Source organism: Actinomadura sp. CNU-125, assembly GCF_001942465.1.
Lineage (GTDB): Bacteria > Actinomycetota > Actinomycetes > Streptosporangiales > Streptosporangiaceae > Spirillospora.
In genome coordinates, this window is the sequence record NZ_MKJY01000355.1 from 1 (window position 1) to 52455 (window position 52455).

Genomic DNA, 52455 nt, shown 5'->3' on the forward strand with positions numbered 1-52455 from the left:
CGACGGCTTCCGCCTCTGGTCGGAGGCCACCCGGGCGCCCGTCCACCGGGCGCTCGCGCACCGCTGCCGCGCGCTGCTCACCGACGCCTCCGGCGACGCCGCCGACCACTTCACCGAGGCCCTGCGCCTGCACGAGTCCGCCGACGCGGTGTTCGAGCAGGGCCGCACCGAACTCCTCTACGGGCACCGGCTGCGCCGCGCCCGCCGCCCCCGCGCCGCCCGCGAGCACCTGCACACCGCGCTGCGGATCTTCGAACGCTACGACGCCCGCCCCTGGACCGACCAGGCCCGCGCCGAACTCCGCGCCGCCGGGGAGACCGTCGTACCGCTCCCGGTGCCCGCACCCGCCGAACCCGTGCACGTCGCCGGGACGCCCGCCCGTCCGCCCCGTCCCGTCCCGGTCCAGGCGAACGCCTTCGGCGACCTCACCCCGCAGCAGGCGCACATCGCCCGGCTCGTCGCCGAAGGCGCCACCAACCGCGAGATCGCCGCCCGGCTCCTCCTCAGCCCCCGCACCATCGACCACCACCTGCGCAACGTCTTCACCCGCCTCGGCATCCGCTCCCGAGTGGAACTGGCCCGGATGATCCGCTGACCCGAAACGCCGGGTCAGTCGGACCGGTCGGCGGGCGGGTCGGCGTAGACGCCGTGGAGCATGCCGGTGGCTTGGCCGACCTCGATGAGGCGGTCGTCCGGGTCGAGCATGTAGCAGCGGATCTCGGCCTTGCGGTCGATGGGGTCGGTGAGGAAGCGGACGCCGCGGGACTTCGCGTGCGTGTGGAAGGCGGCGATGTCGGCGACGCGGACGTTCATGAACGCCGTCACCGGGTCCCCCGGCTCGGGCGCCCGCAGCGTGACGTCCGGTTTGTCGGGGGTCGGGCCGCCGCCGGGGTTCATGATGATCCACGTGCCGGCGACCTTCACGATCGCCGGGTTCTCCGCCAGGACGACCTCGCCGCCGAGCACGTCCGCGTAGAACTCGCGCGAGCGGGCGACGTCCCGGACCACCAGGAAGTGCGTGAGCACCAGTCCCTCGACGGGCGCGGGCAGTTGTTCACGGGTCACCATGCCGTTCACCTCGAAGACGCCGGGGTCTTGTGCGACCAGCGGGCAGGATCGTCCTCCAGGGTGGGCCGGTCCCAGTCTGCGAGGTCGGCGGCGGCCTCGTAGGTGTCCTGGAGGAAGGCCAGCAGCGCACCGTCGGGGTCGGGGTCGTCGGCGACCGCCTCGTACGGCAGCAGGAACTGGCCGTTCTCGACGCTGTAGAAGGCACCGGACGGGCGGACGGGACGGTCCGCGAAGCCGGGCGGCTCCGGGTAGGCGTACGCGTAGAACGCGCCTTCCGCGCCGCCGCCCGGCCAGAACCCGCAGCTGCTCAGCTCCCGCGAGTAGCCCTCGACCATCACCCAGTCGCCGCAGTTCGGCGCGCCGCCGGGGTGCTCGGGCGCGGGACGTCCGGAGAAGCGGGTGCACGCGAGGTCCATCGCGCCCCAGAAGAAGTGGACCGGGCTGACCTTGCCGATGAAGCGCGACCGGAAATGCCCCATCACCCGGGACGCCTGCAATAGCTGCCGCCAGAACAGGTGGGCCGCGTCGGCGTCGTAGGACGCGTGCCGGTCGTCCTCCGCGAACGGGATCGCCGGATCGACCTCGTTCGGGCGCCCCTGGATCTTCGCCTCGACGCCGATCCGGTCGAGGGCGCGCATCGTCCGGTCGTGGAACTCGGCGACGGACATCGGTTCGAGCGCGAACCCCGCGTCCGTCCCGTCGTCTGCGCGCAGCCGCAGCCGGTGCTCGACGAAGTCGAACTCGACGTCGAACGCGCCCGTCCCGTACGGGATCGCGGACGTCGTCAGCCCGCGCGGGCTCACGTACAGCGTCACGTTCCACCAGTGGTTGACCAGCGGCGCGTGCACCAGCCGGACCTTCCCGACGATCTGCGCCCACATGTGCAGCGTGTCGCGCGTCTCGTGCCAGTCGGCCACGCGCAGCCGCGGCCAGTCCTGCCGTCCCATCGCGTCCCCCTCTCGACCGGACCGGTCCGGGGGTCATGCCCGTCTGTGCGGCGGCCCACACCGATCGGGCGGCCCGTTCATCGCGAAATTTCAGGCTAAATCGGTAGGGAAAGTTGACTGGACGGTCGTGGTTCAGCAGGATCGGGGGCATGCCACTCGGTTACGGGCACGACGACGACCTGACCGACGAAACGACCTACGAGCGCGTCCGGGGGATGTCGCGGCGGAACCTGCTGCGGATCGCCGCCGGTGCCGGGCTCGGCTCCGGCCTGGGCGCCGTGCTCGGCGGTCCGGCCCGCGCCGCGGAACCCACCACCGGGATCGTCAAGCCGACCCCGCCCGAGCTGTTCGTCCCGCACGGCACGAACGCCGAAACGCGCTGGGAGGCCATGCGGGGGCAGGGGTACCTCACGCCCGCCGACCGCTTCTTCGTCCGCAACCACACCTCCACGCCCCGGATCGACGCGCGGACGTGGCGGCTCAAACTGTGGGGCACCGGCCTGCACGGCTCCCCCGCCGGCTGCGGAGACCCGTCGAGTTCACCTACGAGGACCTTCTCGGGCTGCCCGCCGAAACGCTCGTCTCGCGCATCGAATGCGCGGGCAACGCCCGCGGCTTCTTCGCGTCGCAGCAGGGGCAGGAGGTCTCCGGAACGCCGTGGAAACTGGGCGCGGTGGGCCTCGCGCGCTGGCGCGGGGTCCGCCTGTCGACCGTCCTGGAGCGCGCGGGCCTCACGCACCGGGCGGTGGACGTCCTCCCGCGGGGGCTCGACGCCGACTACGTGACCGGCGGCGAGAACCTCGGCCGGGTGCGGCGCCCGCTCCCGATCGCCAAGGCGCTCAAGGACGTCCTGCTCGCGTACGAGATGAACGGCGCGCCGGTGCCGCCCGACCACGGCCACCCCGTCCGGCTGGTCGTCCCGTCCTGGGTGGGGATCGCGTCGATCAAGTGGCTGGGCGACATCCAGGTCGCCGACGAACCCCTCTTCTCCCCGTGGAACACGCACTACTACCGGTTCTTCGGGCCGGACTACCCGCCCGGGGGCAGCGCGCCGCTGACCGAGCAGAACGTGAAGTCGGCGTTCGAGCTGCCGTGGGACGCGACGCTGCCCGCCGGACGGCGCGTCCTGCACGGCCGCTCCTGGTCGGGCACCGGGCGGATCCGGCGGACGGAGGTCAGCGCGGACGGCGGCGCCACCTGGCGGCCCGTCCGCCTGCGGGACCCGCGGCACGACCGGCACGCCTGGACCCGCTGGGAACTCCCCTGGCACGCCCGCCCGGGACGGTACGAACTGCTGTCGCGTGCCGTGGACGAGACGGGCGCGTCCCAGCCCGCGACCACGACCTACAACGAGAGCGGTTACCTTTTCGGCGCCGTCGTCCGGCACCCGGTCACCGTCACCGGTCAGAACACGTCGTAGGCGACCTCGCGGAAGTCGTCGTACAGCCGGGCGAAGACCGGCCCGGTGACCATGACCTGCGTGAACAGCACGGCGACCAGGTCGGCGGACGGGTCGGCGAACGCGATCGTCCCGAGGCCGCCCACCCAGCCGAACCGTCCGCCCTCCTCGACCGCGATGCCGAGACCCCAGCCGCCCGTTCCGAGGAACGGCCCGGCCGCGGCCTTCTGCTCCGGGGTCAGCCGGTCGGTCGTCATCGACTCGACCGACTCCCGCGACAGGACCGGTCCGCCCCCGTCGAGCAGCATCCGGAAGAAGGCCGCGAAGTCGTCGGCCGTGCACACCAGCCCCGCGCTGCCGGACTCGAACGCGGGCGGACGGTCGCGCGGGTCGTCCCGTACGGCGAGGGCGCCGGACGCGTCGGGCGCGTAGGACACCGGCAGCCGGTGCGCGTCGCCGGGCGCGACGTGGAAGCCGGTGTCGCGCATCCCGAGCGGCTCGAAGATCCGCTCGCGGCAGAACCCGCCCAGCGGACGGCCAGCGGCGCGGGCGATCAGCACGCCCAGCACGTTCGTCCCGGTGTCGTACAGCCAGCGCTCGCCCGGCGGGTACGCGAGCGGCAGCGCGCCGATCCGCTTCAGGTACTCGTCCGGCGGCATCGGCGGCGCGTCCGGGCCCACCTGGACGCCCGCCGCCGCCATCGCGTCGCCGAGCGGGCACGGTTCCATCGGCTGGCCGATGCCGAGCCGGAACGTCAGCAGGTCGCCGACGGTGATCGCGCGCCCGGCGGGCACGGTGTCGTCGAGCGGTCCGTCCGGACGGCGCAGCACGCGGGGCGCGGCGAGTTCGGGGAGCAGGTCGTCCACCGGGTCGTCGAGGCGCAGCCGCCCGTCCTCGACGAGCAGCAGCGCGGCGGCGGCCGTCACCGGCTTGGTGAGCGACGCGATCCGGAACAGCGCGTCGCGGCGCATCGGGGCGCCGCCGCCCGCCGACATCGAACCGAGCACGGTCGCGTGCGTCTCGCCGCCCCGCCGGACGAGCGCGACGAGGCCGGGCACGTCCCCCTCCTCGACGGGCCCGGCCAGGACCCGCCGCAGCCGATCGGGGCCGCGTTCGTCCGGCATGTCCGGCTCCTTCTGTCGTCTACCCAGATACCGACCGGGCGGCGGCGCGGAACTCATCGCCGCGCCGCCGCCCGGGCCCCGCCCGGTCAGGAGACGGCCTCCAGGGACGGGGAGGCCGCGTCGTCGCTGAACTGGGTGCGGTACAGGTCGGCGTAGCGGCCGTCGGCGGCGAGCAGCTCGTCGTGGGTGCCGCGTTCGACGATCGTGCCGTCCTCGACCACGAGGATCAGGTCGGCGGCGCGGACGGTCGACAGCCGGTGCGCGATGACCACGGCGGTGCGCCCGTCGAGGGCCTCGGCGAGGGCTTCCTGCACGGCGGCCTCGGACGTCGAGTCGAGGTGGGCGGTCGCCTCGTCGAGGATCACGACGCGCTGCCGGGCGAGCAGCAGCCGGGCGATGGTGAGCCGCTGCCGCTCACCGCCCGACAGCCGGTAGCCGCGCTCGCCGACGATCGTGTCCAGGCCGTCCGGCAGGCTCTCGATCAGCGCGTCGAGGCGGGCGCGGCGCAGGACGCCCCACAGGTCGTCCTCGGTGGCCTCGGGCCGGGCGAGCAGGAGGTTCTCCCGGATCGACTCGTGGAACAGGTGCCCGTCCTGGGTGACCATGCCGAGCGTCGCGCGGATGGCGGCGAACGACAGGTCGCGGACGTCGGCGCCGCCGAGCCGGACGGCGCCCGAATCGACGTCGTACAGGCGCGGCAGGAGCTGCGCGATCGTGGACTTCCCGGCGCCGGACGAGCCGACGAGCGCGACCATCTGCCCCGGTTCGGCCTTGAACGAGATGCCGTGCAGGACCTCCTGCCCGCCCCGGGTGTCGAGGGTCGCGACCTCCTCCAGCGAGGCGAGGGACACCTTGTCGGGCGACGGGTAGGAGAACCGGACGTCGTCGAACTCGATCGACGCGGGCCCCTCGGGGACGTCGCGCGCGTCCGGCTTCTCGGCGACCAGCGGCTTCAGGTCGAGGACCTCGAAGACCCGCTCGAAGCTGACCAGCGCGCTCATCACCTCGACGCGGGCGCTGGCGAGGGCGGTCAGCGGCGCGTACAGGCGGGTGAGCAGCAGCGCGAGGGCGACGACGGCGCCGGCGTCCAGGGAGCCGCGCAGCGACAGGTAGCCGCCGAGACCGTAGACGAGCGCGAGGGCGAGCGCCGACACCATCGTCAGCGCGGTGATGAACACGTGCTGCACCATCGCGGTGCGGACGCCGATGTCGCGGACGCGGCGGGCGCGTGCGGCGAACTCGGCGGACTCGCGCGCGGGCCGTCCGAACAGCTTGATCAGGGTGGCGCCGGGGGCGGAGAACCGCTCGGTCATCTGCGTGCTCATCGCGGCGTCGTGCGCGACGGCCTCGCGTTCGAGCCGGGCGAGGCGGGCGCCCATCCGGCGGGCGGGCAGCAGGAACAGCGGCAGCAGCACCAGCGCGAGCAGGGTGATCTGCCACGAGATGCCCACCATCACCCCGAACGTCAGCGCGACCATCACCAGGTTGCTGACGACGCCGGAGAGGGTGTCGCTGAACGCGCGCTGCGCGCCGATCACGTCGTTGTTGAGGCGGCTGACGAGCGCGCCGGTGCGGGTGCGGGTGAAGAACGCGACCGGCATCCGCTGCACGTGGTCGAACACCGAGGTGCGCAGGTCGAGGATGAGGCCCTCGCCGATGCGGGCCGACAGCCACCGGTTGGCGAGCCCGAGCGCGCCCTCGGCGAGCGCCAGCACGGCGATCAGCACCGCGAGCCACACCACGGTGGACGGGCCGGAGCGGTCGACGATCGCGTCGACGACCCGTCCGGCCAGCACGGGCGTCGCGACCGCCAGCACCGCGAGGACCACGCTGAACAGCAGGAACACGGTGAGGGTGCGGCGATGGGGGCGGGCGAAGGCGCCGATCCGGCGCAGCGTCGCCTTGGAGAAAGGTCTGCTGTCCTGCGCGGTGGCCGCATGGTGCAGCGACATCCACGCGGTGACTTCCATGTCCATGCGATATCCCCGTTTTCTGAGATGCTCCGTCGTGGACCATCATCAGACCTCAAGAAAGATTGAGGTCAAGTTCCGCCGCCCGCGCCCAGTCTCGCGCGCGGGTCCGACATTTCCGGGAGGGGCGCATGGACGTCGGGAAGCTGCGGGCCGACACACCGGGATGCGCGCGCGTGGCGCACCTCAACAACGCGGGCGCCGCACTGCCGCCGCGTTCGGTGCTCGACGCGGTGACCGGCCATCTCGCACTGGAGGCGACGATCGGCGGCTACGAGGCCGCCGAACGCGAGGCGGCCGCGATCGAGCACTTCTACGACGCGATCGCGGGCCTCATCGGCGCGCGCGCGGACGAGATCGCCTACGTGGAGAACGCCACCCGCGCCTGGGACATGGCGTTCTACTCGATCCCGTTCGCCGAAGGCGACCGCATCCTCACCACGTCCGGCGAGTACTCCAGCAACGCGATCGCCTACCGGCAGGTCGCGTCCGCGACGGGCGCCCGCGTCGAGGTCGTCCCGGACGGCCCGGACGGCGCGATCTCCCTGCCCGCGCTCGACGCCGAACTCGCGAAGGGCGGCGTCCGGCTGGTGTCGCTCAACCACGTCCCCACCCACAACGGGCTGGTCAACCCGGCCGCCGAAGTCGGCCGGCTGTGCGCCCGCCACGGCGTCCTCTACCTGCTGGACGCCTGCCAGTCGGTCGGGCAGCTCGCCGTGGACGTCCGCGAGATCGGCTGCGACATGCTGTCGGCGACCGGACGCAAGTTCCTGCGCGGCCCGCGCGGCACCGGGTTCCTGTACGTCCGGCGCGAGATCGTCCCGACGCTGGAACCCCCGTTCCTCGACCTGCACGCCGCCGAGTGGCGCGCCCCCGACTACGAGCCGCGACCGGACGCCCGCCGCTTCGAGACGTGGGAACGGTTCGTCGCCGGGCAGCTCGGCCTCGCGGCCGCCGCCGACTACGCGTCCGCGCTCGGCATGGACGAGATCGAGAAGCGGGTCGTTTCGCTCGCGGCGACGCTCCGCACGGAACTCGCCGCCCGCCCCGGCACGTCCGTCCTGGACCGCGGCACGCGCAAGTCGGGAATCGTGACCTTCACCGTGGACGGGCACGAACCGCGCGCGATCCAGCAGGCCGTCCGGGAACAGGGCATCAACGTGAACGTCTCCAGCCCGGCCGCCCACGGATACGACCCGGACGCCGTCGCCGCGGCCGTCCGGGCCTCCGTGCACTACTACAACACCGAAGAGGAAATCGGCCGCCTTCTCACGGCCCTGCCGTGACGCGCCCGGCGGGGGCCTCCCCGCCTCCCGCCGGGCGCGCGCCTCGCGGCGTCAGGTGTTCGGCCGCGCCGCGCTGATGTCGGCGAGGGCCGACTCGGAGTCCTTCTCCACGGCCAGGTCGCCGATGGAGACGATCCCGACCGGCCGGCCGTCCTCGACGACCGGAAGCCGCCGCACCGACCGTTCCCGCATGAGCTGCGCGGCCTTGTCCGTCGTGTCGTCCGGGCCGATCGTCGCGGTGGCCCTGCTCGCCAGCCCGCCGATCTTCACCTGCCGCGGATCGTCGCCCGCGGCGAGCCCCCGGACCACGAGGTCACGGTCGGTCACCAGCCCCTGCATCTCGTCGCCCTCCGCGACGAGCACGGCGCCGATGTCCTCGTCGCGCATCGCCCGTGCCACGGTGACGATGTCGAGCTCCGGCGACACCGACGTCGGCGAACCGGTCATGATGTCGCGAATCTTCCTGGCCATCCCTGTACTCCTCGAACTCGCGGTGATCTGCCGAACCCCGGGACGATTCGCCCCCTACCCGCAAGAACCGGACTCACTCACCCCGCTCTGAGCTGGGCGAACAGCCGCTCCGCACGCTCCCCGTCCAGGACCACCCGGTTCCGGTCGCCCGGCGCCGGCACCACCGGCACGGTGCCGAACCCGACGTCGTCCGCCCCGACCTTCGGCATGCTCTCCGCGAGCTCCAGCAGGCCCCGCGCGTCCAGTGCCGGTTCCGTCTCGACCGCCCCCGCGACCGCCTTCACGAACTTCGCGAACCCCACCGGATCGTTCCGCAGCTCCGCGACCTGCCGGGCCATCGCCGCCAGGAACTTCTGCTGCCACTCGATCCGCGACAGGTCCGAACCGTCCCCGCGCCCGTAGCGGAGGCGCACGAACGCGAGCGCGTCCCCGCCGTCCAGCCGCTGCTTTCCCGCGGGCAGCGACAGCCCCGCCTTCCGATCCTCGATCGGCCGCGGCACCGTCACCTCGACGCCGCCGAGCGCGTCCACGATCGTCCGGAACCCCGCGAACCCGACCGTCACCGTCCGATCGATCCGGACGTCCGTCAGCGCCTCGACCGTCTGCCGCGCGCAGGCCGCGCCCCCGGCGGTGAACGCGGAGTTGATCATGCCCTGGTTGCTCCCCGCGCACCGGGGAACGTCCACCAGCATGTCGCGGGGGAAACTCACCACCCGGGCGCTGCCGCGCCCGTTCGGGACGTGCAGCAGCATCAGCGTGTCCGACCTCGCCGAGTCGCCGCCCCGCCCGTCCGACCCGATCAGCAGCACGTTGAACGCGCCCGTCTCGATCGCCCGCTCCTCCGCCACCGGACCCGCCGACCGGCCGTCCCGCAGGAACAGCACCGGCACCAGGACGGCCGCCGCCGTCACCACCGCCACCAGCCCGAGCAGCGCCCACCGCCCCGGCCGCCTCCGGCGGGGCCCCGCCCGCAGCAGCCGCTCCCGCTGCCGCACCAGCGACGCGGGCGGCTCGTGCTCCAGATCCCGGCCGAGGCCGCGGATCAGCTCCAGATCGTCCACGGTCATTCCTCCTCGTGCATCGGGTTGGTGTCGCCGAGCGCCGCACGCACCTTGCGCCGCGCCCGATGGAGCCGGGACCGCACCGTCCCGACCGGCACGCCCAGCGCGTCCGCGACCTGCTCGTACGCGAGGTCGCCCCACGCCACCAGCAGCAGGACGTCGCGGTCCCGCGGCAGCGCCGCCAGCGCCGCGGCCAGCGCCGGACGCACCGCCGACGCCGTCACGCCCGCCGCGACCCGCTCCGCGGGCCCCTCCGCGGGCCCGTCCACCGGACTGCGCAGCAGCGCCCGGTACCGCGCCGCCTCCGTCCGGTGATGCCGCGCGATCAGCTTCGTCGCGATCCCGAACAGCCAGGGCCGCGCGTCCGGCCGGGACAGGTCGTAACGGTGCCGGCCGCCGAACGCGGCCAGGAACGTCTCCCCCACCACGTCCTCGGCCGTCTCCGGCCCGAGCCGACGGGACACGTACCGGTAGAGCATCGCGGAATAACGGTCGAACAGCGCTGCGAACGATTCCGGGTCGGTGAGCGAAGACTCTATGAGTTCGGCGTCGAGCATCGGAACCGCTGGAGGTGCGGTCATCGCGGCAACCATGGCATGTATGCCGGCCTTCCCGTGCGGGGGCTCTGTCCCCGACATCTCTCCGCATCCCCGCGAAAGAGTTCACGGTTCTCCGGCGCGGCGCGCGGACTCTCCCGTCCGGAAGGAAAGGAAGTCAATAATCCGCAACTCGTCCGAACCATTCGCCCCGCCGGTGCATCCTCATCAGTACACGGGGGCCTCGACGATCGACCGCTCCGCCTGCATGCCGTCGCACAACTCAAGGAGGAGCGGCTCGTGACCGACATTCCGGACGCCCCGGAAGCCCCGGACGCCTCGGAGAGCACCGAACCGGCCGACCGCGCCCCCGCCCGGACGCCCACGGCCGAGTTCCGCGTCCCGGACATCACGAAGACCCGCGAGGACATCGCCGTCCGGCGCCCCGGGACCGCCGTCACGCGAGCCGAGCCCCTCCCCGTCCCGTCCGAGGACGAGGACGAGGACGACGAGCCGGCCGAGGCGTCCGCCCCGGACACGGACGAACGCGACACCACCGAGGAGACGCCCGACCCCGCGGACGCCCCGGACGACGAGCCGCCCGCGGACACCGACCGTCCCGAAGAGCCGACCGGCGAAGCGTCCCCGGACGAGGACCAACCCGACAACGCGGACGAGCCGGACGCCGACCGTCCGGGCGAACGCCCGACACGCACGTCCGGCCCCCACGCCACCGCGCCACAGCCCGCACCCAGCACAACGGAAGCGGCAGAAACGGGACCGGACACCGACCAACCCGAACCACACGACATCGCGCCGCAGACACCGCCCCGCACAACCGAAGCGGCGCAGACGGCTCCGAGCACAGACCAGCCCGACAACACCGACGAGACGCCAACCCCGACCACCGGGCCACGCGCTTCCGCGCCGCACCCCCCGCCCCCCACGGCGGAAGTGACGCAGACGGAGCCGAACACCGACCAACCCGAACCACAACCAGCCGAACGCCCGACGCGCGCATCCGGACCACACGCCTCCGCGCCGCAGACACCTCCCGCGACGACCGAGGTGGCGCGGACGGGGCCGCCAGGCGGGCAGGCGTTCGGGGTTCGGGAGGTCACGGCGCCGTCGGCGCTGCCGGCGCTGCCTTCGGCGGACGCGTCCGACGGTGCGGGGCTCGTCCGGTTCGTCGGGTACGCGCCGCCGGTCGGGGATGTCACGCGGCAGGACGTGCCGCAGGTCGCGGGGGTGCCCGAGGACGAGCCGCGGCGGCGGCGCGGGTGGCCATGGCTGCTGGTCGCGGCGCTCGTCCTGGTGATGGCGGTCGTGACGGCGCAGTTGCTGCGGCCGGTGCCGGATCCGGAGTTGCGGTTGACGATCGCGGCGGAGCACACCGCCCGGGGGCGGCGCCGCAGTTGCCGTGGCCGGGGTCGGGGCAGTCGGCGGTGTTCGTCGAGGGGCTCGGGATGATGGGGACGTCGGGGGGTGCGCAGCCGGCGCCGACGGCGAGCGTCGCGAAGGTGATGACGGCGTACGTGTACCTGCGGGAGCATCCGCTGCGGCCGGGCGAGCCGGGGCCGACGCTGGCGGTGTCGGCGGAGGGCGTCGCGCAGATGCCGATGCGGCGGCAGCGGGGCGAGTCGCTGCTGGGGATCACGCAGGGGCAGCGGTTGACGCAGCGCAAGGCGCTGGAGGCGTTGCTGATCATCTCCGCGAACGACGTGGCGCACGAGCTGGCGAAGTGGGACGCGGGCAACGTGCAGGCGTTCGTGGCCAAGATGAACGCGGCGGCTCGTGAGCTGGGCATGACGAACACGACGTACACCGATCCGGCCGGGTACGACTCGGGGACGGTGAGCACGGCGGCCGATCAGGTGAAGCTGCTGCGGGCCGCGATGGGCGTTCCGGCGTTCGCGGAGATCGTGAACCAGCGGACGTACGAGCCCGCGAACGGCGGGCCGGTGCGGCAGGGCGGCAACTTCCTGCTGGGGCGGTTCGGGGTCGTCGGGGGCAAGACGGGGTTCACGGACGCGGCGGGCGGCAACTTCGTGTTCGCGGCGCGCAAGGAGGTCGCGGGGGTCGCGACGCTGATCGTCGGCGCGGTGATGGGGCAGCGGACGCCGAGCGCGGCGGGTGCGGTGTCGGCGGCGGGCGAGCTGGTGCGGGCCGCGGAGGACGCGCTCATGTCGGCGACGCTCGCGGAAGCGGGCACGTCGGTGGCGGTGGTGGACGACGGGCTGGGCGGGACGTGGTCGCCGGTGCGGGCGGCGTCGGCGGTGACGGTGGTCGGCTGGCCCGGCCTGACCGTGGACGTCGCGGCCGAGGGCGAGCCGCCCGCGGAGGCGGCGGCGGGCACGGAGACGGGGACGCTGACGGCGGGCGCGCGCGGGTGCCGCTGGAGTTCGCGGGCGCGTACGGCGGCCCGTCCGTCGTCGACCGGCTGACCCGGCTGGGTTAGGCGTAGAGGGCGGACAGGAACCGGATCAGCAGGCCCTCGCGGGTGGCGGGGGGCAGGGCGTCGAGGACGGCGTTGACGACGGCCATGCCCCCGCCGCCGGACGGGTCGGCGCCGACGGACGCGAGCAGTTCGGCGAATCCGGCGTCGTCGATCGTGTCGAGGTCGAGGGCGGCGATCGCGTCCGCGAGTCCGTCGGGGACGGCCGGCGGTCCGGCGGCGCGGGCGGCCTTCGCGGCGTCGGCGAGGGCCTCCAGGAGCGCGCCGGTGTCGGACACGCCGGTGATCGTGAAGTGCAGGTTGGCGGGGATGCCCCGGTAGGAGAGCTGCGGCTGGAAGAACCAGCCGCGGGCGCGGGCCTCGTCGGCGAGGGTGAACACGTCGAGTGCGGGGTCGTCGGACGCGACGGCGACGAGCGGGACGGCCGGGGCGCCGAGCGCGCGCAGGCCGTCGGGGAGTCCGGCGATGAGGCGCTCCGCGGAGTCCATGGCGCGGACGGCGAGGTCGCGGTATCCGGCGGCGCCGACGGCGTTGAGGGTGGCCCACGCGGCGCCGAGCGGGCCCGCGCTCTTGCTCGACTGCACGCCGGAGTTGATGACGGTGTAGCCGGGCCATTCGGCGGACGCGAAGTAGGCGCGGCGGCGCAGGGCCGGGTCGGCGAACAGCACGACGGACGCGCCCTTGGGCGCGTACCCGTACTTGTGCAGGTCGCACGACAGCGAGGTGACGCCCGGCACCGAGAGGTCGAACGGCGGGACGGGCCGTCCGGCGTCGCGCAGCCACGGCAGGACCCAGCCGCCGACGCAGGCGTCCACGTGGCACAGGACGCCCGCGGCGGCGGCGGCCGCTGCGATCTCGGGGATCGGGTCCATCGCGCCTTGCGGGTAGGAGGGCGCGGACGCGACGACGAGGACGGTCCGCGGGGTGATCGCCTCCGCGATCGTCGCGGGGACCGCGCGGAACGCGGCGTCGACGTCGACCGGCACGGCCTCCATCCCCAGGTAGTGCGCGGCCTTGTGGAAGGCGGGGTGCGCGGTGGTCGGCAGGACGATCTGCGGCACGCCCTCGACCGGACGCGCGTCGCGCGCGGCCTTCACCGCGAGCATGATCGACTCCGTGCCGCCGCTGGTGAACACGCCCGTCCCGCCGCCGAGCTTGGCGGCGACGGCGCCGACGACCTCGCGTTCGAGGGCGACGATGCTGGGGAACGCGGTGGGGTCGAGGCAGTTGACCTCCAGCATCTCCCCGAAGGCGGTGGCGGCGAGGTCGTGCACGGCGTCGCGTCCGGTGTCGTAGACGTACGCGGTGACCTTGCCGCCGCGGACGGCAGGTCGGCGGCGCGGAGGGCGGCGAGCCGGTCGAGCAGTTCGGCGGCGGGGCGGCCGTCCTCGGGGAGCGTCATGCGGGTTCCTTGCGGTCGTGGGCGGCGGCGAGCCGCCGGTAGGCGAGCAGCAGCGGCACGCCGGCCAGGAGCAGGACGGCCGGGACGAGCGTGAACCCGGCGGCGACGCCGGTGAGCGCGGAGTCCGGCTGGACGGCGGGGGTGTCGAAGTCCGACGAGCGGAACGCGCACGCGGCGAGGATCAGCGCGAACACGCCGGGTCCGAGGGCGAGGGCGCCGGTCTCGGCGGCCGTCCACAGGCCGGTGAACGCGCCGGACTGGGCGTGCCCGGTGCGTCCGGTGTCGGCGTGGACGGTCTCGGGCAGCAGGGCGAGCGGGAGGAACTGCGTGGCCGCGTAGCAGACGCCGACGGCGGCGCTGAGCGCGAGGACGGCGGCCGTCGAGGCGATCAGCGGGAACAGGGCGGTGACGATGACGGCGAACGCGACGAGTGCGGCGACGTAGCAGGGCACCGGCCCGTAGCGGCGCGCGAGGCGGTTCCACATCGGGACGGCGAACGCGCTCGGCGCGACCATGCACACGAACATCGCGGAGGTGAGGGCGTAGTCGTCCAGCCGGTAGGTCGCGATGTAGGGGGCGCCCGCGAGCATGATCGCGACGGCGAGGGTGTGCAGGACGTACGTGCCGAGCAGGGCGAAGAACGGGCGGTTGCCGCGGGCGGTGCGCAGCGCGGCGCGCAGGCCGAGCGCGTGCGGGCCGGGGCTGGAGGGGATCCAGCGGGTGGCGAGGGTGCCGGCGAGCATGGCGGCGGCCATGACGGCCCCGACGGCGACGCCCATCACCGCGTGCCCGCCGCGGCCGCCCCCGGCGCGTCGGTGATCGCGGGGGCGACGCCGCCCGCGACGAGGATGCCGACGGTGAGGCAGACCACCCGCCAGGCCATCGCGCGGCCGCGTTCGGCGGGTTCGGCGGAGATCTCGGCGGGCAGCGCGACGTAGGGCACCTGGAAGCAGGCGAAGGCGCTCGCGGCGAGGAGGAACGCCAGGCCCGTCCAGACGGCGGCGAATCCGGGCGAGTCGACCGGGACGGCGAACATCGCGGCGAACAGGACGGGCAGCGTGCACGCGCCGATGAGGAGGAGCCGGGTGCGGCGTCCCGTCCGGACGGCTTCGCGGTCGCTGGCGGCGCCGACGATGGGGTTCAGCAGGACGTCCCACGCCTTCGGCAGCACGAGGACGGCTCCGGCGACGGCCGCGCCCACGCCGAGCACGTCCGTCAGGTAGTAGAGGAGGAGCAGCCCGGGGACGGCGGAGAACACGCCTGTGCCGACCGAGCCGACGCCGTAGCCGAACAGGCGCGCGCGTGTCAGCGGCGCTTGGGTCGTTGTCGTGGTGGGGGCGGTCATCGGAGCCCCAGGGCGGCGGTGACGAGCCGGTGCAGGTGGGCGCGGAACCGGGCGAGTTCGGCGGGGTCGTCCATGCCGCGCCGCCGCCCGTCCGCGTCGAGGACGCCGCCGCGCGCGAACCCGTGCGTGGCCCAGATGACCGTCCAGACGGCGTACTCGACGTCCACGTCGTCGCCGACGACCTTGCGGACGGCGCCGACGATCATGTCCGTGAGCGGCCGCACGTAGAGGCTCTCCAGGTGGGCGACGTCGGCGGCGTCCGACAGCCAGCGGTGCATCCACAGCGCGGGGACCGCCGGGTTCGCCGCGCAGAAGTCGACGTACCGGTCGACGAGCGCGAGCAGCGCGGCGCCGTCGGCGCCGTCCGCGCCGTCCGCGCCGGCGGCGGGCAGGTCGCGCAGGGCCTCTTCGAGCGCGGCGCGTTCGGCCTGGTGGGCGCGTTCCATGACGGCCAGGTACAGGTCGCGCTTGCCGCCGACGTGGTAGGCGACCGTGGCGATGTTGAGCCCGGCCGCCTCGGCGATGAGCCGGGTGGAGGTGCCGTCGTAGCCGAGGGCGGCGAACAGCCGGGTGGCGACGTCGATGATGCGCTCCCGGCCGGAGTCGCTGGTCATGCGGCGACGGTAGCCGCCCCCGATGATTTGGTCAATCGCTTGATGGAGAGGGTGCGGTGAGCCAGACCGTCAGCGCCATCTCCAGCTCCAGCCGCGCCTCCGGCTCGTACAGGCGCTCGCCGAACAGCTCCTCCAGCTGGTGCAGCCGGTACCGGACGGTCTGCGGGTGCACGTGCAGCCGGGTCGCGACCTCGGTCGCGTTGAACCCGTTCTGCAGGCACGCCAGCAGCGTGCGCATCAGCCGCTCGCGGTGCCGCGGCCGGACGGACCGCAGCGGCGCGAGCCGCAGGTCGGCGACCGCCCGCACCAGCTCCTCGTCCTTGAACACCACCAGCGTCGGCATGTGGTCGGCGCACCGGATCAGCCGGTCGGACGGCAGGACGCCGCGGCGCGCGAGCGGCAGCGCCTCGCGCGCCCACCGCAGCGACTTCGCGGCGTCCTCGGTACGGACCGTCGGGCCCATCGCCGCCACCCAGTCGCGCAGCGCCGACTCCAGCATCCGGCCCCGCCCCGGCCTTTCGGGTCGGGCACCAGCAGGCACGGTTCGCGGCGGTTCACGTCGGACAGGACGTCCGGCGGCAGCGACGGGTGCGAGAACGGCTGCCGGCCCCGCTCGTACAGCACGACCGCCGCGACCGTCCGCGGCACCCGCCACTGCGCCAGCCGCGCCAGGTCGGCGACCGCCTGGGACGACGCGGGCGGTTCGGCCAGCAGCATGTCGAGGAGCCGTCTGCGGCGGTGCTCCAACTCGCCCGCCTCCTGCTCGCGGGCCTTGGTGTACCCCTCGGTGGCCGCGCGGGCGATCTCGTCCAGGAAAGCGAAGATCGCCTCGGCGAGGCTCGCGAGGGTGTGCCGCGACATGTTGTACTGCTCGGACTCCGCCGCCAGCCGCCGCCACGCGACGCGCGCGCCGAGCCGCATCGACGTCTGCAGGATGTCCAGGCTGCGGCCCTCCCGGGCCTCCGCCCAGCCGATCTCCCGGTAGACGGCCGCGACCTGCTCCCACGAGCTGTCCGGGTCCATGATCAGGTCGACGAACTGGCGCAGCGCGCCCTCCACCGCGAGCCGGACGAGCCGCGCGTACTCCTCGTCCTGCGGGCGGGAGTACTCGGGGATCCCGGCGAGGATCTCCTCGATCATCTCCTCGGCGAGGCCGTCCAGATGCGGCCGGAAAATCTCCGACAGTTCGCTCGGCACGCCCACCCAGGGTTTGAGCGGTGAACGGTCCTGCAAGGTCGTGGTCACCGGTTCCACCTCCCGCCCCTGTGGGTCCAGGGGTCGTTCTGGGAAGCTACCGACCGCGCGGCGAACCGGCTTTACCATCGGTGACGCAAAGTCCGGTGGCGGTTGTCACCCGAATGACAAACGCCCCGGCCGCGGGGCCCGATCCGGCCGCGTCTTACTCGCCTCCGGCGAGCGCGCCCGCGAGGACGAGCCGTCCCGACGTCCGGACGATCGCCGCGACCTCGTCCGCCGGACGGTGCAGCGACGCGACGCTGACCAGCGCGGCGAGCAGCACGTGCCCGAGCACGACCTCGACGTCCTCGCGCTGCGGCACCGGATCGCCGATCGCCGCCGACAGCCGGTCCCGCAGGTACAGGAACACCACGTTGCGGGAGTCGTCGACGCTGGAGTCGTCCGCCGTCACCGCCTGGATGATCGCCGAGGTGAGCGTGACGTTGGCGGCGGCGACGTGGACGATCCGCTCCAGCAGGGCCGTCAGCCGCTCGACCGGCGTGTCCCCTTCGGCGAGCGCGTCGATGTCGTCGGTGACCCGGTGCGCCCAGGTCGCGGCGACCTCGGTGAGCAGGTGGTCCTTGGTGGCGAAGTAACGGTAGACGGTCGCGCGCGCGACGCCCGCGCGGTCCGCGACATCGTGCATGGTGACGGCCGCGTAGCCGCCCTCCACCGCCAGGTTCCACGCCGCGTCGATCAGCCGCTCCCGCCGCGCCTGCTGATCCTTCGTCAGCGTCCGCGTGACGGTGAACCGCACATCCGCGTTCAAAACGCCTCCTCGCCGAGATCACCCCCATTGTTCCGTAGATCACTCTCGTCCGCGATCGCCGCCCTCCCCGCTGGGACGCGGTCGGCCTTCACGAACCGGCCAACCTCGTTCCCTACCAGCGGATACGCGATTCGTCGCCGATCTCTGACGGGCCGTGAAACGCCGCGGCCGGACGGTGCGCCTCCGCACCGTCCGGCCGTCCCGTGGTCAGGATCCGGGCGTCAGTTCTTGCAGCGGAAGATCCCCCACTTCAGGCGGCCGTTCGCGCCGCCGTCGACCCAGTTCCGCAGGCCGGTCTTCATGTGCTCGAGATAGTCGGCGCTGATCTTGCCCGCCATCTCGGCCTCGTGCGCCTCGGTCTCCCGCAGCACCCGCCCGTAGTGCGTGGTGAGGTGCCGCGTGAGGTCGTCGAACTCGACCGACAGGCCCAGCCGCGCCAGTTCCCGGCGGTAGAAACCGGGCGCGCCCATCGTGTCGAGGTGGAGCCGTCGAGATGGGCGCAGGCGCGTCGCGCGAGCGCAGTCGTCGGCCGCCATCGGGTCGGTGAAGACGAACTCGCCGCCCGGCTTGAGGACCCGGACGATCTCCTCCAGCGCCCGGATGCGGTCGCCGCCGTGCAGCAGCGCGTCCTGCGACCACACGACGTGGAACGAGTTGTCGTTGAACGGCAGTTCCTCGAAGGAGCCGTCGACCACGTCGATCAGCTCGTCGAGGCCCTGCTCCTTGTTCGCCGCGCGGTTGCGCGCGTTCTCGACCTCGCTGAGGTTGAGGCACGTGACCTTGCAGCCGTAGGTGCGGGCGAGGTACCGGGCGGAGCCGCCGAACCCGGCGCCGACGTCGAGGACGTGCACGTCCGGCGTCAGGTTCAGACCGGACGCCATCCGCTCGACGGTCCGGCCGCTCGCCGCGTCGATCGTGTCGCCGTCCTCGTAGACGCCGACGTGGATGTGCTGGCCGCCCCACACCGAGTGGTAGAACGCGTCGGCGTCGTCGGAGTTGTAGTAGTCGCGGGCGGTGCTGACCGCGGTGGAGTAGGAGAGGCTCGTGTCGTCTTCCCGGTACATTTTCTCCGCCACGTGAATGAAGAAGTCGGGGTCGGCCTCGTGGTAGGTCTTCTGGAAGTCCCCGAACGTGTCGACCCGCTGGAAGCCGACTTCCCGCATGAGCCGCCGCATGTAGTTCTTGCGCAGCGGGAACATGTTGAGGGCGTACTCGCTGCCGTCCGGGAACCGGTACCGGAACCGCGCTAGCCCCTCGTCGACGTACTCCGGCTCGGCCGTGACCTCTTCGCCGCAGTAGTAGTACGAGTGCGTGCTGCTGAACCCGTCGTCGAGGATCGAGTCGTAGTTGCGCTGGTCGATGATGAGCACGCCGTCGTGCTTCAGCAGGGCGTAGAACTCCGCGAGGGCCTTGCGCCTGTCACGTTCCGAGAACAGGTGGGTGAACGAGTTGCCCAGGCAGATGATGGCGTCGAACTCGCCGTGGACGTCGCGGTTGAGGTAGCGCCAGTCGGCCTGCACCACCTTGAGGACGTACTGGCCGTAGGTGAAGCCGTTCTCGAACGCCTTCCGCAGCATCTCGTGGCTGCCGTCGGCACTGACCGTGTCGAAGCCCTCTTGGACGAGGCGTACCGAGTGGAACCCGGTTCCCGTGGCGACGTCGAGCACCCGCTTGACGCCCCGCGCCTTCAGCTGGTCGATGAAGAAGGAGCCTTCGCTCTCGTAGCGCCTCCTCCAGTCGATGAGTTCGTCCCACTTCTCGACGAAGCCGGTGACGTACTCCTTCTCGTAGTGGTTGGTGTCGCGGACCTCAGTCGGATTGTCGCCGAAATCTTGCCGCTGAATCGGTCTGCCTCCCTGTGCGCACGACCCCCGATATGACGTGGAGCAACTAGTCGGACACGTACCGTCTCACGTTCGGCATGCTTATCAGCACATTCCGTGACAACAAGCCACGAACGTGACATACACGGCGAACGTTAGCCCTGCGCACAGCTTTCTATAAGGGGTTCCCGGGGTACTTTTCGCTAACACGGTGTGTGATCAGGACAACATTGACCGATCTCCGTCCGTGCTGAGGCGGACCACGGGATACTCCCGGCCGGACTTGCTCTGATACTTCGCGATACGCGGCTGAGCTGCGGCGATGACCGCCCAGGCCCGCTCGCGGTCGGCGCCCTCCAGCCGCCGCGGCGTCACCGGGACGGCCGCGCGGCCGAGCATCTCGATCGACGCGCGCTCCGGGCGCGCCATCAGGTTGACGAACCAGTCCGGATGCCGGTCGCCGCCACCGGACGCGACGATCAGCCGGTCCTCGCCGTCCGCGAACCACGCCACCGGCGTCTCCCGCGGCTCGCCGCTCCGGCTGCCCACGGTGTTGAGGATCAGGACGTCCATGCCCATCGCCTTGCCGCGGCCCTGCCGGATCTTGCGGTTCACGCGGGCGTTCGCCTTGTGCTGCATCCACCGCGACACCGCCCCGGGCCCCGCCTTCTCCTGCTTCGCCATCGCCGCCCTCCGCTCGTTCGATCTGATGTTCGAATCGACCACGCTAGGCGCGTCCCGGCCGGGCGCGCTTCTCGATTCCTGACCGATCCGGTCCCTTCCGGTCCCTTCCGGTCCCTTCCGGTGTCTTCCCCCGGAACGCGGCCGCATGACGGCCGGGATGGCGGGCAGAAATCGGAGCTATGGGCGAGGACGATGCCGTGGGGGCGGCACGGTCGCTACCGGCGCGGCCGGAAAGCTCCGCGCTGGCCCGGAGGTTCGTCCGGGGCCGGCTGGAAGGGGCCGTCGCCCCGGACGTGGCGGACACGGCCGTCCTCCTGGTCAGCGAACTGGTGACCAACGCGGTCCTGCACGCCCGCACCCAGGTCGAGGTGTCGGTCCGGGTCGCGGGCGGCGGCGTCCGCGCGCGGGTCGCCGACCGCGCGCCCCGCCTCGACCTGGTGCCGCAGCGCCGCCACCCCTACGCCGACACGGGACGCGGCCTGTACCTGGTCGAGCAGCTCGCGTCCCGGCACGGCGTCGACATGGGCGAACACGGCAAAACGGTGTGGTTCGAACTCGGGCGCCCCGCCGCCCCTTCCGGGTGGGAACGCGCCCCCCACGACACCGCGCACCGGGCCGTGACGCTCGTCGACGTCCCCTGGGCGCTGTGCATGGCCGCCCAGCAGCACCGGTACGCGGTCCTGCGCGAATTCCTGCTCGCCTCCGCCGGCGGACGACCGCTCGGGATACGCCCGGACGATCTCCGCACCGCGCACGACGTCAACAACATGATCGGCGCCCGGCTGCTGGCCGCGGCCGCGGAACACCCGTCCGACGCCGACATCCGCACCCTGCCGCTGTCGGTCCCCGCGGACGCCGCGCCGGGCATCGTCACCCTGCGGCGCGTCCTCGACCTGGCCGAGGAAGCCGCCCGCGGCGAGCACATCCTGAGCCGTCCGTCCCTCCCCCAGACCACCGCCATGCAGGACTGGATGCTCGACGAGATCATCGGCCAGCTCGGCGGCGGGCAGCCCATCGCCTGGACGGTCGTCCCCCGCGACCCCACCGCGAGCCCCCTCGACCTGATGCCCTGGGACTCCGACCAGGTGCAGGGCAGCAGGCTCCCGACGATCGCCGTCGACGACGCGAACCGCATCATCGCGGTCAACGAGTCGGTGACCGACCTCCTCGGCTGGAGCGCCGACGAGCTCGTCGGCGAGCGGCTCACCATGCTCGTCCCCGAGCACCTGCGCGAACGGCACGTCGCCGCGTTCACGTCCCTCCTGCTCACCGGCCGCCCGCGCATCCTCGGCCGGGCCGTGCCGCTCCCCGCCCTGCACAGCGACGGCAGGCCGATCCCCATCCGCCTGCTCATCCAGAGCCAGGAGCTGCACGACGGGCGCACCGTCTTCGTCGCCCAGCTCTTCCCCCGGACGGCCGCGCCCGAGCCGTCCGAGCGCGCCGAAAGCCCCGAGGAGGAACGCGAACCCGAAAGGCCCCGCACCGAACGGCGTGCGCCCGGCCCGAACATCGGCCTGTCGCCGCTGGAACGGCTCGCCCTCCTCACCGACTGCGAGCGCGCGCTCAGCGCGCCCCGGACCTGACGCAGGGCCTCCGCCAGGTCGGCCGGATGCTGACCCGGCGCCTCGCCGACTGGTGCTCGGTGGTCCTGCTCGGCGAGCACGGCTCGCTGGAACGCAGGATCGTCGTCCACCACGACCCGGACCGGCCGCCGCCCGCCGCGTTCGAAGGCCCGCTCCCCCCGCTCACGCACGCCGCCCGCGGGCCGCTCGCCCGGGCCCTGCGCGGCGCCGGCCCGCTCACCGACGCGACCCCGCAGGGCGACAGCCCCCTCGACGCCCGGCACGCCGAACTGTTCGAGGCGCTCGGCACCGACAACGCCGTCATCGCCCCGCTGCGCGCCCACCGCGACGTCCTCGGCACCTTCACCCTCGGCCGCACCACCCCCGAACCGCCCACCCGCGGCGACCTCGCGTTCGTCCAGGACCTGGCCCGGGGAATCGCCATCGGGATCGAGAACACGCGCCTGTACGACCAGGCCCGCACGATCGCCGAACGCCTCCAGCAGTCGCTGCTCCCGACCCTGCCCACGATCCCGAACCTGCAGGTCGCCGCGCGCTACGCACCGTCCACCATCACCGCCCAGGTCGGCGGCGACTGGTACGACGGCTTCTGCCTCCCCAACGGCGACTTCGCCCTGGTCATCGGCGACGTCTCCGGCCACGACATCGACGCCACCGCCGCGATGAGCCGGCTGAGCAGCATGATGCGCGGCGTCGCCGTCGTCTGCCAGGAACCCCCCTCGACGGTCCTGCACCACCTCGACGCGGCGAACCGGCTCCTGACCGATGACGAAGTCACCGCCACCTGCGTCTACGCCCTCGTCAAGGGCTCCGGCCCGTGGGAGTTCGTCCACTCGTCCGCCGGTCACCTGCCGCCGCTGCTGACGCTCCCCGACGGCGACACCCGCTTCCTCGACGACGGCGCGGGCCTCATGCTCGGCACCGGCGTCGACCTCCCGCGCCCCACGGCCCGTACGCCGCTGCCCGCGCACTCGACCGTCCTGCTGTACACCGACGGCCTCATCGAACGCCGCGACGAACCCATCGCCGACTCGATGGAACGACTCCGCGTCCAGACCGCCGCCCTCGCCGACGCGCCCCTCGGCGTCTTCTGCGACGAACTGCTCATCAGGCTCGGCGCCGACGGCACCGACGACATAGCCCTGATAGCCCTGCGCCCGGCCCCGGAAAACCCGGTCGCTCCGAGCCCGCCGCCGAGAACCGCTCGATGAATTCGACCGCATCGGCGCGCCCGACCTCGTCGATGATGCCCACCCGCACCGACTCGGCTCACTTCGGCGGCGCTTCGGCGGCCTTGCTCCGGGACGACGTCTTCACCCGGGAAAGGCTCGGCAACATGGCACTGACGAACCCGAGTACGCAGACGATCGCCGCGATCAGAAACGGGACAACGGCCGCACCGTCGTCACGATGGGCCAGGGTGGCGCCCGCGACCGCGGCGGCGACGGTGGCACCGACCTGACGGGTGGCGTTGAGGATGCCGCCGACGGAACCGGCGGCCTCCGGAGCGGCATGTCCGATGGCGAACCCGACCAGCGCGGGCAGAGTCCAGGAGACCCCGAGGCCGCACAGCAGCAGACCGAAGCCGAGGACGAGCGGCCGTTCGTGCCCGGCCGTCGCGACGGCGACGAGCCCGAGGCCGATCGGGAAGGCCGCGAAGCCCGTCCGGATCGGCCGCAGGGGTCCGTAGGCGGCGACGAGCCGTCCCGTGACCAGCGGGTTCAGAGCGACCAGCAGCGTCATCGGCAGGAGCGTCGTCCCCACCTCCTCCGCGGTCGCGTGGAGCAGGAGCGGAAGCGAAAAGATCACCGTCGTGAGGGCGTAGTTGACCGCCGCGCCCCACCCGAAACCGACCCACACCGCCCGGTTGCGGCGCAGAGCCGCCGGGACGATCGGTGCCGCCGAGGCCCGATCAATGATCACCGTGCCGTACGCCAGCCCCAACGCAACCACCCCGAGCAGCGCCGCCGGGAGCCAGGAGCGTCGACCCGCCTGGGTGATCGCGAGCGTCGCCACGGCGAGCGTCGCCGCCAACCCGAGATGCGGAAGCCAGGACGTCGCACGCGCGTACCGTGCGCTCACGACCCGCGTGCGGCAGAGCACGAGGACGACGAGCGCCAGCGGCACGTTGATCACGAAGACGGTGCGCCAGCCGTCCGAAGTCACAAGCCGACCGCCGAGCACGGGGCCCGCGGCCATGGCGGCGCCGCTGATCGCCGCCCAGGCGCTGATGGCCCGGCCGCGCGGTCCGGGCTCGCGGTAAAGAGCGGCGATCAAGCTCAGCGAACTCGGGATGATCGCCGCGGCGAAGAGGCCCAGCAGCGCCCGGAACACGAGCAGGAACGCCAGGTCGGGCGCGAGCGCGCACGCCAGCGAGGTCGTCCCGAAGCCGATCACCCCGCCGACGAACACCGGGTAAGCCCCCACGCGGTCGGCGAGGCCGCCCCCGAACACCAGCGCGGACGCCAGCGCCAGCGTGTAGATCGTGGTGGCCCAGCCGACGCCGACGACCCCGACGTCGAGCGAACTCATGATGTCGGGTTCGGCCACGGCGAGCACCGTGGTGTCCAGCAGCACCATGAAGTAGGCCAGCGAAATACCCACCAACTGGGCCGGTCGCCGAGCGGGGATGGACGACATGGATCTCCTCGGTCCGGTGAAGAAGAACGACCCACAGATTCCGCCGCCGCCGCATTCCGCACGACCGGCACCATCGCACCACCATTCGGCAACTCCGAACACCTGCCTAAAGTGAGCACGTGGACCTGGACCAACTCCGGACCGCCGTCGCGCTGTTGCAGCATCGGACGGTCAACAAGACCGCGGCGACTCAAGGCCTCGCACCGTCCTCGGTCTCCGACCGGGTACGCCGCCTCGAAGCCGAACTCGGAACACCGCTGTTCACCCGCGACCGCGCCGGCATGCACCCGACGGCTTCCGGCCGCTCCTACCTGGTCACGGCCGCCGAAGCCCTCGAAGTACTGGACGGCGCGGCCGAACGGCTCCGCGCCGCACCGCCCCTCGCCGTCGGAGCACAAGCCTCCATCGCGGACGAACTCCTACCGGCCGTCCTCGACGACCTGAGGCAAGCGCGTCCCGATCTCCGGGTGCATCTACGCCCGGACCCCGACCGCAACCGTCTCCTCAACGCACTCGAACACAACGAGATCGACGCGGCCGTCCTCCTCGACCTCGGCGACCACATCGGCGACCTCGGCTTCCCCAGCCCCGCCCCAGACCTGGAGTACGTGGACGTCCGCGAGGTCGCCATGACGGTCGTCGCCCCGCCAAAGCACCCGCTTCTCGGACACCGCGTGAGCATGCAAGAAATCCAGAAAACCGGAGGCTTGATCGGACGCGAGCCGCGCTGCTCCTTCTGGATGGCCGCCCAACGCTGGCTCGGCCCCGACGTCGATCTCACCGCCGTCGGCGGATTGGCGCAGGTCCGCGAATGGGTCGCCACCGGCCGCGGAATCGCGCTCCTCCCCGAGTTCGCGGCCCGAGCGACCTCGACTCCGGCCGCCTCGAAGCCGTCGACGTCCAGACACCGCCCCTCCGCCTACGGCTCGTCTGGCGGCAGGAGCAGAACACCACCGACCGCCTACGCCCACTCCTCTACGCCCTAACCCAAGCCTGACCACACGACGCTACGGTCAACTCCGTGATCGACTTCAGCGACGAGCTTCTCCGTCTCAAGCCGGGCACCATCACCTACTACACGGCAGACCTCGACAGCCCCGTCGCCGGGACCTGGAGCATCGACATCCCGCTGGAGCCCTTCTCCGCCGACGACGAGTACGAACCGGAGACCTTTCGGCCGGGGCAAGCAGGACCCGAACTCGTCGAAACAGAATTCAGGCTCGACTTCATCAGCCTCCCGGCCGAAAACCTCACCGCGCTCAGCGCCCGCACTTTCACCTTCCCGGTGAATCCCGAGGACGGCTACATCGACGGATCGATCTACCTCGTCGGCACCCACAACCCTGTCGACGTCACCCGCATCGCCTTCGGCGAAACGCGCGGGGACGAAGTCCACGCGACGCTGCACGCCGAACTCGTCCTCGGGGCCCCCATCCGCGACCGCACCGTGAACCTGGAGACCACGCTGCGCTTCCGACAGGGCCGACTAGCAACGACCACGTGACCTCTCCGGCCTAACGTTCCAGCAAATCGCTCCTCCAGCGACAGTGAGCACACGGCGTCGCGACGCAGAAGGAACCGACCAGACCCGGCTATCTCGACCATTCCTGGAGATTCGGATGCTCGGGAATTTCGCCTCACGGACTGGCGACCGCTCGCGATCGTCGATGATGTGCGGCTCGTCACGAGCCTGGAAGCTGCCATGCCAACCGAACTTTTTAAACACGCCTCAGTCGTGAGATTTAACCTCATTCGCCCGGCGCGCATCTGGCTGGACGTTCCAGAACCTCGTCAGCTTCCATCGTGATGCGAGGGCGCCGACGGGGCCCGCGCGAGCAGGCCGGTTCCTCTTATCCGCATTCCTTGATCGAAGTCCATCGGACTGATGCCATGGAAGGCGGAAATCTCGGGAGCCAGGTCGAACGCCACCCGCCGCCATTCCTCGATTTGTTCCTCGTCGGCGGTGGAGGGGTCCCAGTCGAGCGGGTACCTCAACTGCTCGTGCCAGGCGGCTCGTTCCTGTGGCAATGGATCGCCCAGTGTCAGCAATTCGTCATCCAGCCCGACGGCCGAGTACCGGCGCATTACGGTGCCGTGTTCGGTCAGCAGCCAGGTCGAGCCGTCGCCCTGGGCACCGTAGTAGTACGCCTGCGCCCGGCCATAGCGCCTGCTGAGCCGACGACACAGCGCAAGCACATCGTGGCGGCGCTGCTCGTCGTAGGGATCGCACCAGGCTCCGATGACCAGCGTCCAGCCTTCGACCTCGGGCGTGACGTAAACGCGCGCCAGCGATCGATCGTCCTCAGAATCGCCATGGCCGTCGGCGTCGATCACCTCTTGCGCTTGAGCGAAGGTGAGGCCGGTTCGGCCTTTGACAGGCCAAGGGTCCGCATGACGCCGGCCTGGTCGTCGGTGGAGATCGCGATCCAATGGTTCCAGCACGTCCAGATCGGCATCGGCTGGTCGCCGGTTTCGTCGGGCATCGCCCCATCTTGGCAACCCGCACCGACGTGATCCTTGGAAGTTGGATCTCAAGCTAGTAGTGCGGCATCCACCGGTGTCGTTGATCTGCGGCGTGTTGCCCTTATCCGGCCGCTTTTAAGGGCAACACGCCGCAGGTCAACGGTCACGTCAGGTGCGGGGGGTCGCGATTTCCACGCCTTCGAGGACGCCGAGGGCGTCGGGGACGAGGATCGCCGCGTTGAAGTACGCGCTCACCAGGTAGCGGGCGATCGCCTCCTCCGTAATGCCCATGAACCGGACGTTCAGCGACGGTTCGTACTCGCCGGGGAGGCCCGTCTGGTGCAGGCCGACGACGCCCGAGTCGTCCTCGCCGGTGCGCAGGGCCATGATCGACGACGTGTGGTCGGACGTCACCGGGATCTTCCCGCACGGGTAGATCGGGACGCCGCGCCAGCCGAGCAGCCGCTTCTCCCCCTCGACGATCTGGTCGGGGTACACGCCGCGGCGGGTGCACTCGCGGAAGAACGCGGCGATCGCTTTCGGGTGGGCGAGGAACAGGCGGGTGCCGCGTCGCATCGCGAGCAGGTCGTCCATGTCGTCCGGGGTGGGCGGGCCGGACCAGGACGCGATGCGCTGCGAGTCGTCGGCCTGGTGCAGGAGCCCGAACTCGGGGTTGTTGACCAGCTCCCATTCCTGCCGTTCCCGCAGCGCCTCCACCACCAGGCGCAGTTGCTCCTCCGCCTGGTCCATCGGCCCGTTGTACAGGTCGCCGACCCGGGTGTGGAGGTTGAGGACGGTCTGGGCGACCGCCAGCTCGATCTCCAGCGGCCCGGTGTCGTAGTCGGCGAAGGTGTCGGGGAGCGGCGGTTCGCCGTCGTGGCCCGAGGCGAGCCGGATGTCCGCCTCCCCTCGCCGGTTGGCGGGCTCGGACGCCGCCGCGCGGTGGGCGGCGAGGTGGGCGCGCAGCGCGGGGTTCGCGTCGGCCAGTTCGGCGAGCGCCTCGCGGGGCAGCGCGAGGACGGTCGCGGGCGTGGCGGCCCGCAGGGTCTCCCGCCAGACGGGCTCGGTGTCGGCCGCGAGGAGGTCGCCGCCCGCGTGCCGTCCGTCGGTGAGGACCCCGAGCATCGCCGTCCCGCCGTACCGGGCGGTGCCGATCCGCTCGACGCGTCCGCGCGCGACGGCCAGCACCTCCGTCACCGGGGCGCCCTCACCGGCCAGGACGTCCCCGGGTTCGACGTCGCGTGCGGTGAACCGTTCGGCGAGTTCGGCGAGGACGGCCGCGTCGAGTCCGTGCAGCGCGGGGAACCCGGCGAGGGAGTCCGGCGCAACGCGGACGCCGGACGCCCCCCACCGGAAGGCGAGCAGCCGCGGCCGGGCGGTGGTGACGCGGCGGCGGTTGACCCGGTAGGTGCCGCCGGACACCTCGACCCACGGGAGCTTGCGCAGCAGCCACCGCGACGAGACGGCCTGCATCTGCGGCCGGGTCTTCGTGGTGGTCGCCAGGAGGCGGGCCGTGTCCGTCGACAGGCTGAGCGGGCCCGGCGGGACGTCCTGAAGTGAGGTCATCGCGCTTCCCTCGTCAGACGCGGTCGGCGGCGATCAGCAGGTAGTGGAAGCTGCCGCCGGTGTACGCCTCCAGGAACGCCTTCTCGATGCCGGTGGCCAGGTGCGGCGAGCGGGCGCGCATCCGCCAGTAGGGGATGGTCGCCTCGGTGAGGTCGATGGTGGTGATCGGGACGAGGTCGTGTTCGGCCATCGCCTTGAAGTACGCGCTGCGGGGGTGGATGTCGCAGATGTAGTGCGAGTTGATCTCGCTGACGGCCCGGGACGGCAGCCCGTAGACGTCGTTGTAGCAGCCGGTGATCGTGACGTAGCGGCCGCCGCGCTTGAGGAGCCTGCTGTGCTCGGCGAAGAGGTCGTGCAGGTCGACGTACATCGTGGATTCGTTGTTCCAGATGCCGTCGAAGGTGCCCGACTCGAATCCGGTCGACAGCATGTTGCGGAAGGAGAAGCCGACGGAGTCGGCCACTCCGCGCTGCGCGGCCTGCTCGTTGGCGAACCTGACCTGCTCCTCGGAGATGGAGATGCCGTCCACGCGGCAGCCGAACCGCAGGTTGGCCATGAGGCTCGTGCCGCCCCGGCCGCACCCGGCGTCCAGCAGCCGCCCGTCCGCCGGGATCGGGCCGAGCCGGTCGAGCAGGAGCCCGGCCTGCGCGGTCTCCAGCCGGTGCAGTTCCTCGATGGTGCGCTGTTCGCGCGTCTCCTGCGGCCCCTCCAGCACCGACCAGTTCGGCTCGCCGATGCCGTAGTGGTGGTGGTAGATGCCGTCCACCGCCCCCAGCAGGAGGTTCACCGGGTTGCGCTCCTGGTTCCAGTAGTCGGCGACCGAACGCTGGTAGGGGCTCTTGAGCACGTGCGTGGTCGTGGACATGGGCGTTCCTCCTGTAGACGGGGGGTCGGACGAAGTCAGGCGTAGCGCTCGTTGGTGGCGTGCCATTCGAAGCCGCCGCCCATCCAGGACTGCGCGCCGCGCAGGAACCACTGGAGCTGGGGGGACGGCACGACGGACAATTCGGTGCGGGCCCGCTCGAAGCCGCGGACGAAGTCGTTGTGCAGGTCGACGACGGCCTCGGTCGCCTCTTCGACGGAGCAGTCCCGGTCGGCGGCGACGAGCAGGACCATGTTGCAGACGGGCTTCTCGTCGGCCGCGTCCTTCGCGACGGAGAACAGGTCGTTCACGAGGACGGACGCGGTGCCCGCGCGGAACAGGGCGTCGCGGACGCGCTGCCGGTAGTACAGCTCGGCGGGCAGTTCGTAGCCGCCGACGGCGTCGATCAGCGTCATCGAGGTGTAGAAGCTGTCGTGCTGGCGGGCCGCGAGGTACTCCCAGGCGGGCGGGTGCCGCTCGGTCTCGCGCCACGCGGCGTAGGCCGTCCAGCTCACGAACATCGCGAACGTCGAGTAGCAGACGCGCTGGACGACGGCGGGGCTGGTGCGCGCGGCGAGGTGGTCGGTGGCCGACCGCAGCATCCGCGGCACGAGGTCGCCGGTGAGCGCCTCGTCCAGCGGGGGCGTGAAGTCGCCGGCGTCCGGCGGCCGGTCCATCGCGGACATGACCAGGGCCAGCCGGGGCGGCAGCAGTTCGGGGACGGCGCCGAGCGCGGTGTCGTCGGCGTAGTAGTCGTCGGCGGCCCACCAGCTCGCGTTCAGCTTCGCGGCGGTCAGCAGCGCGTCGGGGTCGTCGGTGTCGGGGTGGGTGAGCATCGCCAGGCGGCCGAAGCCCGCGGAGCCCATCGCGTCCAGTTCGTCGTCGCGGAAGCCGAGGGCGGCGGCCCAGGTGCGCAGGCGCGCCTCGACGTCGGCGGCCAGGATCGCGTCGACCCGTTCGACGGCCGGGACGTAGAGGGGCGACGCGGAACCGTCGCCCCAGGTCCGGAGGGTGCAGGACGGGCCGGGCCGCGGCACCGCGGTCCCGCCGGTGCCGAGCCCGATGGGCCCGGGCATCCGCCACGGGACGTGCCCCTCCGCAGACTGCCCGACGCCCATGCGGCCTCCCGAAGATCTCGCGACGTCCTCGTTCCACCAAGAGCTTGTCACTGATGGTGAATAAATACATACGAGAGGTGACTATCGGGCAAGTGAAGGATCACACTCTGGCAAGACATAGACACACAGTGCGACAACTGGTAACTCGTGGGACGGCCGCTCGCCGGGGCCGCGACGTTGCTATCGTGCGGACCGCGCGCCCGCGGCGGGCGCGGGCGGCGGCCCGAACGGAGGCAGCGGAATGACGTCCGACCCGGCGGTATCCGATCAGCGAGCACCGCAGCAGATTCCCGATCACCTCGACGCCGTCGGCCCTGGCTGGCATCCGCTGCTGGGACGCCTGCACGAGGAGTTGCTGGGCGTCAGCCCCACCTACGGCGTCCAGCAGGTCAAGGAGAAGTACGGCCTCCTGCGCGTCTATCTCCTCACCGGCATGGTGCGCCAGATGAGCATGGGGATCACCGGCAGGCCGGACCCCGACCAGGAGGCGCGCTTCGAGGCGGAGGACGGCGCGGCGACGGCGCTCGTCCGCGCCGCCGAGCAGGAGTCGGGCACGATCTGCGAGGCGTGCGGCGAGCCGGGGGAACTCCGCGACCGGGCCTGGCTGAAGACCCTCTGCGACGGCTGCGCCGCCCCGCGCTGAGCCCGGACGCCGGGCGGAGCCGCGCGTCCGGGACCTGCGATAGTCGCCCAATGATCAAAGTGCTCGTCGCCGTGGCGATCGGGGTCGTGTTCGGCGCGGCCACGTCGACGATGAACGCGCTGTCGAGCCCCTACACCGCCGTCGGCGAACCGCTCGCGGGCACGGCCGTCGCGCCGGTGCTGCAGGTCGTGAGCCGACTGCTGGGCGTGGGGTGGTCGTGGGCCGCGCTCGCCGTGGCCGTCGGATGGTACGCGTGCCGTCCCGTCCCCGGGGCCCTCGCCGGGACGGCGGCGCTGGTGGCGGCCACGGCGGCGTACTACGTGCTCGACCCCGTTTTCCGCGGGGAGCCGTTCGGCATGCACGCGAGTTCGCTCGTGTTCTGGGCGGTCGCGGGTGCGGTGGCCGGGCCCGCGCTGGGCGCGCTGGGCAGCCGCGTCGGACGGCCGGGGCCGCTCGGGCTGCTCGCGGGGCTCGCCGTTCCCGCCGGTGCCGCGCTGGAGATGCTCGTGTTCCGCGGGCCGAGTCCGCTGGTGCCGCTGTCGGCCGCCGAGCAGGTCGCCCGCTGGCTCGTGCTGGCCGCCGCGGCGGCGGTCGCCGTCGCGGTGCTCGTCCGGCGGCCCGCCCGGCTTCGTCCGGACGGGCCGCGGGACGTCAGGAGGCGAGGGCGCGGCGGTGTTCGGCCCACTTGAGGGAGTGCCGGATGGCGTCCTCGATCGTGTACTCGGGCTTCCAGCGCAGCAGGTCCCACGCCTTGTCCGGACGGACGAACGCGCCGACGACGTCGCCCGGACGCGCGGGCGCGTCCTCGGCGCGGAAGGCGTCGCCGACGACCTCGCGGAACGCGGTGACGAGTTCGCGGACGGTGGTGCCGTCGCCGGTGCCGAGGTTGATCACCTCGTAGCCGGGGTGGTCGGACAGCGGCGGGACGACCGAGTCGAAGCGGGTCGCGGCCTCGTGGAAGGCGCGGGCGATGTCCCACACGTGGATGTAGTCGCGGATCGCGGTGCCGTCGCGGGTGTCCCAGTCCACGCCGGTGATCTGGAACGGGGTGCCCTGCTCGTAGCACTCGATCATCTTGCCGAGGGCGTGCGTCGGCTTGCTGCTCTGCAGGCCGGAGCGCAGTTGCGGGTCGGCGCCGATGGGGTTGAGGTAGCGGAGGGAGATGACGCGGAGGCCGTGCGCCTTGCAGAGGTCCCGGAGGAGCAGTTCGGCCATCATCTTCGAGCGGGTGTAGGGGTTCTGGGGTTCGAGCGCCGAGGTCTCGGCGACCGAGAGGTCGGGTTCGGGACGGTACATCCCGGCGGTCGACGCGAAGATCATCCGATCGGCGCCGTTCCGGACGAGATGGCCCGCGAGGTCGAGCGTCTTGGCGAGGTTGACCCGGTAGTAGCGCTGCGGGTCCCGCATGGAGTCGGGCACGACGATCAGCGCCGCGCAGTGCACGGTGGCGACGATGTCGGCGTGGTCGCGGAAGATCGTGTCGATCAGCTCCCCGTCGCCGATGTCGCCCTGGTAGAAGATCTTGCCCGCGGTGAACTCCGGCCGGCCCGTGACGAGGCTGTCGAGCACGACGGGCGTCACGCCGTGTTCGGCGAAAACGGACGCGATCGTGCTGCCGATGAAGCCGGCTCCCCCGGTGATCAGGACTTTCATGTGGCATTCCCCTGAAGCCAGTGCCTGGACACGCACAGAATCCGCAGCGTGCCGGAGGCGGTCAACGCCGCTGTCCGCGTCCGGACGGGCGTGAACCGCGGGGGGCGCCGGGGCGTCCGCGCACGGTTCCTGTCCCGGGCGCGCGAGAAGGGCCCGGCGTACAGCGTTTGCAGGATCCGGACGGCCGGTGGAGGCGGCATTGTCGGGGGATGCGACCCATCCGCGTCCTCATCGTGGACGATCACACGCTGTTCGCCGAGGCGCTCGCCGCCCGGCTGGGCCGGGAGCCCGATCTGGTGATCCTGCCGATCGCCGCCGACGCGCGCCGGGCGCTGGCGCTGACGTCGACCGAGCGGCCGCAGGTCGTCGTGCTGGACATGACGCTCGGCGCGGAGAGCGGGCTGGACGTGCTGGACCGGCTGCGGGAGTCGCATCCGGACGTGCGGGTGGTGGTGCTGACGGCGATGAGCGACCTCGGCACGCTGGTGCAGGCGGTGCGGCGGGGCGCGGTGGGGTGGCTGTCGAAGACCGAGAGCGCGGAGCTGGTGGCGCGAGTGATCCGGTCGGCGGCGCGGCGCGGCGGGTGGATCCCGCCGGAGCTGCTGGGCGAGGTGCTGCGCCGGCTGACGGGCGAGGACGACGAGGAGCGGCTGCCGGAGCTGACGCCCCGGGAGCGGGAGGTCCTGCAGTGCATGGTGGACGGTCTGGGCCGCGCGGAGATCGCGGAGCGGCTGGGGCTGTCGGCGAACACGGTGCGGACGCACACGCAGAACCTGCTGGCCAAACTCGGGATGCATTCGGCGCTGGAGGCGATCACGCTCGCGATGCGGGCGGGGATGCGGCCCAGGGACTGATGCAAACGGCGTAGGCCGAGGTCGTCTTTTGGGCGATTTCGCGCGGTTATCACGTTCTTACGCTCAGCCTGACGAAGGCGGAGGGAAGATCGTGGAACTCGACGAAGTCGCCGCGCGGGTAGGGCGCCGTTACTGGGCGCTCCTGCTGGTCCTGACGGTTGTCCCGGTGCTGGTCGTGGGGTTCGTGATGAACGGGCGGGAGCCGCCCGCGGTCGCGCAGACCCGGCTGGAGGCGAGCAGCAGCGTGACCGACGCGGCCGTCGGGGACGCGGGCGTGAGCATCGTGGTCAGCCAGGTGAGCGCCTACGCGACGAGCGAGAACCTGCTCACCGCGGTGCTGAAGAAGGAGAAGATCGACCGGACGCCGCGGGAGCTCGCGAAGAAGATCAAGGTGACCGGGCTCGGCACGTCGACGATCGTCGAACTGTCGGTCGAGGACACCGATCCGGGGACGGCGCGCAAGCTCGCGGACGCGCTCGGCGCGGCGGTGATCGAGCAGATCAACGAGTCGAACCAGGGCGCGCTGAACGAGCGGATCGACGAGATCAACGACCGGATCCGGGAGCTGGAGGAGGATCTGGCGCCGCTGGCGCGGGAGGCGTCCGGGCCGGTGCCCGACGTCGGCGCGATGAACGAGCGCGAGCGCGTTCAGGCGGAGCTGACGGATCTGCGGTCGAGCCGGGCGGAGCTGACGTCGGAGCTGACGTCGGCGGGGTCGGCGTCGGTGGTGCAGCCGGCGGTGCTCGCGCCGGAGTCGAACCCGCTGGTGATGCTGGCGGCGATCGCGGGGCTGGTCGGGCTGGTGCTGGCGATCCTGATCGCGGTGGTCGCGGAGATGCTGCGGCCGACGGTGCCGGGGCAGCGCCGGGTGGCGCGGCGGCTGGGCGTCCCGCTGCTGGGCTGGGCCGACCGCGGGCCCGGCGAGCTGGCGGACCTCGGGCGGCGCACGCGGCTCGCGGCCCGCAAGGAGGGCGTCGGGCAGATCACGGTGGTCGGGGCGCCCGGCCCGCTGCCCGCCGAGGTCGTGTCGGCGGTGGCGTCGGCGGTGTACGGGGACGAGACGAAGCTCGTCACCCCGGAAGCGGCGAAGGCGAACGAACCGGACGAGCCGACCTCGCACGCCGAGGACGAGGGCGACGGGCCGTCCGTGAACAGCACCGGGCCCGCCGAGCCGAAGACGAGCACGTCGGTGGTGCGGGCGAGCACCGCGGTGATGGCGAAGAAGACTCCCGGCGAGGTCGCGCAGCGCAAGCGGACGCCCGTGCCGTCGCGGGAGCCGTGCCACGTGCACGCGTTCGAGGACGTCGACCCGGGCGCGGACGCCGACGCCGGTGTCGTCGTCGTGGTCGGTCCGGTCACCGCGGTGTCGGGGCTGGAGACGGTTCGTGACCTGGTGGCGGCGTCGGGGTGGCCGCTGCTCGGGGTCGTCGGTACCCGGAAGATCAAGAGGTAGGGCAGATGAGTTCCGTTCCCTTCACCGTTCCGTCGCTGGCCGGAGAGGTCTCCGACGCCGTCGTCAAGGTCCTCGACTCGGGGTGGATCACCACGGGTCCGCAGACGGGCCAGTTCGAGCAGGAGTTCGCCGACTATCTGGGCGCCGCGCACGTGGTCGCGTTGGCGTCGTGCACGACCGCGCTGGAGCTGTCCCTGCGCGCGCTTGGGCTGCCGCCCGGTTCGGCGGTGCTGACCCCCAGTTTGACGTTCTGCGGTGCGATCAACGCGATCCTGCACGCGGGGCATCGTCCGGTGCTTGTGGACGTCGACGAGGACACGCTCGTCCCGAGCCCGCGTACCGTCGCGGCCGCCGCCGGACGCGTGGACGCGGCGGCGATGATCGTCCAGAACCAGGGCGGCTACCCCGTGGACGTCGCGGCGCTCGCGGACGCGGCGGGGCTCGACCGGGCGCGCGTCATCGAGGACGCGGCGCACGGGCCGGGCGCCGCCCGGGACGGCGCGCCGGTCGGATCGGAGTCGTTCGCGGCGTGCTTCTCGTTCTACGCGACGAAGAACATGCCGATCGGCGAGGGCGGCGCGGTCGCGTCGAACGACCGGGAGTTCGCCGACCGGGTGCGCGCGATGCGGCTGCACGGGATGAGCAAGGACTCCTGGCGCCGGTACCTGCCGGGCGGGAGCTGGCGCTACGACGTGAAGACGGTCGGGCTGAAGGCGAACATGACCGACGTGCAGGCGGCGATCGGACGGGCGCAGCTCGCGGCGCTGCCGGACTGGCAGCGGCGCCGCGCGGAGATCGTCGCCGCGTACGACGCGGCCCTCGCCGGGCTGCCGGGGCTGACGCTGCCGCAGCGGGACCTCGCCGGGATCACGCACGCGTGGCACCTCTACCAGGTGCGGGTGCCGGACCGGGACGCGGTGAGCGCCGAACTGGAGGAGGCGGGCGTCGCGACGTCCGTCCACTTCATCCCGGCGCACCAGATGACCGCGTACCGGGAGATCCTGGGCGCGGACGAGTGCGCGTCGGTGCCGGTGACCGAGCGGATCTCGGGGGAGCTGCTGTCGCTGCCGCTGTACCCCGGGCTGTCGGCCGACCAGGTGGATCGGGTGGTGTCGGCGCTGACCGAGGCGCTGCGGACCCGGGGTTGACCGTGCGTCGCTTCCTGCCGCGCCGCCGTCCGGGCCCCGCCGCCCCCGCACCGGCCGTCCCGGAACCGGCGAGCCCGATGGCGCTGCTGCTCGGACGGGACGAGGTCGTGCTGGCGGGCCCGCGCGGGCGGCGGCTGGTGCACGGCCGCCGGGTGCTGGTGACCGGGGCGTGCGGGACGGTCGGGGCGGCGCTGTGCAAGCAGGTCGGGCGGTACGGCCCGGCCGCGCTGTGCCTGGTCGACATCGACGGCGGCGGGCTCGAACGGCTCGGCCGCGAACTGTCCGGGCCGCCGGACGGCCTCCCCGACGGTGCGGTGACGATCGCGCGCGCCGACGTGCGGGACGCGGGCCGCATCGACCGGGTCGTCGCGATGGCCGGCCCGGAGCTGCTGTTCCACACGGCCGGACGGCGGAACCTGGCGGCGGTCGAGCGGGACCCGTGCGGGGGCGTCGCGGAGAACGTCACCGGCACCCGGCACACCGTCGACAGCGCGGTCCGGCACGGGGTGGAGCGGCTGGTGCTGGTGTCGTCGGAGCTGGCCGCCGACCCGACGTCGGTGCTGGGCGCGACGCTGCGGCTCGCCGAGCTGCTGCCGCACGCGGCGACGGGCGGCCCGACCTGCTTCGCGGCGGTCCGCGTCGGGAGCGTCCTGGACGCGGGCCCGCCGCTGCGGCGGCTGGCGCGGCGGATCTCGGCGGGCGAGGCGGTGACCGTCCCGCATCCGGCGGCGGCGCGCAACTTCATGACGGTGGAGGAGGCGGCGGGGCTGCTGCTGGAGGCGGCGGCGCTGGCGGAGGAGGCGGAGACGTTCGCGCTGGACGTCGGCCGTCCCGTCCCGGTCGTGGACCTGGTGCACCGGTACGCCGAGCAGCTGCGGCTGCCGGAGGTGACGATCCGGTTCAGCGGCCTCGGCCCCGGCGAGAAGCTCGCGGAGAAGGCGTTCGCCGACTCCGAACGCCTGCTCCGCACCGTCCACCCGAAGATCTGGGCGACCCGGCCGGCTCCGCCGCCCGCCGGGCTGCCCGCCCTGCTGGACGCGCTGGAGGCCGCGGCGGGCGCGGACGACGCGCGGCGCGTCCGGATGCTGCTGCGGCGGCTGCTGCCGGAGTACCGACCCTCGTCGGCTGTGAGGTGCCCGTGAGTACGGATCGGAAGCTGCGCGTGGCCACGGTGATCACCCGGTTCAACGGGGGCGCCGGGCAGGTCGCGCTGAACGGGATGCTGGCGCTGCCGGACGGCGCCTACGAGCGCGCGATCGTCACCGGCGGCGTCGGCATCGACAGCAAGGCGTCCGGCGACGGCGGCGGGGGCGCGGCCGGGGCGGCCGGGGCGGTGCTGCACGGCGACGAGGCGGTCGCGAACGCGGCGGCCGGCGACCTGACGCCCGCCGCGCACGAGGCGGGAATGGAGATCGTGCAGGTGGGGCCGCTGGTCCCGCAGATCTCCCCGCGCGACGACCTGGCCGCGCTGCGGACGCTCGAACGGGTACTGCGCGAGGGCCGCTACGACGTCGTCCACACGCACAGCGCGAAGGGCGGCGTGATCGGACGGGTCGCGGCGGCGCGCGCGGGCGTGCCCCGGATCGTCCACACCTGGCACGGGTTCCCGTTCAACGAGTTCCAGTCGTGGGCGCGGCGCCGCACGTATATAGGTCTGGAGCGGATCGCGGCGAAGCGGACGGACGCGTTCCTCGCGATCGGGTCCGAGACGGTGACGACGGCGCTGCGGCTGGGGCTCACGACGCCGGAGCGGGTGCGGCTGTCGTGGCCCGCCGTGGACGTCGCCGCGTACGCGGCCGCGCCGGGCTCGCGGGCGCAGGCGCGGCGGCGGCTCGACCTGCCGCTCGGCGTGAAGGTCGTCGGGTCGGTGGGGCGGCTGACGTTCCAGAAGGGCCCGGAGATCTTCGCGAAGGCGATCGCGCGGCTGCCCGGCGACGTGTTCGGGCTGTGGGTCGGCGGCGGGCCGATGGCCGACGAGCTGGAGCGGCTGACCGACCGGCTCGGGATCGGCGAGCGGATGCGCTGGCTCGGGCACCGCGACGACGTCGCGGCGGTGCTGCCCGCGTTCGACGTGCTGGCGATGGCGTCCCGCTGGGAGGGGCTGCCGTGCGTGCTGGTCGAGGCGATCGGCGCGGGGATCCCGCTGGTCGCGACGGCCGTCCCGTCCAACCAGGACCTGGTGCTCGCCGGGGAGACCGGGATGCTCGTCCGGCCGGAGGACCGGCGGGGCTGGCGGCGGCGGTCACGGTGCTGCTGGACGATCCGGTCGCCGCCGCCCGGATGGCGGCGCGGGCCCGCGAGCGGGTCGGCGACTGGTTCTCCCCCGCGCATCTCGGGACCGTGCTGGACGAGACCTACCGAGGGGGCTCGCGGCGCCCATGACCACGATCACCGAACGGCCGCCGGTGCGGGGGGCGCCGCCGGACGGCGACCCGGACGGCGACCCGGGCGGCCGGGACGAGCGTCCGGGGCCGCTGCGGAACCGGTGGCGGCCGGAGGCGGTGCTGCTGTCCCTCGGGATCGCGTCGCTGCCGATGCTGATGCCGGCCGGGCTGCCGCCGGGCCCCGGCAACACCGGGCTGCCCGACCTCATGCTCGTCGTGCTGACGGTGACGACGCTGCTGTGGGCGGGCACGCGGAAGCTGCCGGTGCGGTGGCCGTTCCTGCTGCCGACGCTGCTGACGATCATCGCGGGCGGCATCGCCGCGTACGTCAACCAGGCCGGGCTGCTCACCCTCGCGAAAGACCTGTTCGTCCTGTTCTGGGGCGTGTGCGTGGCGAACCTCAGCCGCGATCCCCGGCTGCTGCGCGTCGCGTTCCGGTCGTTCATCGGCTTCGGGACGCTCTACGCGATCGTGATGATCGCCGGGTTCGTGCTCGGCATCGACGCGATGTCGGGCAAGCAGCCGGACGGCATGCGCGCCATGTTCACGTTCGGCGACGCGAACTACGCGTCGAACTGGTTCATCTGCGTCTTCTTCATCGTACGGGCCACCCGCACGCCGCGCACGCCGTGGAAACGGTACGCGGTCCTCGGGATCCTGCTGGTCGCCGAACTGCTCACCGGCTCCAACGGCGGCCTGCTGTCGCTGCTCGTCGCGCTCGTCCTCGGCCACCTGTTCCGGCTGTTCCGCGAGGGACGGGCGTACCGCGCGATCGCGACCGCCTGCCTCGCCGGGGTCGTCGCGGGCGGCGGCGTCACGATCGTCACGACCGTCGACGTCCAGCCGTATCTGGACCGGGTCAGCTCGCTGCACCCGGTGCTGCGCGACTCGATCGGCCGGACGACCGGGGAGAGCACCGAATCGCGCAGCACCGTGTTCGCCACGACCGCCGACATGATCGCCGAGCAGCCGCACCCGTGGGGCATCGGGCCCGGCGAGACCAGGAACGCGATGATGGCCCGGCAGGAGACCTATATACGCGAGGCGCACAACGACTACATCGCCTCGACGCTCGAACGCGGCTTCCTCGGCGGCGTCGCGCTCGTCGCGCTGGTGTTCGCGCTGCTGCTGAACTGCGCGCGGATCGCCCGGCGCGGCGCGCTGACCGGCGAGTACGCGCGGATCGTGCCGCGCCCGGAGATGTTCGGCGCGCTCATCGCCGTCTTCCTGATCTCCGGGCTGTTCTACGAGACGCTGCACTACCGGCACGGCTGGGCGATCTTCGGGCTGATCGCGGCCCTGCACCTGTTCGGACGGCGCGGCTCGACGGACCGTCCGGTCGGCGGAACCGAGGCCGGGGGCGGCCGAACCGGGGGCGGCCGATGACCGACACGCGCAAGCCCGAATCGGCGGCCGACCCCGAAGCCGGACGGCTGCGGCGGCGGCTCGTCGCGCTCGTCGCGGGCAACATGGCCGGACGGGTCGGTGCGCTCGCCTCGCTCGGCATCGCGACGATCATGGTCGCCCGGATCGGCGGGCCCGCGCTCGTCGGCGCGTTCACGCTCGTCCGGATCCTGCCGGGGCTGCTGTGCCAGCTGGCGAGCGCGGGCCTGCCGGGCGCCGCGCCGTACTTCCTCGCGCGGGGCGCCGAGGACCAGCGGCGCGTCCGTCCGACGCTGGCCGCGCTGACGGTGCTCGGCGCGGTCGCCGCCGGGGTCGGCTGGCTCGTGCTCAGCCCGGTCGTCCACCTGGTGTTCTTCCAGTCGTTCGGGTTCTGGATCGCGCTCGTCGCCGCCGCGCCCGCGTTCACGCAGACGTTCGTGTCCGTCGGCAAGGGCCTGCTGCAGGGCACCGACGACCAGGCCGGGGCCAGCCTCGCGATCGCCGTCGAGGAGTTCGTGTTCCTGCCGATCTACCTGGTCATCCTCATCGGCTGGTACGGGCCGGGCGCGCTGATCACCGGGCTGGTGCTCGCCGACGTCGCCGCCGCCGCGTGGATCGTGCGGCGGCTCGCCCGCGGCGGGTTCTTCCGCGGCTGGGGCCGTCCGGACGCGCGGCTCGGCCGCCGCATCGCCGGATACGGGTTCCGCGGCTACGTCGGGCAGCTCATCGACCTGCTGCAACTGCGGTTCGACATGGCGCTGCTCGGCGCGATCGCCGGGCCGAGCGTCCTCGGCGTCTACACCGTCGCGAGCAAGTTCGCCGAGCTGGTGCAGCTTCCCGGGCTCGCGGTCAACTACGTCCTCTATCCCGACTTCGCCAAGGAGGACCGGGCGACCGCCACGCGGCGCACCGCCCGGCTCATCCTGCCCGCGCTCGGCGTGTCCGTGCTCGCCGCGCTGCCGCTCGCGCTGATCGCGGGGACGGCGCTGCCGTGGGTCTTCGGCGACGTGTTCGACGACGCGGTGGTCCCCACCTACATCCGCCTCGCGGGCGTCGTCACGTTCGGCGTGACCGGCCTGGTCATGGCCTACCTGTACGGGGTCGGGCGGCCCGGCGCCGCGTCCACCGGGCAGGGCATCGGCCTGCTCGTGGTCGTCGCGCTCGGCCTCCTGCTGATCCCGTCGCACGGGGCGGTGGGCGCCGCGATCGCCACGTCCGTCTCCTTCGTCGCCACCACCGCCGCGCTGCTGCTCTGGTTCCGGCACGTCAGGAACGTCGATGACCGGGACCGGCGGGCGGCCGCCGGAGAGAAGGGGTGATTCCATGTCCGAGGACCGCGCCGAACCGGCGGGCCGCCCCGTCGACCCGTCCGACGGCGTCGCGCCGTCCCGGTCCCGCCGGGTGCTGGACGTCGCGGGCGCCCTCGCCGGGCTGCTGCTGCTCAGCGTCCCGCTGCTGCTGATCTACGCGTTCGTCCGGCTGTCCAGCAAGGGGCCGGGCGTGTTCCGGCAGACCCGGGTGGGGCAGGGCGGGCGGCCGTTCACGATGTACAAGTTCCGGACGATGCGGCAGGGCGTCGGCGGGCTCACCGTGACCGCGACCTGCGACCCGCGGCTGACGCGCGTCGGCAAGCTGCTGCGGCAGTGGTCGCTGGACGAGCTGCCGCAGCTCGTGAACGTCCTGCGCGGGCAGATGACGCTGGTCGGGCCGCGTCCGGAGACCTACGACCTGGCCGTGCACTACGACGCGCACTGCCGGTGGATCTTCGACCACCGGCCGGGGCTGACGGGCCTGTCGGAGGTCCGGTTCCGCGACTTCGACGTGCTGCCGCCCGGCGAGGAGGTCGACCTCGTCAACTACATCCGCAAGATCGTGCCCGCGCGGGTCGCGGTCGACGCCGTCTACCTGCGGGACCCGTCGATGCGGGCGACGTTCCGGGCGCTGTGGGAGACGGTCCGGCACATCCTCGGGTTCACGCTGCCGCCGTTGGAGGTCGGAGCGGACGGCAACGTCGCGGAGGTGGCGGCGGTGCGGCCCGAGCAGCGGGACGAACGGGACGAACGGGACGAGCGGTCGCCGGAGCCCGTCGCGGAGTCCGTCGCGCCCGTGGAGAAGCCCGGCCCGGCGGGGTGACGGGCCGCCGAAGTCGTCTCGGGGGAGGTCGGATGGACGTGCGGTACAGGATCGGCGCGGCCGTGGCGGCGGTCGCGGTCGCGGCGGCCGGGCTGCCGCGCGGCGGTGCGCGCCACCCGGCGGCTACGAGCCGTACCGGGGGCCGCCCGCGACGCCCGGCACGGCGCCCGCCGATCCGGACCCGACCCGCCGCATCGCGCTGAACACCGAACCCGCCGACCATCCGCGGCTGCGGGAACTCGGCTACGACCTGGTCGACGTCCGGCCCGACCCGTCGCTGGTCGCGTCGATCCCGCGGGGGATGCAGGCGCTCATGTGGGTCGGCAACTTCCACTGCGACGACTTCACGCTCGACTACGACGCGTTCACCCGGGCCGTCCGGACGTACGGGCGGGACCCGCGCGTCTACGGCTGGTACCTGTCGGACGAGCCGAACACGAGCGAGTGCCCCGAGATCGCCGAGGAGATCGAGCGGCGCGCCGACTACATCGCCGAGCACGCGCCGGGGCAGATCTCGTTCATCTCGCTCACCGACTGGCCGATGGGTCCGGTGACGCCGCAGAAGGTGAACGTCGACATCGTCGGCCTCGACCCGTACCCGTGCCGGGGCGCGGTCGAGCCGAAGAAGAAGTGCGACATCGGGGCGATCGACCGGATGGTCCGGATGGCGGACCGGGCGGGCATCGCGCGGGAGCGCGTCGCGCCCGTCCTGCAGGCGTTCGGGCAGGAGTGCTCGTCCGGCGACAAGCAGTACTGGCTGCCGACCGAGGACCAGTTCCGCGCCCTGCTGCGCCGCTGGGACCGTCTCGTCCCCGCCCCCCGGCTGGAGATCACCTACACCTGGGGGAAGCAGGACGAGTGGGCGTGCCCCACGCTCGCGGACGCGTCCGGCGGCGAGCACCCCGACCTGCAGAGCATCATGAAGGCCCGCAACACGGGACGCTCGTAGGACCCGTTCCCGCGCCGCCCGCTACGGGGCGGCGGCCGGGGCGCCGTTGACCGCGCCCTCGGGCGCGTTGTTCGGCAGCGGAACGTCGACGGAACCGATCGTCACGGCCGCCCACTCCATCAGGCCGATGACGACGACGAGCCCGACGATGATCAGCCCGAGTCTGGTGCGGTTCAGACCGCGCACCTTACCAACCCCCAAACGATCACGAATGCCACCACAATAGTGGCAAAGCCGGGTCCGGACGCTCGCTCCGGCGAGCGTCCGGACCCGGCTCCCGCACGGGCCCCGGCATGGAAGGGGACCGGGGCCCGCGGCCCGTCACCCGATGCGGCGGCTGGTCAGGTTCGCCGCGCGGGCGTTGACGCACACCCCGGTCGCCAGGTCGAACGAGAAGTTGTGCGCCAGGCAGTGCACCCGCCCGTCCCGGACGATCGCGCCGACGGCCAGGTCCTCGCCCGCGTGCGGGCAGTACCGCGGGATGTCGTAGCGGCCGCCGTCCCACTCGACGGTGATCCGCTCGCTCCAGTCGCGCTCCGTCTCGTACGCCTCGACGGCCTGCAGCGCGGGCGCGTTCGCGTGCTTGAGCAGCCCGACGAGGTGGTCGTTGTAGACGTCCGGGTCGCGGTAGAGGCTGAGCCGGAACGAGATCAGCAGGTCCTCCCACGCCATCCGGCCGGACAGGACGGACTCGACCCAGCGGCCCGCCGTGGTGATCCGGTAGTGCGGACGGGCGTCCGGGGCGGCCTCGCCGACCGACACCCCGTCCGGCGACAGCCGCACGTCCCAGGTGCCGCCGTGCGGGCCGGTGACCTCGAAGCGCACCAGCATCGCGATCTGCCGCAGGAAGTAGTCGCTGAGCCCGCCCAGGTACTCGAAGTGGGCGGCGAACCGGTCGAACAGGCCGGGCCCCGGCTCCGGGTTCTCGGCGAAGACGCCCGCGATGTGCGGCGCGCGGTCGGCCGCGTAGCGTTCCAGGTACGGGTCGCGGGCGGCGTCGGCGAACGTGAACCCCGCCGACACCGGGTCGCGGACGATCTCGCCGGTGTCGAGGTCGAGGGAGTCGCCGGGCTTGAAGTGGTCGAAGTGCTGCGCCGGCAGATGCTCGCGCAGCCAGTCCGTCGCGACCTCGGGGTCGCAGAACGCGCCGTCCTTCTGGTCCAGCACCCAGTTCAGCCGCGCGACCTCGGCGTCCAGGAAGCAGGGCGGGCCCGCGAACGGGACGGCCAGCTCCGGCGCGGTCTGCCGGACGAGCCGCTGCACCGACCGCAGCTTCGACATCCGCTTGCTCGCCGACAGCTCCGCCATCTCGGCGGCCGGATACTCGTAGCAGATCGGATGCCAGGACGCCCCGGACGCCTGCAGGGCCATGACGTCCAGCCGGTCCCCCGCCAGATGCTTGGCGCGGCGCGCCTGCGCCGCGGTGAGCCGCGCGTCGTTGCCGTGCAGCACCGACCGTCCGTCCGCGACGAACAGGAAAGCGGCGTCATGACACATCGGAGATAGTTCCGGAATGACCGTCATCCAGGACCCATGCGAGTCAAGTGGAAATTTCTCCCAGGGTTCTATCTCGATTACCGGCCGGTCACCCGCGACCGCCGTCATCCGTTCCCGGAACGCCGGTCCGGGGTAGCGGGGAATGAGGATTCGGGTCCGCGCCGGCAGCCGGCCGATGACCCACGGATCGAAATGATCTAGATGTTCGTGCGAGACCGCCACCCAGTCGGCGTCCAGGAACCGGTCGGCGTCCAGATGATCGTTTCTCGGATACTGGTGCCAGGCTCCGAGAAAGGCCCCGGTCGGCGCGAGCCAGGGGTCCGCGAGCAGGCGGAACGCCCGGGCGTCCAGCGACACGCCCGCATGTCCGAGAAAAGTGACCGTCGGCATACCGCGACTGTCCCCCCGCCGCCGCCCGCCCGCACCCGGCGTAATGCGCAATGCGGCTACGCCGTCCGCATGACGGAAATGCTCAAGGGGTAACCGACAATCCTGTCTGAGACGCCGATCCAAAGTCCTGCGTTTACCGATAGATGTGCATGTCCACTATCGGTCAGGTACAGGACGGTTGCGGCCAATTGACTGGACACCGCTCGTACACCGGGTGACCGTCGATACGGTGCTGGTGATAACGGACGGGGGTCCTTCATGAACGACGGGCGGTCTCGGGCAATTCCGATGGACGCGCCCGCGGGCGTCGCCACGCTCACCGGCGCGCAGGTACGGGAGTTCGCGTCCCGTCCCGCGCGCCCGCGTGCGGCGGCGCCCCGCGGCGAGGCCGCGGAGCCCGGCGGGGACGGCACGCTGTGGCGGCGCCGCCTGCGGCACGACATCCGGCACGAACTGGGGACGATCATCATGCTGGCCTCGGCCGTCGCCGTGGCGACGACATCGGCGACGCCAGCCGCGCCCGCGTCGAGCAGCTGCTCGGCGAGACGCGCTGGCTCGACCACCTCCTGCGCCGGCTCGACGGGGACGACGACGACCGCCTCCCCGGCCCCGAGCGCATCCGCGTCGACGAACTCACCGCCGAGGTCGTCACCGGGATCAAGCTGTCCACCTCGCACGAGGTCTGCTTCGACGGCGCCGAGGCGTGGGCCCACATGGACCCGGTCGCCCTGTGGCGCGCCGTCCGCAACGTCCTCGACAACGCCTGCCGCGTCGCGCACGGCCGCGTCGACGTCCACGTCACCGCCGACCACGGCTGGGTGACCGTCCAGGTCGACGACGACGGCCCCGGCTTCGGCGCCGCGGGCTCGCGCGGGCTCGCGTCCCTCGGCCTCGGCATCGTCCACGACCTGATCTCCGGATACGGGGGCAGCCTGGAGATCCGCACCTGCGAGATGGGCGGCGCCCGCGTCCGCCTCCTGCTGCCCGCCGCCCCCGCCCCGGACGGGCCCGACCCCTACGGCGACGACTGGCGGCCCCATCCATGAGAGTGCTGATCTGCGACGACCACGCGGTCTTCGCCGACTCGCTGTCGCTCGTCCTCACCGACGCCGGGCACACCGTCGTCGGCGTGACCTACTCCCCCGCCGACGCGCTGCCGCTGCTGCACGGCGGGACGGCCGACGTGTGCCTCATCGACCTGCGGTTCCCCTCCGGCACCGCGCTCGACTGGATGCCGCGTCTGCGCACCGCCGCGCCGCACACCCGCTTCGTCGTCCTGACCGGCTTCCTCGAACGCCCCGTCCTGGACGCGGGCATCGCGGCGGGCGTCCGCGGCTTCGCCCACAAGGGCCAGCAGGCGGGCGACGTCCTGGCCGTCCTGCGCCGCGTCGCCGCGGGCGAGATCGTCGTCGACCAGGGCCTCGGCCACCCCGACGCCCGCCCCCGCTGGCGACGCCGACCGCGTCGCCCGCTTCCTCACCCCCCGCGAACGGGAGGTCCTGACGCGCCTCGCCCGCGGCGAGTCCACCCAGGCCCTCGCGAAGGCGATGGGCGTGACCCGCAGCACCGCGCGCAGCCACGTCCAGAGCGTCCTCAGCAAACTCGGCGTCCACTCGCAGCGCGAAGCCGTCATCGAAGCCGCCCGCCACGGCCTCGTCAGCGTCGAGACGGGAGAGTGGATAGCGGGGTAGCGCGGTCGGCCCGGCCGACGCTCGCGACCACCATGGCGCGCACGTCGCCGGTCGGCGCCCGCCGGGCGACGTCCGCGCGGGCCGCCGCGAGGTCGGCGACGGCGTCCGAACGAAGTCGTACGCCCCGGGGCGTAGGCGGGATGACTCCCACCAGGCGACGTGACGGCGGGGGCGGCTGGCCTACTGTTCGAGACATGAGCACTCAGCCGCAGGCGCCGGTTCGGGGGCACTGGCCGCGGCCGAGGGACTGGCCGGTGTGGGTGGTGCCCCTGTTCCTGGCGCTCTTCCAGGTCATCGGGTCGATCGGGGCGCAGCACGGGCCGTCGGCGGGGGCGCGGAACGGCGGCCCGTGGAGCGAGCAGGCGCCGCCGTGGGCGGACGGGTCGGCGGACATCGGCAACACGCCGCTCGACCCGCTCGGCTTCGCGCTGCTCGTCGGCGGCCCCGCGCTGCTGCTGTTCCGGCGCCGCTACCCGGTGGCCACGCTGGCGGCCGTCAGTCTGGTGACGGCCGTCTACTTCCTGCGCGCCTATACCTACGGGCCCGCCCCGGCGGCGCTGGGCGTGGCGGCGTTCGGCGCGGTCATGGCGGGGCACCGGCTCGCGGCGTGGGCCGGGACGGTGCTCGGGCTGTCGGTGTTCTACGCGGTCACCGCGCTCGTCGGCGTCCCGCTCGCGGAGCGCGGCGACCCCGGCCGGACGTTCCCGGTGGAGGAGCCGACGGCCGGCGGCATGACGGTCTTCATCGGGTGGGCGCTCGTGGTGCTGATCGGCGGCGAGCTGGTGCGGATGCGCGCGCAGCGGGCCGCCGAGTCCGCCCGGACGCGCGCCGAGGAGGCGAAGCGGCAGGCGAGCGAGGAACGGCTGCGGATGGCCCGCGAACTGCACGACGTCCTCGCGCACAACATCTCGATGATCAACGTGCAGGCGGGCGTCGCGCTGCACCTCATCGACGACGATCCGGGGCAGGCGCGCACCGCCCTGGCGGCGATCAAGGAAGCCAGCAAGGAGGCGCTCACCGAGATGCGCTCGGTGATCGGCGCGCTGCGGGCGCAGGGCGAGACGGCGCCGCGCACCCCGACGGCCGGGCTCGACCGGCTCGACGAGCTGCTGGCGCGGGCGGAGTCCGCCGGGCTCACCGTCGAGGCCGAGATCACCGGCGACCGCGGGCCCCTGCACGCCGGGACGAGCCTGGCCGCGTTCCGGATCGTCCAGGAGGCGCTCACCAACGTGACCCGGCACGCGGGGCCCGGCCCGGTGACGGCGCGGGTCCGGATCGCCTACCGTGACCAGGAGATCGAGGTCCGGGTCGAGGACGACGGCCGCGGCGTGTCGCTGCTGGACGATCGTCCCGCCGGCAGCGGGATCCGCGGCATGCGCGAGCGGGCCGCGGCGCTGGGCGGTACGTTCGAGGCGGGCCCGCGGCCGGGCGGCGGGTTCGCGGTCCGCGCCACGCTGCCCCGCGACGCGCCGGACGAACAGGGCGAGCCGGACGGACCGGGCGAGTCCGACGGGAGGGACGTGCGGTGATCAAGGTACTGCTCGCCGACGACCAGATCCTGGTCCGGGCCGGGTTCCGTGCGCTGCTGGACGCGCAGTCCGACATCGAGGTCGTCGGCGAGGCGAGCGACGGCGCGGAAGCCGTCGCGCAGGCGAAGCGGCTGCGGCCCGACATCATCCTGATGGACATCCGCATGCCCGGCCTGGACGGGCTCGCCGCCACCCGGAAGATCGCCGAGGACGAACGGTTGGACGGCGTCCGCATCGTCATCCTGACCACGTTCGAACTCGACGAGTACGTCTTCGAGGCGCTGCGCGGCGGCGCGAGCGGTTTCCTCGTCAAGGACACCGAACCCGTGGAGCTGATCCACGCCGTGCGGGCGGTCGCGGCGGGCGACGCGCTGCTGTCGCCGAGCGTGACCCGCCGGCTGATCGCCGAGTTCGCGGCCCGCGCCAAGGAGCCCGCCCCGTCCCCGCACCTGAACTCCCTCACCGACCGCGAGCGCGAGGTCATGGCCCTGGTCGGCGAAGGGCTGACGAACGAGGAGATCGCGGCCCGGCTCGTGGTGAGCCCCGCGACCGCGAAAACGCACGTCAGCCGCACGATGGTCAAGCTCGGCGCCCGCGACCGGGCGCAGCTCGTCGTGTTCGCCTACGAGTCCGGCATCGTCAAGCCGGGCTGGCTGCCGTAGATTCTCACTTCCCGGAGATTGACTGTTGCCGGCAGAGGCGACATGACACTCTGGGTCGAGGAAGATGGGAAGCGGGGGAGCCGCGCGGCGACGCCGTCACCGAGCAAGGGAGTCCGGTGCCGAACGACACGAGGATCCTCGCCGTCGACGACCGCGAGGAGAACCTGACCGCGCTCGCCGCTGTGCTCGACGCGCTGCCGGTGGAGGTCGTGACGGTCACGTCGGGCCCGGCGGCGCTCAAGGAACTCCTCGACGGCGACTTCGCGTTGATCCTGCTCGACGTCGTGATGCCCGAGATGGACGGATTCGAGACCGCCGCGCACATCAAGGGCCGGGCCCGCACCCGGGACGTCCCGATCATCTTCCTCACCGCGGCGGGCGACGCCGGGGAGGAGGCGTTCCGCGGCTACTCGGCCGGCGCCGTCGACTTCCTGACCAAGCCCTTCGACCCGTGGCTGCTGCGCGCCAAGGTGTCGGCGTTCATCGAACTGCACCGCCGCAACCTGGAGCTGCGGCGGCAGGCCGCCCTGCTGCAGCGCACCCTGGGCGAGGACGGCGAGGAAACGTCGGCCCGCTGCGACCGGCTGGTCAAGGCCCTGGACGAGCGGCTCGGCCGGGTCGAGGACGACATGGCCCGCCTGCGCCCCGACGAGACCGCCGCCGACGTGCCGGCCGCGCTCCACGACCTCGCCGACCACGTCTCCGAACTACGCCTGGCGCTGGACGCCTTCACCGCGGGCAACTGACCGTTCCGTCCCCGGGAAGCGGGCGGGAGGCCGCACCGCGGGCTCCGTCCGCGGCCCCTGGCGGACGTCTCCGAGGCTCGGCACCCGACCCGCCGATCGTCCCTGCGGCACGTTCGCGAAAATTCCTCAGTAATCACTTACTGTGATGCTTTTCGGTCGAGGTCAGAGCACCCGCACGACCGGCACTCTCGCAAGATCACACAGGTCAGGGGCAGATTCGAGCGTGACCGAATCTCTGGTTCCGGGTTGTCGAAAGTAAGTACTTAGGAGTAACTTGCACTCTACGTCACGCCCGTGACCCCCATCACGCGGCGTGGCGCACCCCCTGCCGTCGACCCCCGGGAGCAGTTCCATGACCGACTCCGCCGGTGCGCCGCTCGGGCGCGTCCGCTGGAAGCGTTTCGCCGCCATCGCCGCACCCGCCGCGATCGGTGCGGGCGCGATGGTGTTCATGACCGCCCAGGGCTCCATCGCCTCGTCGTTCGCCGTCTCCGGCAGCAGCTTCAAGGTCAGCGCCGACCGCCTGGTGGGCGACGGGTTCGTCCAGTACGGCGGCATCGACACCGACGGCGAGGGCGGGAAGCATCCGGTGCAGGTCTCCGGCATCAAGTCCGCGAAGATCTACGACATGTGCCAGTCGGTGAAGGTCGGGCCGTTCACGCTGCGGCTGACCGCCGGGACGGGCAACGCCCCGGTCGAGGCGTCGGACCTGGTGCTGGACGTGGAGCAGCTGAAGGCGGACGCGACGTTCTCCAACATCGAGATCGGGCGCGACGCGGGCACCCTCGACAAGGGACCGTCCGGGTCCAAGGGCACCGCCGGAATGTTCGGCCAGCAGGCCGACCGCATCGAGCTGCGGGGCGTCCAGCAGACCGCGTGGGCGACCACCGCCGGGACGTTCAAGCTCAACGACCTGCACATGGCGCTCGGCGACGAGTGCTTCTGAGGGCCATGACCTACTCCGCACCGCACGGGTTCCGCCGCTGGCGGCGGACGCGCCCCTTCTGGGGCGGCCTGTTCGCCGTCCTCGGCGGCCTGGAGCTCATCATGATCCCGCTGGCGCCGCTGCCGGTGACCGTTCACCAGGGCATGGCCGGGGTGGCGAGCTGGCTGATCGGCGCACTGCTGATCACCGCGGGCGCGCTGCTCTGGTTCCAGCCCGCCCAGCGGACGTTCTTCGGCATTCTGGCGGTGCTGCTGGCGCTGGCGTCGTTCCTGACGTCCAACTTCGGCGGCTTCTTCGCGGGGCTGCTGCTGGGCGTGCTCGGCGGGGCCCTCGGGTTCGCGTGGACGCCCGCTCCCGAACGCGACGAGACGGCGCCGCACGTCCGGGACGCGACGGGCGCGTGGAACCCGCCGCGCGGCGGGCGGCTCACGGCCCTCGCCGTCCCGCTCGCCCTGCCCGTCTTCCTCGGGTCGCACCTCATGGACCCCGCCCCCGCCGCGTCCCCCTCCCCGTCGCCCGCGTCCGCGAAGGACGCCGGGACGGGGCCGCGCGTCTACCTCGGGTCCGCGGCGCTGCGCGCGAGCTCCCTGACGATGACGGGCCTCAGCTACGACGGCGTCGCGCGCTCCCGTCGGCGGGCGGGACGGTCGAGGCGCTGAAGTTCTCGATGTCGAAGGCCGTCCTGAAGGACGTGGACCAGGTCGCCGAACGCGGCGGCGTCACGTCCCGCACGACCACCGGGAGCCTGTCGCTGAACGGCGGCGTCGTCATGTACACGACGAAGATGTCGGCGAAGCTGCTCGGCGTGCCGGTCACGTTCACCCCGGCGCACCCGCCGCCGCTGACGCTGCCCTACATGGTGATGACGGACGTGGTGTCGGAGCGCCCGTCCGTCCGGGCGGACGGCGCCGCGATCGACGGGCTCGGCATCTCCACCCGCGCCTGATCGAGCGCACCGGTCCCCATCTTGTCGCGGACGATCAGCGCGCCGATGAGCACGGCCGCGATCACCAGCACCGCCGCGATCGTCACGATGACGATCGTCTTGCGGCGCTCGCGGGCCTTCGGCGTGTTGCGGGACGGCCGCGACACCTGCGGGGACGGCGGCTGCTGCCAGTTCGACTGCGGCAGGCCCCACGGCGGCGGCGACTGGCTCGGGGACGGAGCCGGGGCCGGGGGCGGCGTCACCGGTCCCGGCGTCAACGACGACCGCGGCTGCGACGTGGACGGCCGCGGCTGCGACGTGGACGGCGACGGCGGCTGTGCGGGCGGGCGCGACGCCGACGCCTGCGGCGGCGGGGGCGCCCACTCGGTCTCGACGAGCGTGCGCGACTCGCTCCGCCGGTCGTCGTCGACCTCGGTGACCTCGGCGTCGGGCGGGCCGAGGACCTGCGGGTCCATGACGGTGTCGGCGGCGTCCTCGCGCGTCTCGTCCTCCGCCGGCTGGGCCGCGCCGGACCCGTGCCCTGACCCGGAGCCGGAGCCGGGCGGCAGGAAGCGGCTGGACGGCTGGTCGGTCACCGTCTCGTCCGTGAGCGTCCGGGGCGGCGACGAAACGGACGGACGCGACGGCGGCGTCCCCTGCGACGGCGGCCCCACCTGCGACCCCGGTCCCGCGTTCGACGGCGGCGGCGCCCTGCGCGAGCGCCCCGGCCTTCGCGGGCGGCCCCGCCTGCGACGGCGGCGCCGCCCTGCGCACCGTCCCCCGGCCGACGGCCCCGGCTGCGCCCCCGGCCCGGCCCCGGCCCCACCTGCGACGGCGCGGGAGGGCCCGGACGGGACGGCGGTGCGGCCATCGGACGCGGTGCGGGCCGCGGGGCGGGCGGACGGGGCTCCGGCATCGTCGCGACCTGCGTGAGCAGCGGCTGCGCCTGCGCGGCGGTCAGGCCGGTAGTGGGGCTCGCGCGCCAGCAGCCCCTCCAGGATGGAGCGCCCCCGGCCGCTTCTTCGCGCCTGCGAATGTCGCCCCCGC

53 protein-coding genes and 3 pseudogenes are annotated in these 52455 nt (G+C 72.8%); 30 read left to right on the forward strand and 26 right to left on the reverse strand.

What is annotated here, in order from left to right:
• A partial coding sequence (locus BJF79_RS32960) for a helix-turn-helix transcriptional regulator (protein WP_143220547.1) occupies positions 1–595 on the forward strand: 595 nt, incomplete at its 5' end.
• 14 nt (positions 596–609) lie between these two features.
• On the opposite strand, the gene BJF79_RS32965 is transcribed toward BJF79_RS32960, so the two are convergent.
• Complete coding sequence (locus BJF79_RS32965) at positions 610–1068, reverse strand: VOC family protein (RefSeq protein ID WP_075903325.1); 459 nt, start codon at positions 1066–1068, stop codon at positions 610–612.
• Positions 1069–1073: 5 nt separating this feature from the next.
• On the reverse strand, positions 1074–2015 hold the full coding sequence (locus BJF79_RS32970) for a DUF5996 family protein (RefSeq protein ID WP_075903327.1): 942 nt from the start codon (positions 2013–2015) through the stop codon (positions 1074–1076).
• 472 nt (positions 2016–2487) lie between these two features.
• On the opposite strand from BJF79_RS32970, the gene BJF79_RS32975 reads away from it, so the two are divergent.
• Positions 2488–3435 carry a sulfite oxidase gene (locus BJF79_RS32975; RefSeq protein ID WP_262402894.1) on the forward strand — a complete coding sequence of 316 codons (948 nt, stop codon included), beginning with the start codon at positions 2488–2490 and terminating at the stop codon, positions 3433–3435.
• Here the strand turns inward: BJF79_RS32975 and BJF79_RS32980 are convergent.
• Positions 3420–4538 carry a serine hydrolase domain-containing protein gene (locus BJF79_RS32980; RefSeq protein WP_075903329.1) on the reverse strand — a complete coding sequence of 373 codons (1119 nt, stop codon included), beginning with the start codon at positions 4536–4538 and terminating at the stop codon, positions 3420–3422. The two genes, BJF79_RS32975 and BJF79_RS32980, sit on opposite strands and share 16 nt — an antisense overlap.
• Positions 4539–4624: 86 nt before the next feature.
• Complete coding sequence (locus BJF79_RS32985; RefSeq protein ID WP_075903331.1) at positions 4625–6514, reverse strand: ABC transporter ATP-binding protein; 1890 nt, start codon at positions 6512–6514, stop codon at positions 4625–4627.
• 125 nt (positions 6515–6639) lie between these two features.
• Here BJF79_RS32985 and BJF79_RS32990 point away from each other — a divergent pair, with 125 nt between their 5' ends.
• Positions 6640–7794: an aminotransferase class V-fold PLP-dependent enzyme gene (locus BJF79_RS32990; protein WP_075903333.1), complete on the forward strand. Its 1155-nt coding sequence runs from the start codon at positions 6640–6642 to the stop codon at positions 7792–7794.
• Positions 7795–7845: 51 nt separating this feature from the next.
• On the opposite strand, the gene BJF79_RS32995 is transcribed toward BJF79_RS32990, so the two are convergent.
• From BJF79_RS32995 to BJF79_RS33005, 3 genes are all read right to left on the reverse strand, one after another.
• Complete coding sequence (locus BJF79_RS32995) at positions 7846–8265, reverse strand: CBS domain-containing protein (RefSeq protein WP_075903335.1); 420 nt, start codon at positions 8263–8265, stop codon at positions 7846–7848.
• 77 nt (positions 8266–8342) lie between these two features.
• Entirely contained in the window at positions 8343–9332 is a 990-nt protein-coding gene (locus tag BJF79_RS33000; RefSeq protein WP_143220549.1) for an LCP family protein, read from the reverse strand.
• Positions 9329–9907 carry an RNA polymerase sigma factor gene (locus BJF79_RS33005; RefSeq protein WP_083734394.1) on the reverse strand — a complete coding sequence of 193 codons (579 nt, stop codon included), beginning with the start codon at positions 9905–9907 and terminating at the stop codon, positions 9329–9331. Before BJF79_RS33005 ends, BJF79_RS33000 begins: the two co-directional genes overlap by 4 nt.
• Positions 9908–10162: 255 nt before the next feature.
• On the opposite strand from BJF79_RS33005, the gene BJF79_RS62690 reads away from it, so the two are divergent.
• Both BJF79_RS62690 and BJF79_RS54190 read left to right on the forward strand, forming a co-directional pair.
• Entirely contained in the window at positions 10163–11332 is a 1170-nt protein-coding gene (locus BJF79_RS62690) for a hypothetical protein (RefSeq protein WP_075903341.1), read from the forward strand.
• Positions 11329–12306, forward strand: coding sequence for a D-alanyl-D-alanine carboxypeptidase family protein (locus BJF79_RS54190; RefSeq protein ID WP_262402895.1), 978 nt, complete (start codon positions 11329–11331; stop codon positions 12304–12306). Before BJF79_RS62690 ends, BJF79_RS54190 begins: the two co-directional genes overlap by 4 nt.
• A 10-nt stretch (positions 12307–12316) precedes the next feature.
• Here BJF79_RS54190 and BJF79_RS33020 read toward each other — a convergent pair.
• From BJF79_RS33020 to BJF79_RS33050, 9 genes and pseudogenes are all read right to left on the reverse strand, one after another.
• Positions 12317–13719 (reverse strand): annotated as a pseudogene (locus BJF79_RS33020) (pyridoxal phosphate-dependent decarboxylase family protein).
• Positions 13716–14498 (reverse strand): MFS transporter, encoded by a 783-nt coding sequence (locus tag BJF79_RS65935; protein WP_316043484.1) that lies wholly within the window; start codon positions 14496–14498, stop codon positions 13716–13718. The pseudogene BJF79_RS33020 and the gene BJF79_RS65935 overlap by 4 nt, the downstream one beginning before the upstream one ends.
• Positions 14498–15064 carry an MFS transporter gene (locus BJF79_RS65940; RefSeq protein WP_316043485.1) on the reverse strand — a complete coding sequence of 189 codons (567 nt, stop codon included), beginning with the start codon at positions 15062–15064 and terminating at the stop codon, positions 14498–14500. The genes BJF79_RS65935 and BJF79_RS65940 overlap by 1 nt, the downstream gene beginning before the upstream one ends.
• Positions 15061–15678: a TetR/AcrR family transcriptional regulator gene (locus BJF79_RS33030; protein ID WP_075903345.1), complete on the reverse strand. Its 618-nt coding sequence runs from the start codon at positions 15676–15678 to the stop codon at positions 15061–15063. Before BJF79_RS33030 ends, BJF79_RS65940 begins: the two co-directional genes overlap by 4 nt.
• Before the next feature lie 31 nt (positions 15679–15709).
• Positions 15710–16141 carry a PucR family transcriptional regulator gene (locus BJF79_RS62695; protein ID WP_262402896.1) on the reverse strand — a complete coding sequence of 144 codons (432 nt, stop codon included), beginning with the start codon at positions 16139–16141 and terminating at the stop codon, positions 15710–15712.
• On the reverse strand, positions 16039–16923 hold the full coding sequence (locus tag BJF79_RS33035; protein ID WP_262402897.1) for a hypothetical protein: 885 nt from the start codon (positions 16921–16923) through the stop codon (positions 16039–16041). Before BJF79_RS33035 ends, BJF79_RS62695 begins: the two co-directional genes overlap by 103 nt.
• Before the next feature lie 154 nt (positions 16924–17077).
• Positions 17078–17683 (reverse strand): TetR/AcrR family transcriptional regulator, encoded by a 606-nt coding sequence (locus BJF79_RS33040; protein ID WP_075903347.1) that lies wholly within the window; start codon positions 17681–17683, stop codon positions 17078–17080.
• Between the two features lie 221 nt (positions 17684–17904).
• Positions 17905–19527: a class I SAM-dependent methyltransferase gene (locus BJF79_RS33045; RefSeq protein ID WP_075903349.1), complete on the reverse strand. Its 1623-nt coding sequence runs from the start codon at positions 19525–19527 to the stop codon at positions 17905–17907.
• Between the two features lie 198 nt (positions 19528–19725).
• Complete coding sequence (locus BJF79_RS33050; RefSeq protein WP_075903351.1) at positions 19726–20190, reverse strand: nitroreductase family deazaflavin-dependent oxidoreductase; 465 nt, start codon at positions 20188–20190, stop codon at positions 19726–19728.
• 197 nt (positions 20191–20387) lie between these two features.
• Between BJF79_RS33050 and BJF79_RS62700 the strand changes: the two genes are divergently transcribed.
• Positions 20388–21773 (forward strand): ATP-binding protein, encoded by a 1386-nt coding sequence (locus BJF79_RS62700; protein ID WP_262402899.1) that lies wholly within the window; start codon positions 20388–20390, stop codon positions 21771–21773.
• 26 nt (positions 21774–21799) lie between these two features.
• Complete coding sequence (locus BJF79_RS62705; RefSeq protein ID WP_410050173.1) at positions 21800–22984, forward strand: PP2C family protein-serine/threonine phosphatase; 1185 nt, start codon at positions 21800–21802, stop codon at positions 22982–22984.
• 58 nt (positions 22985–23042) lie between these two features.
• Here the strand turns inward: BJF79_RS62705 and BJF79_RS33060 are convergent, their stop codons facing one another.
• Positions 23043–24413 carry an MFS transporter gene (locus tag BJF79_RS33060; RefSeq protein ID WP_262402900.1) on the reverse strand — a complete coding sequence of 457 codons (1371 nt, stop codon included), beginning with the start codon at positions 24411–24413 and terminating at the stop codon, positions 23043–23045.
• A 119-nt stretch (positions 24414–24532) separates the two neighbouring features.
• On the opposite strand from BJF79_RS33060, the gene BJF79_RS33065 reads away from it, so the two are divergent.
• Together BJF79_RS33065 and BJF79_RS33070 are read left to right on the forward strand one after the other, a co-directional pair.
• Positions 24533–25399 carry a LysR family transcriptional regulator gene (locus BJF79_RS33065; protein ID WP_262402901.1) on the forward strand — a complete coding sequence of 289 codons (867 nt, stop codon included), beginning with the start codon at positions 24533–24535 and terminating at the stop codon, positions 25397–25399.
• 35 nt (positions 25400–25434) lie between these two features.
• Positions 25435–25917 (forward strand): hypothetical protein, encoded by a 483-nt coding sequence (locus BJF79_RS33070; RefSeq protein WP_075903353.1) that lies wholly within the window; start codon positions 25435–25437, stop codon positions 25915–25917.
• A gap of 287 nt (positions 25918–26204) precedes the next feature.
• Here the strand turns inward: BJF79_RS33070 and BJF79_RS33075 are convergent, their stop codons facing one another.
• The 5 genes from BJF79_RS33075 to BJF79_RS33090 all read right to left on the reverse strand — a co-directional run bounded on the left by BJF79_RS33075 (position 26205) and on the right by BJF79_RS33090 (position 30422).
• Positions 26205–26747 carry a hypothetical protein gene (locus tag BJF79_RS33075; protein ID WP_075903355.1) on the reverse strand — a complete coding sequence of 181 codons (543 nt, stop codon included), beginning with the start codon at positions 26745–26747 and terminating at the stop codon, positions 26205–26207.
• Positions 26744–26896 (reverse strand): hypothetical protein, encoded by a 153-nt coding sequence (locus BJF79_RS62710; RefSeq protein ID WP_262402902.1) that lies wholly within the window; start codon positions 26894–26896, stop codon positions 26744–26746. Before BJF79_RS62710 ends, BJF79_RS33075 begins: the two co-directional genes overlap by 4 nt.
• 148 nt (positions 26897–27044) lie before the next feature.
• Positions 27045–28442 carry a family 2B encapsulin nanocompartment shell protein gene (locus tag BJF79_RS33080; protein ID WP_075903357.1) on the reverse strand — a complete coding sequence of 466 codons (1398 nt, stop codon included), beginning with the start codon at positions 28440–28442 and terminating at the stop codon, positions 27045–27047.
• A gap of 13 nt (positions 28443–28455) precedes the next feature.
• The gene (locus BJF79_RS33085; RefSeq protein WP_075903359.1) at positions 28456–29307 is read right to left on the reverse strand and encodes a geranyl diphosphate 2-C-methyltransferase; all 852 of its coding nucleotides are present in this window, start codon (positions 29305–29307) and stop codon (positions 28456–28458) included.
• A 35-nt stretch (positions 29308–29342) separates the two neighbouring features.
• Positions 29343–30422, reverse strand: coding sequence for a family 2 encapsulin nanocompartment cargo protein terpene cyclase (locus BJF79_RS33090; RefSeq protein ID WP_075903361.1), 1080 nt, complete (start codon positions 30420–30422; stop codon positions 29343–29345).
• Positions 30423–30663: 241 nt separating this feature from the next.
• Here BJF79_RS33090 and BJF79_RS33095 point away from each other — a divergent pair, with 241 nt between their 5' ends.
• Positions 30664–31065 (forward strand): hypothetical protein, encoded by a 402-nt coding sequence (locus BJF79_RS33095; RefSeq protein ID WP_075903363.1) that lies wholly within the window; start codon positions 30664–30666, stop codon positions 31063–31065.
• A 50-nt stretch (positions 31066–31115) separates the two neighbouring features.
• On the forward strand, positions 31116–31754 hold the full coding sequence (locus BJF79_RS33100) for a DUF6518 family protein (protein WP_075903365.1): 639 nt from the start codon (positions 31116–31118) through the stop codon (positions 31752–31754).
• Here BJF79_RS33100 and galE read toward each other — a convergent pair.
• Positions 31717–32718 carry a UDP-glucose 4-epimerase GalE gene (gene galE / locus BJF79_RS33105; RefSeq protein ID WP_075903367.1) on the reverse strand — a complete coding sequence of 334 codons (1002 nt, stop codon included), beginning with the start codon at positions 32716–32718 and terminating at the stop codon, positions 31717–31719. The genes BJF79_RS33100 and galE overlap by 38 nt on opposite strands.
• 209 nt (positions 32719–32927) lie before the next feature.
• Here galE and BJF79_RS33110 point away from each other — a divergent pair, with 209 nt between their 5' ends.
• The 9 genes and pseudogenes from BJF79_RS33110 to BJF79_RS33160 all read left to right on the forward strand — a co-directional run bounded on the left by BJF79_RS33110 (position 32928) and on the right by BJF79_RS33160 (position 43022).
• Positions 32928–33572, forward strand: coding sequence for a response regulator (locus BJF79_RS33110; protein WP_075903369.1), 645 nt, complete (start codon positions 32928–32930; stop codon positions 33570–33572).
• 91 nt (positions 33573–33663) lie between these two features.
• Positions 33664–35025 carry a hypothetical protein gene (locus BJF79_RS33115; RefSeq protein ID WP_075903371.1) on the forward strand — a complete coding sequence of 454 codons (1362 nt, stop codon included), beginning with the start codon at positions 33664–33666 and terminating at the stop codon, positions 35023–35025.
• Positions 35026–35030: 5 nt separating this feature from the next.
• A complete protein-coding gene (locus BJF79_RS33120) occupies positions 35031–36173 on the forward strand; it encodes a DegT/DnrJ/EryC1/StrS family aminotransferase (RefSeq protein ID WP_075903373.1) in 1143 nt (380 codons plus the stop codon).
• A 2-nt stretch (positions 36174–36175) separates the two neighbouring features.
• Positions 36176–37315: a polysaccharide biosynthesis protein gene (locus BJF79_RS33125; RefSeq protein WP_075903375.1), complete on the forward strand. Its 1140-nt coding sequence runs from the start codon at positions 36176–36178 to the stop codon at positions 37313–37315.
• 263 nt (positions 37316–37578) lie between these two features.
• Positions 37579–38343 (forward strand): annotated as a pseudogene (locus tag BJF79_RS67545) (glycosyltransferase); the annotation flags it as partial.
• A gap of 208 nt (positions 38344–38551) precedes the next feature.
• Positions 38552–39943, forward strand: a complete 1392-nt coding sequence (locus BJF79_RS62720; RefSeq protein WP_075903377.1) for an O-antigen ligase family protein — start codon at positions 38552–38554, stop codon at positions 39941–39943.
• Positions 39940–41259, forward strand: a complete 1320-nt coding sequence (locus tag BJF79_RS62725) for a lipopolysaccharide biosynthesis protein (protein WP_262402904.1) — start codon at positions 39940–39942, stop codon at positions 41257–41259. Before BJF79_RS62720 ends, BJF79_RS62725 begins: the two co-directional genes overlap by 4 nt.
• Positions 41260–41263: 4 nt before the next feature.
• Positions 41264–42073: a sugar transferase gene (locus BJF79_RS33155; RefSeq protein WP_075903379.1), complete on the forward strand. Its 810-nt coding sequence runs from the start codon at positions 41264–41266 to the stop codon at positions 42071–42073.
• A gap of 301 nt (positions 42074–42374) precedes the next feature.
• On the forward strand, positions 42375–43022 hold the full coding sequence (locus tag BJF79_RS33160; protein ID WP_075903381.1) for a hypothetical protein: 648 nt from the start codon (positions 42375–42377) through the stop codon (positions 43020–43022).
• Between the two features lie 21 nt (positions 43023–43043).
• On the opposite strand, the gene BJF79_RS56135 is transcribed toward BJF79_RS33160, so the two are convergent.
• Entirely contained in the window at positions 43044–43208 is a 165-nt protein-coding gene (locus BJF79_RS56135; protein ID WP_158079366.1) for a hypothetical protein, read from the reverse strand.
• A gap of 135 nt (positions 43209–43343) precedes the next feature.
• Entirely contained in the window at positions 43344–44519 is a 1176-nt protein-coding gene (locus BJF79_RS33165; protein WP_262402905.1) for a Rieske (2Fe-2S) protein, read from the reverse strand.
• An 806-nt stretch (positions 44520–45325) separates the two neighbouring features.
• On the opposite strand from BJF79_RS33165, the gene BJF79_RS33170 reads away from it, so the two are divergent.
• The 9 genes and pseudogenes from BJF79_RS33170 (at position 45326) to BJF79_RS33200 (ending at position 51429) form a co-directional block, all read left to right on the forward strand.
• A complete protein-coding gene (locus BJF79_RS33170; RefSeq protein ID WP_075903385.1) occupies positions 45326–45955 on the forward strand; it encodes a sensor histidine kinase in 630 nt (209 codons plus the stop codon).
• A pseudogene (locus tag BJF79_RS67550) lies at positions 45952–46275 on the forward strand (response regulator); the annotation flags it as partial. The gene BJF79_RS33170 and the pseudogene BJF79_RS67550, both read left to right, overlap by 4 nt.
• Positions 46276–46408: 133 nt before the next feature.
• Positions 46409–46600, forward strand: a complete 192-nt coding sequence (locus BJF79_RS67555; RefSeq protein ID WP_410050174.1) for a response regulator transcription factor — start codon at positions 46409–46411, stop codon at positions 46598–46600.
• Between the two features lie 869 nt (positions 46601–47469).
• Positions 47470–48129, forward strand: a complete 660-nt coding sequence (locus BJF79_RS67560; RefSeq protein ID WP_410050175.1) for a sensor histidine kinase — start codon at positions 47470–47472, stop codon at positions 48127–48129.
• Positions 48126–48791: a response regulator gene (locus tag BJF79_RS33180; RefSeq protein WP_075903389.1), complete on the forward strand. Its 666-nt coding sequence runs from the start codon at positions 48126–48128 to the stop codon at positions 48789–48791. Before BJF79_RS67560 ends, BJF79_RS33180 begins: the two co-directional genes overlap by 4 nt.
• 116 nt (positions 48792–48907) lie before the next feature.
• Positions 48908–49537, forward strand: coding sequence for a two-component system response regulator (locus tag BJF79_RS33185; protein ID WP_075903391.1), 630 nt, complete (start codon positions 48908–48910; stop codon positions 49535–49537).
• Between the two features lie 352 nt (positions 49538–49889).
• Positions 49890–50483: a DUF6230 family protein gene (locus BJF79_RS33190; protein WP_075903393.1), complete on the forward strand. Its 594-nt coding sequence runs from the start codon at positions 49890–49892 to the stop codon at positions 50481–50483.
• A 5-nt stretch (positions 50484–50488) separates the two neighbouring features.
• Entirely contained in the window at positions 50489–51142 is a 654-nt protein-coding gene (locus tag BJF79_RS33195) for a DUF6114 domain-containing protein (RefSeq protein WP_075903395.1), read from the forward strand.
• A gap of 8 nt (positions 51143–51150) precedes the next feature.
• Entirely contained in the window at positions 51151–51429 is a 279-nt protein-coding gene (locus BJF79_RS33200) for a hypothetical protein (protein WP_075903397.1), read from the forward strand.
• On the opposite strand, the gene BJF79_RS54200 is transcribed toward BJF79_RS33200, so the two are convergent.
• On the reverse strand, positions 51336–52004 hold the full coding sequence (locus BJF79_RS54200) for a hypothetical protein (RefSeq protein WP_143220557.1): 669 nt from the start codon (positions 52002–52004) through the stop codon (positions 51336–51338). The two genes, BJF79_RS33200 and BJF79_RS54200, sit on opposite strands and share 94 nt — an antisense overlap.
• A 10-nt stretch (positions 52005–52014) precedes the next feature.
• Between BJF79_RS54200 and BJF79_RS54205 the strand changes: the two genes are divergently transcribed.
• Entirely contained in the window at positions 52015–52341 is a 327-nt protein-coding gene (locus BJF79_RS54205) for a hypothetical protein (protein WP_143220559.1), read from the forward strand.
• Positions 52342–52455 lie beyond the last annotated feature (114 nt).

What these genes read in the sequence shown, in the direction of transcription:
- BJF79_RS33080 (WP_075903357.1), bottom strand. Translation starts at nt 28,442, where the DNA reads ATGACCTCACTTCAGGACGTCCCGCCGGGCCCGCTCAGCCTGTCGACG.
- BJF79_RS33050 (WP_075903351.1), bottom strand. Translation starts at nt 20,190, where the DNA reads ATGGCGAAGCAGGAGAAGGCGGGGCCCGGGGCGGTGTCGCGGTGGATG.
- BJF79_RS62705 (WP_410050173.1), top strand. Translation starts at nt 21,800, where the DNA reads ATGCTGACCCGGCGCCTCGCCGACTGGTGCTCGGTGGTCCTGCTCGGC.
- BJF79_RS54190 (WP_262402895.1), top strand. Translation starts at nt 11,329, where the DNA reads ATGATGGGGACGTCGGGGGGTGCGCAGCCGGCGCCGACGGCGAGCGTC.
- BJF79_RS33060 (WP_262402900.1), bottom strand. Translation starts at nt 24,413, where the DNA reads ATGTCGTCCATCCCCGCTCGGCGACCGGCCCAGTTGGTGGGTATTTCG.
- BJF79_RS65940 (WP_316043485.1), bottom strand. Translation starts at nt 15,064, where the DNA reads ATGACCGCCCCCACCACGACAACGACCCAAGCGCCGCTGACACGCGCG.
- BJF79_RS33005 (WP_083734394.1), bottom strand. Translation starts at nt 9,907, where the DNA reads ATGACCGCACCTCCAGCGGTTCCGATGCTCGACGCCGAACTCATAGAG.
- BJF79_RS33155 (WP_075903379.1), top strand. Translation starts at nt 41,264, where the DNA reads ATGTCCGAGGACCGCGCCGAACCGGCGGGCCGCCCCGTCGACCCGTCC.
- BJF79_RS33030 (WP_075903345.1), bottom strand. Translation starts at nt 15,678, where the DNA reads ATGACCAGCGACTCCGGCCGGGAGCGCATCATCGACGTCGCCACCCGG.
- BJF79_RS33165 (WP_262402905.1), bottom strand. Translation starts at nt 44,519, where the DNA reads ATGTGTCATGACGCCGCTTTCCTGTTCGTCGCGGACGGACGGTCGGTG.
- BJF79_RS33195 (WP_075903395.1), top strand. Translation starts at nt 50,489, where the DNA reads ATGACCTACTCCGCACCGCACGGGTTCCGCCGCTGGCGGCGGACGCGC.
- BJF79_RS65935 (WP_316043484.1), bottom strand. Translation starts at nt 14,498, where the DNA reads ATGGGCGTCGCCGTCGGGGCCGTCATGGCCGCCGCCATGCTCGCCGGC.
- BJF79_RS33090 (WP_075903361.1), bottom strand. Translation starts at nt 30,422, where the DNA reads ATGGGCGTCGGGCAGTCTGCGGAGGGGCACGTCCCGTGGCGGATGCCC.
- BJF79_RS33110 (WP_075903369.1), top strand. Translation starts at nt 32,928, where the DNA reads ATGCGACCCATCCGCGTCCTCATCGTGGACGATCACACGCTGTTCGCC.
- BJF79_RS67560 (WP_410050175.1), top strand. Translation starts at nt 47,470, where the DNA reads ATGGCCCGCGAACTGCACGACGTCCTCGCGCACAACATCTCGATGATC.
- BJF79_RS32965 (WP_075903325.1), bottom strand. Translation starts at nt 1,068, where the DNA reads ATGGTGACCCGTGAACAACTGCCCGCGCCCGTCGAGGGACTGGTGCTC.
- BJF79_RS62725 (WP_262402904.1), top strand. Translation starts at nt 39,940, where the DNA reads ATGACCGACACGCGCAAGCCCGAATCGGCGGCCGACCCCGAAGCCGGA.
- BJF79_RS62695 (WP_262402896.1), bottom strand. Translation starts at nt 16,141, where the DNA reads ATGGGCCCGACGGTCCGTACCGAGGACGCCGCGAAGTCGCTGCGGTGG.
- BJF79_RS33160 (WP_075903381.1), top strand. Translation starts at nt 42,375, where the DNA reads ATGCAGGCGCTCATGTGGGTCGGCAACTTCCACTGCGACGACTTCACG.
- BJF79_RS32980 (WP_075903329.1), bottom strand. Translation starts at nt 4,538, where the DNA reads ATGCCGGACGAACGCGGCCCCGATCGGCTGCGGCGGGTCCTGGCCGGG.
- BJF79_RS33085 (WP_075903359.1), bottom strand. Translation starts at nt 29,307, where the DNA reads ATGTCCACGACCACGCACGTGCTCAAGAGCCCCTACCAGCGTTCGGTC.
- BJF79_RS32995 (WP_075903335.1), bottom strand. Translation starts at nt 8,265, where the DNA reads ATGGCCAGGAAGATTCGCGACATCATGACCGGTTCGCCGACGTCGGTG.
- BJF79_RS33100 (WP_075903365.1), top strand. Translation starts at nt 31,116, where the DNA reads ATGATCAAAGTGCTCGTCGCCGTGGCGATCGGGGTCGTGTTCGGCGCG.
- BJF79_RS33095 (WP_075903363.1), top strand. Translation starts at nt 30,664, where the DNA reads ATGACGTCCGACCCGGCGGTATCCGATCAGCGAGCACCGCAGCAGATT.
- BJF79_RS62720 (WP_075903377.1), top strand. Translation starts at nt 38,552, where the DNA reads ATGACCACGATCACCGAACGGCCGCCGGTGCGGGGGGCGCCGCCGGAC.
- BJF79_RS33120 (WP_075903373.1), top strand. Translation starts at nt 35,031, where the DNA reads ATGAGTTCCGTTCCCTTCACCGTTCCGTCGCTGGCCGGAGAGGTCTCC.
- BJF79_RS33000 (WP_143220549.1), bottom strand. Translation starts at nt 9,332, where the DNA reads ATGACCGTGGACGATCTGGAGCTGATCCGCGGCCTCGGCCGGGATCTG.
- galE (WP_075903367.1), bottom strand. Translation starts at nt 32,718, where the DNA reads ATGAAAGTCCTGATCACCGGGGGAGCCGGCTTCATCGGCAGCACGATC.
- BJF79_RS33200 (WP_075903397.1), top strand. Translation starts at nt 51,151, where the DNA reads ATGTCGAAGGCCGTCCTGAAGGACGTGGACCAGGTCGCCGAACGCGGC.
- BJF79_RS32990 (WP_075903333.1), top strand. Translation starts at nt 6,640, where the DNA reads ATGGACGTCGGGAAGCTGCGGGCCGACACACCGGGATGCGCGCGCGTG.
- BJF79_RS32985 (WP_075903331.1), bottom strand. Translation starts at nt 6,514, where the DNA reads ATGGACATGGAAGTCACCGCGTGGATGTCGCTGCACCATGCGGCCACC.
- BJF79_RS33190 (WP_075903393.1), top strand. Translation starts at nt 49,890, where the DNA reads ATGACCGACTCCGCCGGTGCGCCGCTCGGGCGCGTCCGCTGGAAGCGT.
- BJF79_RS62710 (WP_262402902.1), bottom strand. Translation starts at nt 26,896, where the DNA reads ATGCCCGACGAAACCGGCGACCAGCCGATGCCGATCTGGACGTGCTGG.
- BJF79_RS32970 (WP_075903327.1), bottom strand. Translation starts at nt 2,015, where the DNA reads ATGGGACGGCAGGACTGGCCGCGGCTGCGCGTGGCCGACTGGCACGAG.